The following is a 54,202-nucleotide window of genomic DNA, read 5'->3' as shown; positions in this document are numbered from 1 at the left end:
GGGCGGCACCGCCGCCCGCCTGCGCCTCCTTGATGACCTCGATCAGCTGGCTCTTGCGCATGCGCGCGGTGCCCCTGATGCCCAGGCCGGATGCGACCTGCTGCAGCTCGGCCAGCACCATGCCCTCGAGGCCGGTACCGCGGCGCCGCCGGGAGCCTGCACCGGTGGCAGGCGCGGAGGCGTCCGTGGCGGGCGCGGCAGCGGTCTCCTCGACACGTGCGCCCATCAGATCGGTGGTGTCGCTCACGAAGGGTCCTTCCCTGGAGCGGACGTCGGCCTGTCTGGCTCGGCGACCGGTTGTGCTTCCGGCTTCGGTCCTTGCTGTGTGGACCGTGCCGGGGCGGTGGTCCGCCAAAGGTGGCGGAGGCAATATCTGGGATGGCGCTTCCCAAAGCCGTGGCCGTGGCACCGAGTGTCGGTGTCACGTGGCTTGGTCGCACCGATTCCGGAGCGTGCCCGGCAAGTCGCTCAGTGCCCGCGTACGAGGTACTGCCCACGTACGTCGTACGGAACACAGTGCGGCTTGGGAGGCTCCCGGAAGAATGTCTGTCCCGGACGGGGACACGAAGCACCTCGCCATGGTGGGGTCGGGTGCAGACTTGAGATTAACACTACCGGATCCAACAAACATTCCCCCTCTCGAAATCCGGCAACCGTGTGTCAGGACGCAAGCGGCAGCACGCTCGCTCCCTGGGCGTCGAGTTCGAGCCGGTTCGCGGCCCACCCTTCGCCTGCCAGATGGGCGACCTTGTCGGCGCTGTCGGCGTCGGCCAGCGCCAGCACGGTGGGTCCGGCACCCGAGATGACCGCCGGGACCCCGTCGGCCCGCAGCCGCTCCACCAGCGCGGCGCTCTCCGGCATGGCGGGCGCGCGGTACTCCTGGTGGAGGCGGTCCTCGGTGGCCGGCAGCAGCAGCTCGGGGCGCCTGGTCAGGGCCTCGACGAGCAGGGCGGCACGGCCCGCGTTGGTGGCGGCGTCGACGTGCGGCACGGTGCGCGGGAGCAGGCCGCGCGCGGTCTCGGTGAGAACCGGCTTTCCGGGCACGAAAACCACCGGAACGATGGAATCGGCGGCGTCCATCCTGATCGCGCGGGCGGCGCCCGCCTCCATCCAGGAGAGAGTGAAGCCACCGAGCAGACAGGCCGCCACGTTGTCGGGGTGACCCTCGATCTCGGTCGCGAGCTCGAGCAGGGCCGTGTCGTCGAGCTTCGACTCCCCGCCTATGGTCACGGCGCGCGCGGCGACGATGCCGGCGCAGATGGCGGCCGAGGAGGATCCCAGGCCACGGCCGTGCGGGATGCGGTTGGCGCAGACGATCTCGAGGCCGCGCGGCTGCCCGCCGAGCAGGTCGAAGGCGGTGCGCAGGGAGCGTACGAGAAGGTGTTTCTCGTCACGCGGCAGCGTTTCGCTGCCCTCGCCCGCGATGTCGATGTGCAGCCCGGAGTCGGCCACCCTGACGACGACGTCGTCGTAGAGCCCCAGCGACAGACCGAGGGCGTCGAAGCCCGGGCCGAGGTTGGCGCTGGTGGCGGGGACGCGCACCCTTACGGCGGCGGCGCGGAAGGCGGGACCGGCCATCTCTCGATGACTCTCCTTGAGCTGCGTGATGGTCGAAAACATTCGATACGACATCGGCTACGTACGGGGAGACCCTCAGGCCGCGGAGACGGCGCGGCACCGTCCAGACGCTCCATGGGCGGAGGCATATGCGGCGGGCGGGTTCGGTACAGCCTATCGAAGGATGCTTCTGTGGCGACATAGGGCGCACAGGAGGCGCACGATGCGTGCCGTAAGCCCCCTGTGCACCCCTCGGAGGGAGTTCCCCGTCCGGCAGGACTTCAGGCCGTCCGTCAGGCCGTACGTCAGGCCAGACCGAGGCGCTCGGCCGCCGTCACCGCGTCGACCGGGACGGTGACCGGCTGCGGGGCGCCGGCGACGGCCCAGTCGGGGTCCTTCAGGCCGTTTCCGGTGACCGTGCACACGATCTTCTGGCCCGGGTCGACCTTGCCCTGCTCGGCGGCCTTCAGCAGTCCGGCGACGGACGCGGCGGACGCCGGCTCCACGAAGACGCCCTCCTGCGCGGCCAACAGCCGGTAGGCGCGTAGGATCTCACGGTCCGTCACCTCGTCGATGAACCCGCCGGACTCGTCCCGCGCGGCCAGGGCGTACTGCCAGGAGGCGGGGTTGCCGATGCGGATCGCGGTGGCGATGGTCGAGGGGTCCTTGACGATCTCGCCGCGCACGATCGGGGCGGAGCCGGAGGCCTGGAAGCCCCACATGCGGGGGGTGTGGGTGGCGACGCCGTCGGCGGCGTACTCCTTGTAGCCCTTCCAGTACGCGGTGATGTTGCCCGCGTTGCCGACCGGGAGGACGTGGATGTCCGGGGCGTCGCCCAGCATGTCGACGATCTCGAAGGAGGCCGTCTTCTGCCCCTCGATGCGCACCGGGTTGACCGAATTCACCAGCGCCACGGGGTAGTTGTCGCTCAGCGCTCGGGCCAGGGTGAGGCAGTCGTCGAAGTTGCCGTCGACCTGGAGGATCTTGGCGCCGTGCACCAGCGCCTGTCCCATCTTGCCGAGGGCGATCTTGCCCTGCGGGACGAGAACGGCCGAAACCATGCCGGCGCGCACGGCGTACGCGGCCGCGGACGCGGACGTGTTTCCGGTGGAGGCGCAGATCACGGCCTTCGCGCCCTCCTCCTTGGCCCGCGTGATGGCCATGGTCATGCCGCGGTCCTTGAAGGACCCGGTGGGGTTCGCGCCCTCCACCTTCAGGTGGACCTCGCAGCCCGTGCGCTCGGAGAGCACCTGCGCGGGCACGAGGGGCGTGCCGCCCTCACGGAGCGTCACGACCGGCGTGGTGTCGGAGACGGGCAGCCGGTCCCGGTACTCCTCGATGATTCCGCGCCACTGGTGGGTCATTGCTGGTTACTCTCCTTCAACCCGCATGATGCTGGCGACACCCCGCACGGTGTCGAGCTTGCGCAGCGCCTCGACGGTCCCGGAGAGGGAGGCGTCGGACGCGCGGTGGGTGACGACGACGAGCGATGCGTCGCCGTCCCCCTCTGGCCGGCCTTGCTGGCGAACCGTATCGATCGACACACCGTGCTCCGCGAAGACGGTCGCCACCTGGGCGAGAACACCCGGTTTGTCCGCCACGTCGAGGCTGATGTGATAGCGGGTGACGACGTCACCCATGCCCGACACGGGCAGCGCGGCATACGCCGACTCGCCGGGCCCCGTTGCCCCGCTGAGCCGGTTGCGGCAGACGGCGACGAGGTCGCCGAGCACGGCGGACGCGGTCGGCGAACCGCCGGCACCGGGCCCGTAGAACATGAGCTGCCCGCTCGCGTCGGACTCGACGAACACGGCGTTGTACGCGCCGCGCACGGAGGCGAGGGGGTGGCTCAGCGGAATCATGGCGGGGTGCACGCGCGCGGTGACCGACTCGCCGTCCTGCGCCCGCTCGCAGATGGCGAGGAGCTTGATGGTGCAGCCCATGTTCTTCGCCGAGGCGAAGTCGGCCGCGGTGACCTCCGTCATGCCCTCGCGGTAGACGTCGTCGAGCCGCACCCGCGAGTGGAAGGCGATGCCGGCGAGGATGGCGGCCTTCGCGGCGGCGTCGAAGCCCTCGACGTCGGCGGTGGGGTCGGCCTCGGCGTACCCGAGCGCCGTGGCCTCGTCGAGCGCCTCCTGGTACCCGGCCCCCGTGCTGTCCATCTTGTCGAGGATGAAGTTCGTCGTCCCGTTGACGATGCCGAGCACCCGGTTGACCTTGTCACCGGCGAGGGACTCGCGCAGCGGGCGGATCAGCGGGATGGCGCCGGCGACGGCGGCCTCGTAGTAGAGGTCCTTGCCGTGCTCCTCGGCGGCGGCGTGCAGAGCGGCACCGTCCTGGGCGAGCAGCGCCTTGTTGGCGGAGACGACGGACGCGCCGTGCTCGAAGGCGGTGGTGATGAGGGAGCGGGCCGGCTCGATGCCGCCGATGACCTCGACCACGACGTCGATGTCGCCGCGTTTGACGAGCGCGGTGGCGTCGGTGGTGACGAGGTTCGGGTCGATGCCCTCACGGACCCGGTCGGGCCGGCGCACGGCGACACCGGCCAGTTCGACGGGCGCCCCGATCCTGGCGGCGAGGTCGTCGGCGTGCGTCGTCATGATGCGCGCCACCTCTGAGCCGACAACCCCACAGCCCAGCAGCGCCACCTTCAGCGGACGCGTACGCATCATCCGACCTCGTTTCCTCATACCGTCTACGGTGGGACCAGTCTCACTCACCGGACGGGAGTTCCTGTCCTATGTCCGGATCGTGAGACATCTATTTCATTTGTAGGGGGGTGAAACACAGGAGATCTTTCACCCCGTCGGGAGTTTCCCTGACGTCCGACTCATCCGACGTCGAGCCGCAGGAGGTCCTCCTCCGTCTCACGGCGGACGATGACCCGCGCCTCGCCGTCGTTCACGGCGACGACGGGCGGCCGGAGCACGTGGTTGTAGTTGCTGGCCATGGAACGGCAGTACGCACCCGTGGCCGGCACGGCGACGAGGTCACCCGGTGCCAGGTCCGAGGGCAGGAACGCGTCCTTCACCACGATGTCCCCGCTCTCGCAGTGCTTGCCGACGACCCGGGCGAGCATGGGCTCGGCGTCGCTCGTCCGCGACACGAGAGCGACGCTGTACTCGGCGTCATAGAGCGCGGTGCGGATGTTGTCCGACATACCGCCGTCGACGGAGACGTAGGTACGGAGGTTGTCGAGGGGCTTGATGGTGCCGACCTCGTAGAGCGTGAAGGCCGTCGGACCGACGATGGCCCGTCCCGGCTCGACGGAGATGCGCGGGGTGCGCAGCCTGGCCGACTCGCACTCGCGCGTGACGATCTCGGTGAGGGCCTTGGCGATCTCGTGCGGCTCACGGGGATCGTCGTCGCTCGTGTACGCGATCCCGAGCCCGCCTCCGAGGTCGATCTCGGGCAGCTCGACTCCGTGCTCGTCGCGGATGTCCTTGAGCAGCCCGACCACCCGGTGTGCGGCGACCTCGAAGCCGGACATGTCGAAGATCTGCGACCCGATGTGGCTGTGGATCCCGATGAGCTCGAGCCCGTCGAGCTGCAGCGCCCGCCGCACGGCCTCGGCGGCCTGCCCGCCGGCCAGCGGGATCCCGAACTTCTGGTCCTCGTGGGCGGTGGCGATGAACTCGTGGGTGTGCGCCTCCACACCCACGGTGATACGGATCTGCACGCGCTGCCGCTTGCCGCGTTCCTGCGCGATGTGGGCGACGCGGACGATCTCCTGGAAGGAGTCGAGCACGATCCGCCCGACACCGGCCTCGACGGCCCGGGTGATTTCGTCGACGGACTTGTTGTTGCCGTGGAAGGCGATGCGCTCGGCGGGCATGCCCGCGGACAGGGCGGTGGCGAGCTCACCCCCGGAGCACACATCCAGATTGAGCCCTTCCTCGTGCAGCCACCGCACGACGGCACGCGACAGGAACGCCTTTCCGGCGTAGAAGACGTCGGCGTCGGCGCCGAAGGCGCTGCGCCAGGCCCGCGCCCGGGCCCGGAAGTCGGCCTCGTCGAGGACATAGGCCGGGGTGCCGTACTGCTCGGCGATGGTCTTCACGTCGATGCCGCCGACGGTGGTCACGCCGTCCTCGTCACGGGTGACCGTCTGGGACCAGACCTTGGGGTCGAGGACGTTGAGGTCGGTGGGCGGGGCGGAGTAGTGGCCCTCGGGGAGGACGTCGGCGTGACGGGGCCCGGCGGGGTGTGCGGAACGGCTCATCTTCTTTGCTGGCTCTCTAGAGGTGGTGGGGTGCGTCGATGCCGAGCAGGGACAGGCCGCCGGCCAGCACCGCCCCGGCGGCTTCGGCGAGCGCGAGCCGGGCACGGTGGGCGGCCGAGGGTTTCTCGTCACCGCGCGGCAGCACTACCGGAAGGACGGCGAGAACGGCATCGGCGACGGTGACGAGGTGCCGGGCCAGACTGTCGGGCGTGCGCTGTGCGGCCGCACGGGCGAGAACCCGGGGATGGTCGGCGAGGACGGCGAGCAGGGTGGCCATGTCCTCTCGTACGTCTCCGGGCTCGGGGGTGAAGCCCAGGTCGGCGGCGTTACGGCTGAGGGCCCGGGTGCGGGCGTGGGCGTAACGGACACGGAAGAGAGGGTTGCTCTCGCGCTGGACCAGATGATCGGCGGTGATACGGGGCCGGTCGTGGGCGGCGGGGTACAGCAGCGCCCAGCGGGCGGCGTCGGGACCGAGGAGTGCGGGGTCGTCGGGGGCCGGGACGGGCCGGAGGTTCACCGGCTCGCGATGGTCGACCTCGACGCGGCCGCCCTGGGAGCCGACGATGCGCACGAGGGCGTCGGCGACGACTTCGGCCCGTACGTCGTAGGGGATGCGCAGTTCGACGACTGCACCGGCGAGGGCGTCACTGTGACCGTAAGCCGTCCCGTCGCGGAGGATCTCGCGAGTGAGCGCGGCGGCGGATGCGGATGCCCCCTGCAGGCTGATGTTGATGAACCCCGGCCCCGTGACGACGACGTCCGCCACACCGTCCGTACGGGCGAGGTGCTGCTGCAGGATCTCGGCGACGCGCCGGGGCGGCTGCCCGGAGGGCCGTGCGAGCTGCAGGGCGATGTTGGTGGCGTAGTCGCCGCAGCCACCCGGCCCGGGCGGCACGACAGCGGCCCGTTGCGGTACGGCCACGCTCAGCTCCCCCTCGTCGACAGCACGACGCACCGCGCGCAGCACGGTACGGGAGAGCTCGACGGGGGTCACGGCACAAGCGTATGGGAGGAGGGGGGTGGGTAGGCGAGCCGGTTTCGGGAGAGGTCCGGGATGTGGACGGGGCGGGTGAACGGAGAACCTCCGCCCGGGTCAGCCGCCGGCCCGCCCGGCCCGCTCGGCCTCCCCGAACCCGAGAACGCTCCCGAGCCCGGACTCACCGCCGTCTCCCCTGCTCCGTGCACTCCTCTTCCTCTGGACCAACTGCTGTACGAGGCGCACGAGTTCGCCGGGCTCGAAGGGCTTGGCGAGAAAGGCGTCGACCCCCACGTCCAGCCCGGTCTCGACCTCGTACGAGGTGCAGGCGCTGACGATGACGAGGGGAAGGTCACGGGTCAGCGGATCGGAGCGAAGCCGGGAGGCGGTGCGCAGACCGTCCAGCCGGGGCATCACGACATCGAGGGTCACGACGTCGGGCCGCACCTGATGAACGACATCCAGACACTCGGCACCGTCAGCCGCGGTCACCACCTCGAAACCCTCCAGCTCGAGATTGACCCTGATCAGCTGCCGGATGACCTTGTTGTCGTCCACAACAAGCACCCGGCCCGACGCGCCTGGCACAACTCGAGAGTAGGTCCGGACCGGCCACCGCGTCCGGGTTTTCCCCACTTCCGGCCCTTGCGGGGGACGCCCCTCCGCCCTCCGCGGCGACAACGGGCAACGCCGGAAACCCGTTCATGAACACCCCGGATGAACTGGTAGTGTTCTACCCGTCGCCGCGCACAGCGCAGCGATCACGCCCCCGTAGCTCAGGGGATAGAGCAACGGCCTCCGGAGCCGTGTGCGCAGGTTCGAATCCTGCCGGGGGCACTCGCCAGTCAGCCAGCAAGAATCGCGCGCTGAGCTGGGCGAATGCCGACATGAGGGAGCGGGAGTCAGTCTCACTGGCTCCCGCTCTCTCTCGTTGTCTCCCAGTGTTCGCGACACACCTCCGACACGCTTGGTGAGCCTGCATAGCAACTGATGTCGCTTTCCGGGCCCGGGAAGCAGGGCGCAGACGCTCGGCAAGGAGCGCTGGTTCGCTACTCCGCACTCCCCGTGCTTCCTGCACTCCCTCGGGGCGCCTGATTGCCTGGTCGTCGCCTACTTGGCGTGTCCGAACGAAGCCTCTAGTGTCATTGTCAGAGGTGCCTGCTTCACTTGACCTCTGAACACCATGAGGGAGCACCCATGACGACCGTGATCCGCAAGACACCTGCGGAACTCACAGCTCAACGGGAACGCCTGCTCGCAGAGGTGCACATGACCTTCGAGGAGCTACGCGACCGAGCTGAGAACTACAGCCTGAGTAGCGACGAGCTGGATGTCTGGCACACCATTGAGGGCATCGACTACCTTCTCAACGGTGAGTGCTGAGGAAGCTACGCTCGACGAAAAGGCGGCTGAGTTCGCCGATACGCTGACAGACCTTACGCGGGGAGTCCTCGGTCAGGACTCCCCGCGTTTTTCTGCCCTGAACGTTGGAAACCGCATCAGGGTTGCACCACTAGCCGCTGACGGCCGAAGTATGCGTATCCCCATAAAGATCGACGGTGAGAGGTGTCTTAGTCTCCACGTTCAGCACTTCTGCTGCTGGGACGGCCCGAACATGTACCTCGCAGCCGATCGGGCTGACGTGCATGTCTTCTTCGAGGGTGTGCAGGACCCATTGCTTCGCTATGAATACCTGCGCCACTCAAAGAATCCTCCGGGAGCCCACTTGCAGGTGCACGCTCACCGGGACGAGATGGCCTATCTGCTCCGCCTCGCCGAAAAGAAAAAAGGCAGGCCGGCAGCGATGATGCGGAAGGGCAAGTTGCCTCGGCTGTCAGAGATGCACCTGCCAGTCGGCGGCCACAGACTGAGGCCAGCGCTTGAAGACGTGCTACTTCTGCTAGTCCGAGAGTTCGCCATCGATGTTGAGGACGGATGGGACTCAGTTCTAGACCAGCACCTCCGGAGGTGGCGCGTGTTGCAACTCAAGTCCGCGGTTCGCGACGCTCATGAGTCTGCTGCCGAGACTCTGCGAGAGATGGGTTACACCGTCGAGCCTCCCAAAGACATGGAACCCCAACGAGTGGACTCTCGCCTCTACTGGCCCTGAGCTGGTCCAGGATTTCATCGGTGCTGCGCGGGAGGATCTTGATGATGACGGAACAGAGGTGCGAGTCCGTAACCGATAGTAGGGGGCTGTCCACACAGCCCCCTACTCAGGTCATTGCATGTCGCCCTCTTCCTCCAAAGCCTTTGTGATCTTTGCGTTGGCGGCTTCCTCGTGACCGTCAATACAGCCGTGATACCGGCGGTGGATCACCTCCGGCGAGTTACCGACCCGCCGGGCCACCTCGGCGATGGGCACCCCCGCGTTCAGCCACCGCGTGATGCACGCGTGCCGCAGGTCGTACGGGCGCCCGGCCAGCGGCGAATCGACGCGTTCCGGTGGAAGCGCGTACTCCCGCGCTTCCTCCCACACCCGCCAGTAGGTCGATGAGCCGACCACTCCCCCCCGCTCGTTGCCGAACACGCGTCCTTCCTGGGCTGTCCCGAACTCGTTCAAGTGCGCCTGAAGGATGGCCACCAGGACGGGCGGGATCGGCACTGGCCGATCGGTGGATGCTTCCCGCGCCTTCAGGCCCCGGCGGTCGTGCCGCTCCCCCGAGTCGGTCCACTGCTTACCGGAGACGGGGCGCGTCTCCCTCAGCGTCAGCGTGCCCCAAGCCGACTCGGGCAGGTGGCAGTCCGACAGTCGTAGCCCGACTGCCTCGGCGGGCCGTAGCCCCGCGTAGTACAGCACCGCGTAGAAGGCCACCAGGCGCCGGCCACGGCAGCGATCCCACGATCCGATGTAGGAGACGGCCGTGAGCAACTGCCGCGCCTGTACGGCGTTCACCAGGACGCGGCGGTCCACCACGTCGTTCGTGCCGACGTACTTCCGGCGGGTGCGCTGAAGCGGGTTCTCCGGGAGCTCCCCGGCGACCACAGCGTGTTCGAGGGCGGTGTTCAGAGCGCGACGGCGCCGTTTGTACGTATCGCCCGCCGCCGGAGTGCCGTCCAGCTTGTAGCTGAGGCGGTAGAGCACGTCTTCGAATACCTCGGGGTGGGCCAGGTCGCCCAACGGCCGATCGGCCGTCGTAACCCAGTCCAACGCGGCCTTTAGTTCGGCCGGCGGTTCCTCTCCTGCGTTTGCGGGCACGACCCCCCACCTGAAGGCCAGTCGAAGCAACTCGTTGCTGGGAGTGCCGTCCCCGCGCTTGACCATGGCGAGCGTCACGGCCGCGAGGCCGTCCGCCATGCCCTCACGGGTCTTGGCCGCGCCCGTACGCCATCGCCCTGCCACGTATTTCCGGCAGAACTCGAACCACCGCAACGCCGGTTCAGCATCCGCTGCTTCGGCGGCCTCGGCCGCCGCGCGCACCTCGGACTCCGGCAGTCCCGATTCGATCTCGAATGCTTCGCCGCGCCGGTTCATGGCGTGCCACAGCTCGTTGCGTCGGCTCTCGGCGAGCGGGTACGTGGCGAACGTATCGCCGAACACCTGACCGGCCACCACCCAACGAAGGCGCCATGGGCGGGACTTACGGCCGGTCTTGGAGATCTTCCACAGCTTGACGTCGAAGGAGTAGCCCGGCTGGGCCGATCCACGAGGGCGCCCGGCCGGGGTGTCGTTCTCGGTGCTCACGCAGCGTCCTCCCGCTCCGCAAGCCAACGCTCATACTCCGACCGCCGGATGCGGATGTCGCCGTTCGGGAGCTTGATCGAACGGGGTGCCTTCCCGAGTTGGCGCCACCGGTAGAAGGTCGCTGGCGCGACCCTGAGGTCAGCGATGACCTCCTTGATGGTCAGCTTTTCGTCCCGCGTGCGGGCGCTCATGCCGCCGTCCTCTCTTCAGTTTTGGTCCGAGAGTTGGTACTGGGCCCTATTCAGGAATCCGCTACATCCGCTACATCCGCTACAGCGCAGGTCAGGGTCCTGTTGCGTGTAGCGGATGGGCGGGATGTAGCGGATAGATGGCGCTATGCCGTGCGGTCAGCGGTAGCGGCTTCGGGAGTGATGTAGCGGATGCCGGGAAGCTCTTCCGCTACGGATTTACCCCCGCTGACCTGCGGTGTAGCGGATGTAGCGGATGTAGCGGTTTTCTCGGGGGGCGGGGGGCAGTAGCGCAGCCACGCGTCCGCGAGATCTTCCGTGTAGTACCCCTTGGGCACGCCCTGCGCGGTGCGGATCGACCGGGGCCCGATCGGCTCGTTCTTCGCCGTGACGTACTCCCCGAGCATCTTCGCCAGCATCCGGGCGTTCAGCGGCTTGCCGTTACCGTCCATGTCCGCCCACGGGGCGTCGTCGATCCGGTGCAGGACTTCGAGGATCACGGCCGTGGGCATGCGCTCGGCGCCGCAGAACACCTTGTCGCGCAGGTCGGTCAACAGCCGGATACCGAGAGAGGAACCGTTCCCCTCCCCGGCGGCACGGACCAGCTCCAGGCAGGCCACGCGGGCTCGCTCCGGCCAATGCCCGCCCGCCGCGTCAGCGACCGCCAGGAGCGGTTCCCACACGTCGGCGGGCCGGTCGGAGACTCCCTCGGGCATCTCCGGCCAGGCCTGGGCGACGTCGTCCCGGATGGTGTCGGCCCACTTGGCGAGCCGGTCACGCAGGGCATGGCCCTGCTTCTCGTGGACGCGCCGGCGGTAGGGCTCGGCCTTCTCGTTGGGGGCCTTCTTCCGCATGCGGATGATGACCGAGCGGGTCAGGATAGTGTCCGGCAGGGAGCCGAGTCCGGCCATGGCGACGGCGCAGAACGAGGAGAACCACTCCGTGTTCTGGTTCGAGCCGTCACCGACGCAGCGCAGCGACTTGGCCCCGCGCCGGTAGCCGGAGTTCAGGAAGCCGCGGACCTCTTCGTTGCCGCCGGCCTTGGGGCCGAACACGGTGTCGATCTCGTCGAAGAGGAGCGTCGGCGTGCCTCCCTCAGCCTCCACCAGCCGGAACAGCGCGTTGGCGGAGGCGTTGACCGTGGTGGCCGCGCGCGGGGTGAGGGTTTCCACGATCTCCAACGCGCGGGACTTGCCCGATCCGGGTTCCGGAGAGAGGAACGCCAAGCGGGCGGTGCCGTCGAAGGCGTCGATCAGGTGGGCGTGCGCGTCCCACAGCGTGACGGCGACGTACGCGGCCTCGCGGGGGAAGACGTTGAAGCGGCGGTGGAACGCTTCGACCTCGTCAAGCAGGGCCGCGCCGTCGATGGACGGCTCGGGGGTCGTGGTGCTGGTCATGCGGCGTTCCTCCTTTCCTGGGTGGTGCGGAGCGGGCATTCGTCGCGGTGGGCTTCGTGGTCGGCGATCAGGGCGTGCACCTTGGCGTGTCCGACGGCGCTGCGGTCCCTGCCGCACAAGCACTTCGAGGTGGCGGTTGGGGTGATGCCTCGGGGTGCGCAGATGCAGAGCCAGGCCACGGGGAAGCGCCCGTCACCACGCGACGGGGCGCTGTGGCTCTGCACCGGGGGAAGGGATGAAAGGACGGCCTGTCGGCCGTCGCTCTTCGTGCCACGGCCCCCGTCCGGGGCGGGCGCAGACAGGCGCGAGAGGCCCGATACGGGCGCGAGAGGCTTTTCAGGCCCGCGGCGGGAGGTCACACGGCCTCCCGGGGGCGGGCGGTGCGCAGGGACCAGTCCAGGGCACTGCGGATGGTGGTGCGGCACTCGGTGGCGGACAGTCCGGCCGCCTCGCCGGCCCCCTGAAAAGCCTCCTCCACCACGTCCCGGGGGATCTCGCCCCAGGCGACGAACCGTCCCAGCGAGCGGGCGCCCGCCAGCAGCCGGTTGTTCCGGCCGCCCTCCGATGTGCCGCGGACGGCGGCAGTCTCGCGTTCCAGCGCCACCGTGGCGCGGCGGGTGGCCTGCCCCGGGATCAGCAGCGGGGCGGGCGCCGCCTCGCGCGTGGGCGGGGTCTGGAAGTGGCGCAGGAGCCACGCAGGCAGAACGGCCGCGGGCACGTCGTCGACCACCGTGTAGGCGCCCTGCGGGGTGATGCTGCCCGCGGCCACGACGTTGCCGCCCCACGCGCGGGTGTCGACGTACGGGGCCAGGGTGCGGGCGGTGTTGTGCAGGCGGACGCCCGGCGGGGCGGTGAAGTACAGGTGCATGCCGCCGGAGGGCGTCCGCACCGTGTAGGTAGTCGGCCAGGACACTCCGGCGCGCTCGCAGAGCGCCAACAAGGACGTCGCGCCGCAAGGCGCGTCCGAACTGCCCTTCCGCTCTTCGTCCTTGGGCACGTCCAGGTCGACGACGACCAGGCCGGAGGGGCCCGGGGCGATGCCGACGTTGAACGCGCCCTCCGACCAGGCCGCGCGGATGCGGTCGGGGTCGGTGGTGGCGCGCTGTTCCCACTTCACATGGCCGGCGGCGCACTCGCCGATGCCGGGGCAGGCGGCTTCGCCGTGCAGGGCGGAGCCTTTGCCGCCGGGGCGCAGCGGGTGGACGTGCCAGCCGCGCGCGGCGGCTTCCAGGGCGGCGGCAAGCAGATGTTCTCGCCGCATACGGGTGGGATGGGTCATGCTGGATGCCTCCAACAGGTCTGTTGCGGACTGGTTGGCCGGGGCGACCGCGTGTCTTTGGCGAGATCGGGCGGTCGCCCCGGGCGGGTCTAGAACGGCGGCTTGGGCGCGTTGCCGTCGGTGGCCCACGCGTCATCGGACGGGGCGCCACCGTTGCCGCGCTTGCCGTTGATCGTGACGGTCGTGAAGCGCAGGCTCGCGCCGATCTCGTCGACCTCCACGGCGAGCATGGAGCGGTTGTCGCCCTCCGGGGTCTTCCAGTCGTGCTGCCGGATCCGGCCGGACAGCACCACGCGTGAGCCCTTGCCGAGGGATTCGGCGACGTGTTCGGCGAGCGCGCGCCAGGCGGCGCAGCGGAAGAACGTGGACGTGCCGTCCTTCCACTGGTTGGACTCGCGGTCGAAGGTGCGTGGGGTGGAGGCGACGGTGAACTTGGCGAGCGCCTGGCCGGAGTCGGTGAACTTCAGTTCCGGGTCGGCGGTCAGGTTGCCGATGATGGTGATCGGGGTCTCTCCGAACGACATGCTGTCTCCTGAACTGGTTGGGTTAGAAGGGCGGTTCGTTGCTGTAGCCGTCGGGGGCCCACGGGTCGCGGCCGTCGTCGCGACGGCGCAGCGCGCGAGGGTGGCGCGGCAGGGGCAGCAGGACCCAGCGGCGGGTGTCGTCCCAGCAGTTGCAGGGCTCCCAATCGGTGCCGTCGTACTCGCCGGTCTCGGGGTCGCCGTAGTCGTACTCGACGGCGCCCTCCCCCTCGCAGTTGGTGCAGTCTGGGTCGGGGGTGTCGGTCAGGACCAGCGCCCGGCGGGGCCAGTCGGTGACGCGGATGCGCAGTCGAAGCAGACGGCCGGTCACGCGGCGCGCTCCTCGGTCTCGGCCGCCATGTCGTCGACCTGCATGAGCAGGTTCCCGAGCTGGCGGCGGGTGAGGTCACCGGTGTAGGTCGTGGGCAACCCGTCGTTGTCCCAGCTCAGTTCGACGGTGACGATCTCGTCCGGGTCGATGTCCATCAGCGCTCCCTGCTCGTGTCGCTCGTGGATTGGGCGGGCCTGGTGTGGCCGGGGTGCGGGACCTGGGTTGTCTGGTGGGTTCCGTCCTGGTGCGTGCCGAGGTACAGGCCGATGAGCAGTCCGGCGATGGCGAGGACTTTGTGCCGGTTGGCCTGCCACCAGGTGGGTGGGGTGGGTTCGGTGAGCACACCTATGACGGTCGGGGCTTTCGCCACAACGGGGTCTCCTTCGCTGGGTGGGGTGGTGGGGGGAGGCCGGGCGGCCTGTTCAGTGCTCGCATGCCGTGCCGGGGCGGGTGGGCGAGGACTGGACGGAGCGTCCGGAAGTGCGCACGCGAGAGGGCTCGCACCCTCGGGGGTGCGAGCCCTCAATGACAGGCGTGCGTCAGAGGCCGAAGGGGATCTCTTCTCCGGGAGACGGCTGGGGGTCCCTCCTTCCAGGTGCGACCGCCGGTCGCTACTTGGGGAACCTCTGTTTTCCTGGGGATTCAGCCGTGGATCTCGTTGTGGGTCTTGCCGAGCCATCGGGTTTCGGTGTTGAGGTGCATGTTTCGGTTCTCGATGTAGGAGGGGCCGTGGTGGTGGTTGTGCACCTGGCCCGGGGGCATCGCGGACGCTGCCGCGGCCACACCCTGCGCGCCCTCCCGCACGGCGCGGCCGATCATCTTTGCGGCGATGCCGCCCGCGAGGACCAGGCCGACGGGGGCGCCGGCGCCGATGGCGAGGTTGACCGGGCTGGTCTGCCCCACCACGTAGAGCACGAGGCCGGTCATGCCGCCGATCGGGAGGGAGGCCAGGCCCGCGGCGAGCATCACGCCGCTGATGTCCGTGGCCTTCTGGCTCATCGGGGTCCGTCCGTGCTGCGCCACGGGGTGCGCTCCTGTCGGACGCACGGGCGTGGTGTCGCGGTAGGTGGTGGCCACGGGGCCGTTGTCGCTGATCCAGTCGGCGATCAGCCGGGCTGCTTCCGCGTCGGCATGCGCCTTCTCCTCGGGGGTCAGCTCGTGGGACATGTGCGCTCCTTGCTCGGGAGACGGCTCGAACGGCAGAGACCGCCCCGTGCCTCCGGAACGGAGCGGGGCGGTCTCGTGCCGAACTGGCCTACTTGCTGCCGACGTTGTTCACGGTCTGGCTGGCGGTCTGGGCACCGGTGCCGAGCATGTGCTGAACGGTGCTGACGACGTTGCCGCCCCACGGGGTGGCGACCAGGCAGATCCAGAACAGCGAGACTGCGATGAACTCGCGCTTCTTGAAACCGCGGTCCTTCCACATCCAGATGCCGAGAGCGGCGGCGATGATCAGGAACAGGGCGGTGGCGGTGATGGTCATTCGGGTACTCCGCTTCGAGGGTTGTGTCAGGCGTCAAGGCGTTCGGCGGTGTGCCAGTCGAGGCCGACCTGCGTGAGCTTGTTGAGGCGTTCGAGCCGCGCGGTCACGTTGGCGACGTTGGACGGCTTCAGCTCGGTGACCTCGGCGATCTGCTTGTTGCGCCGGGCTCCGCCGTCCACGGCGTTCCAGACCCGGACCCGCGGGGGAAGGGGCACCAGGGTGTCCAGGTCTTCGTCCTCGACGTCCGCGTTCGCGTCGGCCTCGACGACCGGGGCCGCGGACTTGTGCATGTCGATGACGACGGCGCCTGAACTCTTCTTGCCGGACTTGGACTTGAGCAGGGCGGTCAGGAACGCCTCTTCCTCCGTGGCGTCCATGTGCCGGTACTCGTCGCGGTGCAGGTAGGCGATACCGGCCGCGTCCGCCTCACGGTCTGTGAGAGTCATTTGGGGCAGCGTGCGGAACACCTTGGCCGCGTTGTGGTGGTACATGACGCGGGACTGCGTGTACTGGGCGCCGCCGTCGGCGATGTAGCACAGGCCCCCGGTGCCGGACCCGTCCGGGAACGTCTCGGGGATCGCCTCAAGGCGGAATTCGGGGGTGCGCGAGCCCAGCGACATGGTGTCCACGTCCGTGCGCGCGGTGCGGAACAGGGCGATGTTGCCGGACTGGAGCATGTCCCTGACCGCGTTGGCGTCGGCGTTGGAGCCGATGGCGTCCAGGTTGGGCAGCTGCACATGGGCACGCGCCCCAATGCCGGCGGCGCGGGTCTGGCGTCCCAGGTGCGAGACGCCCCGCAGAACGGCGGCAGCGTTCTTGCTGCGGCTGCCGTCCTTGGCCATCTCGTTGAACTCGTCGAAGGTCACCGCCATGGGCGCGAACGGCTCGCCCGGCACGAAGAACGACCGGCCCGTCTCCAGGTCGCCGTCCGCATCCCGCCACTGCATGCGCATCTGCTCGGCAAACCGGTGCTTGCCCACGTTGGAGGCGGCCTGTGCCATCAGGGCGAAACCCAGGGGCGACTTGACCAGCCAGTCAAGGTCATCGGTCCACGAGGCGTAGCCCACGCCGCCCTTGCCGTCGGCCACCCACGAGACGAACCCGTTGATTGCCTGGGAGATCAGCAGGGCTTCCTCCAGGGAGGTCTTGCCCGCCCCGGTGGTGCCGGAGTCGAAGGAGTGCACGGCCGACATGCCCGGGGTGCCGGACAGGCCGAACTTGCCCGCGTTGGGGATCATCAGGCGCCACCGGGCGGGCTGGCCGTAGATGTCGCGGCCGACCGTCACGTAGCCGTTGGCGTCCATGCGCAGCGCGTCCAGGTCGAGGGGCACACCCTCCTGTAGCGGGTTCGAGATCATCTCGTTGACCTCGATCCGGCGGGCGTCCAGCGCCCGCAGGTGCAGGCACGAGACGGCTTCCTCGCCCGGCATGTCGAGCGCCTGGGCGATCGTGCGGGGCTGCACGGCCGTGGCCGGCGTGCCCTTGCGCGGCAGCAGGATCGTGAACTTGCGGCCGGTGTCGGTCTCTTCCACCCCGTACAGCTCACTGCCCTCGTACGGGTTGTACTCCTGCCACACCGACGGCAGGTCATCGCCCGCCTTGACCGTGAGCGGCTTGAGCCGCGCGGTCAGCTTGGCCCGGTTGGCGGCCATGTCGTCGGGCCGGTAGACGTTCACCGCGCGCGGCGGCACCTCGAAGGCAATCGAGACCTCGTCCTGGCCCACGGACAAGGCCGACTTGGCGGTCGTTGAGACGATGACCGCCGTCAACTTGTCCTCGTCCAGCTCGACCGAGGTGAGATTGGAGGCGGGCAGCGGGCCCCGGTCGGCGGCGATCCACTCCGCCCACCGGGTGAGGTACCAGTCAACGTCATGCCCGGCGGCGGGAGCTGTCGTGCGCGGGTCGGGCTTGTCCCACACCCACACCCCCCACGAGGAACCCGCGGCCATCGCTACGAGGCGTCCCCACCAGGGCAGTTCTATGTAGCCAGAGGCGGGCAGCGCCACCAGAGGACCGGCCCGCAGGGCCATTTCCGCCGGGCTGTACCGGCGCCACCAGCCGTGCTCCCAGTCGGGCAGCAGCCGGGACCAGGCGGTGCGCAGCGCCTCGCAGCGGCGCTTGCGGACTTCCGCGGTCGCGGCCCGTACCAGGGTGGGGCGGTGGGGGTGCGCGTACCAGCCGGGCAGCGGCTCGTACGGTGCGACCTTCAGGCGCCGGCGCATCCGGCGCAGGCTGCGGCGGTAGCCCCGGCGGCTGCTGCGGCACATCCACTCCCAGGGCTCGCCCTGGCCGGGCAGCCACCGCCACGGCCCCGGCAGCATGCCCAGGGCCGTCCAGCCGGCGGCCACGGCGCTCGTGCCCAGCGTGGTGACTATCAACGGTTCGCCGCTGAGCACGGCGCCCGCGGCGGCCAGGGCACCCCCCGCATACAGGCCCGGGGAGCGCTGGAGTTCGGCCACCTTCAACCGCAGGGCGCTGACCTCCTGCTTCTCGGTTTCCTTGTTCGCTACGGTCGTTGCTGTCATCGGGCTCCTACTCCGTTCGCGATGACAGAGGGCGGGGCCGCTCCAACGGCCCCGCCCTCAGCGGTGTTCGTGGTCTCCGGTCTGCGCCCGTGCGGCGCGGGTCAGTGGCGCTTGATGAACTCCCGGTCGGCCATCTGCACGGAGTGCGTGCGGTTGGCATCGGCCATCCGGCCGTGCTGTGACTGGGTCTCCTGGCTCAGCCCGTCGGCCGCGTTCGACAGCCCGTCGGCCTCGGAGACGATCCTGCCGACGTTGGCGGCCATCGCCTCGGAGAGCGTCGCGACCTCCATGTAGGCGGTGGTCGTCGGCTCATCGACGTTCAGGACGGTCATCGCCTCGGAGAGGTAGCGGGCGGAGTCCGCCCGGTCCTGGAAGCGCGCCTGAAGCCGTTCCACGGCCGACTTGGTGCGCGCGGCCCGAATCGCGTAGGCGCCCGCACGGGCGAGGACGGCCGCATAGGTGATGACGCTGCCGACGGTCTTTGCTGCACCCATGGTCAGGCCCCCCGGGTCTCGTAGAGGTCGGATTCGGCGATGACGTCCTCACCGTCGACGGCGTCCGAGGTGTAGAACTCGCGGTCGGCGACGTCCTCCATGTCCTTGGCGATGTCCGCGTAGACGCCCTGCCCGGTCTCCAGCAGCGTCTTGGCCTTCACCACGGCCTCGCCCTGGGCGACGGTGTTGTCCTTGAGTTCGTCCAGGCTGGCGTGGATGCCCTGGTACCTCTCCAGGGCCCGGGAGATCCAGCCGATGACGGACTCGCCAACACCCGCGTTCCGGGCGTCGGCGATCAGGGCGTCGGCACGGCCGATCTCCCGCTCGCAGCGCACGCCGATCCGGTCGTAGACCTTCACGTCCTCGTCGCACATCAGCGACAGTTCGTCGCTCTCATCCATGACGGACTCGTAGGTGACTTCCGCTGCCATACGGCCAACTCCGTTTCGTGTCCGTGCCGTTCCGGAACCCGGGGCGGATTCCGGCGGTGTAGCGGGGGTGGTTTCTTCTGCCGCAGGCTCCGGCGCCTTCTCGGTAGCCGGGTCAGGTGCCGCGTCCTCCGGCTTGCGGGGCTCCGGTACCGCCCCGGACTCCTCAGCGGCCGTCTCCGGCGCTGTCTCCGCCTCCGTGGTGCTCGGAGCCGCCGAGGCCTCCTCCGGCCCTGTGGCGGGCTCTTTGGCGGCTTCCTCGACCGGAGCGGGCTCCGGCTTGGCCTCCGGCGTCTCGTCGGCGGCGGGTTTCTCCCGCTCCGGCGGTCCGGGCCCCGCGGTGGGCTCCGGCTTCTCGTGGACGGTGGGCGCGTCCTTCGGCATCGGCGGCACCTCCGGCGGGTGCGCCGGCGGTAAGGGCACCAGGACCGGGGCGGGGTCGTCGTGCCCCTCAGCCGTGCGACGCTCGCGGTACTCGCGCACCGCGCTCTTGCCGGTGTCCTTGGCCCAGGCGACGCCGCGCGCGGCCCAGGCGCCAGCCCGTCCCGCGCGACGGCCCATCGGGGTGTAGGTGCGTTCCACCGGGACGTGGCTGCGGTAGCCGGAGCGGAAGGTGTCCGGGACGACCGGGGCCCCCGTGGCGGGGGCCGGTTCCTTCCACGGCGAGACGCCCGGCAGGGGCGCCGGGGGCCGCACGCCGTGCTTGTCCGCGATCTCCCGCACCGCTTTCTCGTGACGGCGCTGTTCCTTGGCCAGGGCCCGGTCCGCCGGACCGAGGCCCATCGACTCCGCTTCGCTCTGTTTGCCCGCCAGGAAGGCGAGGGCGCAGAGCAGCAGGATCTCCATGCTGTCCCCTCACGGGTGGTCACCGGAGGGACGTGAACGCCTGCCCGTGCGCGTACGCACGCGTATAGGGCAGGGAATCGTTCATGTCCACCCCGCGTGAACGTGAACGTGAACGATTACCGTGCGTACCTGTCCGTGATCGTCTGGACGGCTGCCTTCAGCTCGTTCCAGGCGCGAAGCTGCATGGCCGGGTCCAGCTTGGCGACGGCCCCGCGGAAACGGTCCAGCCGCTTCAGCGCACCCGCCTTGGGCGAGATGGCATCCGCTTTCGCGATCGCCTTGGACCAGTAACCGGCGCCGCTCATCGGCTCAACTCCCTTCGTGCTCGTGTCCGGTCGGTTGGTGGGTTCGGCTCACCGGGTCTGCGTTCCGGGTCTGCGAGGGTGCCGCTCGCCGGGGCTCACCGGGTCTGCTTCACTGGTGCGGTCGACTGCTTCCGGCAGTCGCGACGAAGGCCAGCCCACTAGCCCTGGGCTGGCCTTCATTGCGTCGTGCCGGACGACGGTCAGGCTTCGGATTCCTCGTGCGACATCAGCGAGCCCCACGCCTTACGCACCCGCTGTTCACCGCCCACGAAGCCGCCCTCGCGGAACGCGGCGACGGCCTGGCGGTAGGACAGCGGCGGATCGTCGCTGTAGCGCAGGTGCCGCAGCACGACGACGAGTTGAGCGTCGCTCAGCGGCTCACCGGGCTGCGGGGCGTCGACGCCGGCGACGGCCGCGATCTCGTCCAGCGTCACGGGCGGTGTGACGGGGTCCGTCACGGGCGTGACGCCCTGCGGCGGCACGGTCTCCAATTCGCCTGTGACCTGCGTGTCCTGGTCCGTCACGGGGGGTGTGACGCCCTCCTCGTCGGCGGCCTCGACAGCGGGACGCTCGGGGGTGGCCGTCACGCCCGGGGCGGGGGCCGTGACGGGCAGGGCGAACATGCCCGCCAGTGCGTCATCCGCGCCGGCCGTCATCCGCTCCCGCTGCACGTCGACCAGGCGCGCCCCGAGCAGGGCATCCCCGGTGCCGACCTTCTTTGCCAGCTTCCAGGACTCCCGCTCGGAGTCATTGCGCTCCTTCTCGTCGGGGTGGTTGGCCGCGCGGGCCCGGTGGTAGGCGAGTTTCTGCATGACGGCCGCGTTGCGGCGCTGGGCTTCGGCGTCCACGCCGGTGCGGTAGACCACGATCCGGCGGGCGAGTAGACCCAGGGCCTCCGCAGAGGCGGACATGGCCATCGGGGTGAAGGCGAAGACCACCGCGTCCGTGCCGGACGGGGCGATGACGGCGCCGGTCAGCGAGGCCGCCGCGGGCAGCGTCCACAGCCCGATACGGACCGGCGTCGGGGCGGACTGACCCAGCATGGTCAAACCCACCAGGGTCATCGCCAGGACGAGGGTGGCGCCCTCACCGGCCGCGACCACACCCAGCGCGGTGGCGGAGCGGTGGAACACCGACGTGATGTTGGTGTAGGTGCCCCACGCGCCCAGGCCGCCGGCGGCGACCATGGGCACCGCGGCAGCACCCAGCACAAGGCCTTGCCCCCAGCTCAGGGACCGTTCTCGGATCTCGTTCATCGGACCTTCCTGTCTCGATCGGGGTTTCAGATGAGGCGTTGTTCCGCGGCCAGGCAGGCACGGTCAGGTCATGCACCAGCCGGAGTCACAGCCGGAGTCCGGCTCGTCGAACGGCAGCGTGTCTACGCCGTCCGGGATGGCCTTGCGCAGCGGTCGTGCAAACCGGGTCAGGTACACGTGGTCCTTCCCGAGTTCGTCGCGGCGTCGGTTGAGCAACGCTTCGAGCTGGCATGCCTTCTCGAACAGCTCCGGCTCGTTGCGGCGCATGTCGTGCCAGGTCTCCGGCCGGTGGAACGGGCAGAACCAGCACGACGACTTCGGCGGCACGGGCAGGCCCGCGCGGCGGATGATCCGGGCGCAGTCGATGCGCCGGATGCCGCGCTCAAGGAGCGGGTATTCAATCTGCTCGTGCGGTTCGCAGCGCCGCTTGTTGGCCCGTGCGATCTCGTCCAGGCTGATGCCGATCCCGACCGTGGCCGGATGATGCGCGGTGGCGCCCCGGCGTTTGAGTTCGTCGGCGATGACCGCGATTTTGAAGCTGGCCGTGCACGAGCGCGTGCCCGGGGCCCCGTTGGACATCCGTACCGGGATCTTCAGCGACCGTGAACCCTCACGGGTCAGGTCCTGATACAGCGTGCGGACCGTGCGGGTGCGCTTCATGATGCGGTCCAGGACGACCAGCTCAAGCCCGTGCGCCTTGGCATACGGGATGGCGTACTGGTGCAGGTAGCGCAGCGTCCCGGGGTGCTCGGAGTCGTTGCCGACGTTGGCCATCAGGAACGTGCGGTAGTCGAGCTCGCCGGACGCTGCCAAGACCAGAGCAGCAGTCGACTGGACGCCACCGCCGAAGCTGAATGCCTTGACAGGTTCGGCGCTCACACCGCACCCCCGTCCGGGGCCGGTTCGAACACCGCGTAGGCAAGTGGCGTTTCCCTGACGGCGGCGCGGATCCACGCGGCGTCGCCGCAGATGCTCTGATCTGCGGATTCCAGCAGTGAAGAGAGCGCGATGCGTACAACGGTGGTACGACGCTCAAGCAGCCGGTGGTAGGCACGCTCGTCGCGGTCGTCGATGGACGGCAGCGGCAGGTCGAGCGCTTCCACGACGGCCGTGAGCAGGTCGACGACCGCTGGGGCGAGGCCTTCCGGGGCGGGCGGCTGAGAAGTCATGCCGCGTCCCCCTCGAACGGGGGGTTGACCAGGCCGGTCAGGGCGGCGATCTCGCAGCCGGTGAGCACGGTGTGCTCGTTCATGGCGTGCGCGACGGTGCGGATCTCGCGCCACAGGTGGGTCACCTTGCGGCGTGCCATGCCCTGCACCATCCCCCAGGACTTGCCGCCCTCCGGGACACTCCAGCGTCCGAGGCGGTAGCCGAACTGGGCGAGGGTGTCGACGGCCAACTCGCGGTCGTGCTCTGCCGTGCAGGCAAAGGCACGGTCCGGTGTCCACAGTCCGTAGGTCATCAGGTAGGTGACGTGGGCGAGTTCACCGGCCGCGCACTGCGCGGCGTAGTGCCACGGCAAGGTGTTCTGCGCCTGATGCACGGTGTTGCCGGTGACCGCCCACCGGCCGGGCCCCGGCTCCCAGGCGATGACCTCGGACGTGATGACGTGCATGCCGTAGGCCATCGACAGCACCGCGTGACCGGCCTCATGGAAGGCCATGCCCAACCGGGCCTGCTCGTAGGTCAAGGGCATGTCCAGGAAGGGGCGCGGCGTGCCGGTGTGGTCGGCCAGCATCTCGGGAGCGGGAGCGGGGGTGTTCATGCCGTACCTCCGGCGGTGAGCAGGAGCGCGAGGATGAGCAGGGCGCCACCCGCATACGTCAGGTCTATGGCGCGGCGCAGGCAGGTGAACTTGGCCACCGCCAGCCGGGACAGCCCCGCGACGTCCGCGGCGAGATCACCGCAGACCGCGGCGGGAATCTCCTCCGCCGTCAGCGTGGCCCACAGCGGGAAGCCGTGCCGCCCGCGCAGGTTCGGCCGCACCGACCGCAGCAGCAGACCGGCCGCCGCGACCATGAGCGCTACACCGAGTCCGCCCGCCACGTACGCGGGGGCGTTCAGCGGCAGGTCGCGCGCCACCGTCCACGCGCCGGCGAGCACCGCGCCGACGAATGCCAGCAGCAGACCCGTCTTGGTGTCGGTCCGCGCAATCTCCGCCTTCACCTCGGCGTGCGCGGCCGTCAGACCCTGTCCGGCGGCACTCATGCAGCCACCCCCCGACCTGCCGCACGGCGGCGGGCAGGGCGGACCAGCGGGACCACGTTGAACAGGTCCAGGTGGTCCTCAACCACCCGCGCGGCCAAGCGGATCAGATCGTCCGGGAGCTCCCGGTACTCGGGGTCGGCCAGGATGTCACGCGCTGCGTCCAGACGCGCCGCACGCTCCTCGTCGCTCTCTCCCTCCACTCCCAGCCACAGTTCAACCGGGGTACCGAGCGCCAGTTCCGCGAACTCCGCGTCAGTGACGGCCTGATGACCGGCAACGATGTACTTCATGGGCGTCTCTCCTCACAGTGGAGCGGCCACAACGCCTGGAGAAGCCTCAACAGGCGCGCGCCGCGGGAAAGGAACCGCACCTGGACGGGGCGCGGTTGGAACTCGGAAGTGCTCATCAAACGGGCAGGCCACCGACGTGATCGGCGCCCTACCCGCATGACGAGTGACGGGCCCATGACAGGCCCGCCCTCGTGCCTAAGTGCAGCCGCGTGGGCGTCTGTGACGCTGCGGCCGTGTCTTCCAATGACATCGCCCGTTTCGGCTCTCACGCGCAACGTGAGGGACTGCCTAGTCCGTTCGTGGCGACACTTGGAAGCTGTGCCGCCGCGGTCCTATCCACCGACCGGTCGTCGCGGGGAGTCGCCCTCGCTCGGGATTCGGTGTCTCAGTGCCAGTGCACTCACGAGCCTGCGAAGTTCGGTTCCGCGCTCGTGGACCGCTGTCCAGGTTGTTCGCACCGGGTCTGGCAGCCACAGGCTGCGTCTGCCGCTCCCCTCCGGCCTGACGGTCGGCGGGTGGTGCTGCTTCCGCTCGAACCGCGTGTGAGCGGGTCCGGCGGGCCTTGCTGTTGCAGTACCTGTTTTACAGGTACTGCATGGGGGCCCGTCAAGTACCGATAGCGGACCCTGCGGTGTTCGCGCCGGGACTTCTTGGCGCACAATCAGAATCGCCCCAGGTCAGGGGAGTTCGTCACCCCCTACATGGACAGCTCCAAATCAGGTGGCTACCGTCAAGAAGTCCCTAGAAGTCCATGCGGGGGTAAAGGTGTCCAACGAACGGTTGAGGTCTGCCCTGTTAGCTCGCGGCATGACGATCCAGGACCTGTCCGCTGAGATCGGGGTGATCCCCAAGACCATCGAGCGCTGGATCACGCAGGGCAAGGTGCCGTACAGGCGCCACCAGTACGCAACGGCGGCGGCCCTCCGGGTTGACGTGACGATGCTGTGGGACGACTCCCGGACTCAGGAATCCGCAACTGACCTGAGCAAGGCCGAGATCGTGACCGCCTACCCTCACCGGCACGTTGTGCCGGCAACCCTCTGGCGCGAGATGTGTGAGCGCGCCACGGAGCGCATCGACATCCTCGTGTACGCCGGCATCTATCTGGCGGAGGATCCACTGTTCTTCTCGACCCTGAAGGAGAAGGCGGAGAGCGGCGTGCGCATCCGAGTGCTGATGGGGGACCCAGAGTGCGAAGCAGTCATCCGTCGAGGCATCGACGAAGGGCACCGCATCATGGACGGCAAGATCCGCAACGCGCTGGTCAACTACCGACCGCTGTTCACCAGCCACCCGGAGATTGCCTTCCGCCTGCATGACACGGTGCTCTACAACTCGATCTATCGCGCCGATGACGAGATGCTGGCCAACACCCACGTGTACGGCATTGGCGCCTACATGGCGCCCGTGTTCCACCTGCGGCGGCTTCCAGGAGGTGGGCTCTTCGACACCTTCGCCAACAGCGTTCAGCAGACCTGGGAAGGCGCCAGGCCAGTAACCGAACACGACATCACGGGAGCTTGAGTATGGGGCGCATCGACTACCTGCACGATCCGGACGCTCCGCCGGCCAACTCGGTCGTTCCCTCGGTCGTGGCGTTCGTCCAGAACGATGCGGGACAAGTGCTCATGATCCAGCGATCCGACAACGGACGCTGGGCGCTACCCGGCGGTGGCCACGACGTGGGCGAGTCCATCAGTGACACGGTGGTTCGGGAGGTCTGGGAAGAGACCGGTATCAAGGCGGAGGTCGTCGATCTGTCCGGGATCTACACAGACCCTGGTCACGTTATGCGGTACGACGACGGCGAAGTCCGGCAGCAGTTCAGCATCTGCTTCCGCGCGCGGCCCGTCGGCGGCGAGTTGCGTACGAGCAACGAGACGACGCAGGTCCGTTGGGTCGACCCAACGGACCTGCGAGAGCTGGACGTTCATCCCACGATGCGGCTCCGTATCGAGCACGCCATGGATCGAACGCGTACCGCTCCCTACATCGGATGACGCTTGGCGGCGGCGACGCGTTCGAGGACGCGGGACGTGCAAGCGTGGATCTCGGGCTCAGCGCGGCGGATGAACTTTCCGATCAGGCTGTCGGGCCCGTAGCGTCCAGCGATCTCGTTGATCCGGTCGATCGGGTTCGTAGGCGTGCCGTCCGGCGTGGTGTTCATGTCGCAGTAGCAGAGCGCGTCGTTCAGGTGTGCGCTCTCGCGCGGGAACTCGCCCTCCAGTTCTTCGCGCAGGCCACGCGCATCCGCTTCCAGCCAGGAGCAAGAGTGATGGGCGACCAGGTTGATGACGCGCCGGTCGGCGTTGGCCACGTCCCGGAGGTAGCGGGCGCCGTCGAGCGGGTGAAAGCCCGTCTTGGCCAGGTCCGGCGCATAGCCGATGTCGTGCAGTACTGCCGCGGCCTCCAACAGATCCGCATCCTGCCCAAGAACGAGAGCGATCGTGCGTGCCCTCTCGGCAACCCCTAGGCAGTGCTTCCACCGCCGCGGCAGCGGCTCGGCGAGCAGGGACTCAGCCAGGGGATAGGCCCACTCCGTCAACGTCGGCAAGCTACGAACGCTCCTCTCGCGTCGGCACGGCGCGGACTGTCCGCACCCTGCCCTGTCCTCCCCCCGCCAGCACGCCGGCGGTTTCCAACTTTTCCAGAGCTTTGGTCACCGTGGGACGGGAGACCCCGAACCGTTCGGCGAGCACGGAAGCACTAGGGAACGCTTCCCCTACCTCGAGTTCGTCAGCCGTGATGATGTCTGCGATCCGCTGATCGAGCGGACGCCGGTCGACTCGATCACCCGAGCGCACGACGCGCCACCGCTCGCCTGGTGCAGGTTCGGCCACGCCTTCCTGCCGCAGTACTCCGTAGGCGCGGATGGCGACGCCGCGCGAGACACCGTGTTCACGCATGACCTCAGCCAGGGACGGCAGCTCTGTCATCTCCGGGTCGCTCTCGATCAGTACCTTCACTGAGTCGGCAATCTTCAGGAAGGTTCCCCGAGGGCTGGCCTGCTGCGACACTCGCTCTTCCTCTCCGTTCGCCCGTCGTCACCCCAGAATCCCACGGCTCGCGCCCTCATCGGAGGGAGACCGGACGGCTACGAGCAAGCGCGGGGCCGGTCTCGATCCACCTCAATCCGTGTGCGTCCGCCACCGTTTGCTGCGGTCGGGAAACCCTCCGAGCATTTAAGATCCCAGGTCGTGGCAGACATCTCCGACGAATTGATCAAGCTGGAACGTTCCGCCCTGGAGGCGCACGCGAAGCTCGCCAGCCTCGACGGCGAGGCGTACGACGTGCAGTGGAAGGCCTGGCGTACAGCGGCGGAGGCCTTTCAGGCGTCGGTCACGGCGTATGCGGCGCGCGAGGATGTGGCCATGTCTCGGTACGAGGTCGAGCAGGCGGTGAAGCGGGTCGTGCGGCACCCCCAGCCGGAGGGCTGACGGAGCTACTCCGGGTCGGGCCAGACGGCCAGCGTGCGGGCTTCGGCCTCGTCGACCAGCGTGATGCGGGTACTAGGGATGGAGCCGTACTGGCCAACCCACACGACGAATTTGCCGCGCGCGCAGGCGGCACACGGCTGTAGCGGCGCCTGCGTGATGCGCTTCCTCACCTCGCTGTCCGGCGGCGAAGCTGACGTGTGGGGCAGCGCGCCCGGGTCGACGCCGTGCCGTCGGAAGAGTTCCGCCAGGGTCATGCGCTCGCGGGCCACGCCGCCTCCTGGTGACCTCGGGGATTGCAGATTGCCACCGTGATCATAGAATCGAACACGTGAACGATCCAGTCCCGTCGCGACTCTCGCTGCTCCGCTTCCTGGAGCGCGTGCAGGAACGGGACCTTGCCCGTACGCGCCGCTGGATCGCCGACGAAGAGCGCCGCGAGGGCGAGCGACAGCGCGGCCTCCAGGCCCGCCCGCCCGCGCCGGAGTGGCTGATCGAACTCGGACTCAACCGGCACGCCGCACCCGTGTACGTGCACGCCGGGGACTGCTGGAACGCGGGCAAGCGCAGTCGGGCCATCAGCAGGGATCAGGCTCGCCGGGCGCTCGCCGACGGGGTCAAAGCGTGCCCGCAATGCCAGCCCGATACCGCCCTGGGGATGCTGGACTAAGCACTGTGCGGCCTGCGTGCTGTCTTCTTCGCGGCGGCCTTCTTCGTGGTCTTCGCCGTGGTCTTCTTGGCCGCGGCCTTCTTCTTCGGCAGCTCGTGCACGTCGGCGTCCTCGCCACGGGAAGCCTTGGCCTGCTGGACGGACTCGTTGAGGGCGGCCATGAGGTCGAGTACTTTGCCCGGTTCCTGGGGCTCCGGCGACTCGGGCAGCTCGCGGTGTTCCCGCTTCGCTTCGATGATCTTCGCTATAGCGTCGGTGTAGGCGTCCTCGAACTCCGGTCCCGTCAGATCGTCGCGGCTGAGGGATTCCATCAGCGCGAGCGCGCCCTCGATCTCTGCATCCGACACCTCGGTCGGCGGCGGCAGCAACTCGGCGGGGTCGCGGATCTCGTCCGGCCAGCGCATCGCATGCAGCACGATCACGTCATCCTTCACCCGCAGCAGGCCCAGCCGTTCTCGCCCTGACCAGGCGTACTTCGCCACCGCCACCTTCGACGACCGGCCCAACGCCTGCACCAGCAGCTTGTACGGCTTCGCCGCGACCAGCCCATCCGGCGCCAGGTAGTAGCCTTCGCCGATCCGGATCGGGTCGATGCTGTCGAGCGGCACGAAGGCTTCGATTTCGATGGCCTTCGCGGTCGGCAGCGGGAGCTCCCGCAGATCCGCATCGCTGATGGCGACGACCTGATCCTTGGCGTACTCGTAGCCCTTGCCGATCTCCGACTGCGTGACTTCGCGGTCCTCCAGTTCACACACCTTCTTCACCCGCACCCGACCCATGTCCTCAAGGTGGTACTGGTGGAAGCGGATCGAATGATCCTCGGTGGCACCCTGGACGTTGATCGGAACAGTCACGAGACCGAAGCTGATCGCACCACTCCAGATCGTTCGGGGCATGGCCAACCTCCGCAAGAACCCCGAGCAGCAACAGCCTAAGAGTGGCAAGCGCGCCCCGCATGCGGGGCAAAGGACCCAGGATTCTGGGCTCGCCTCATTCGTCAGCTGATGCAATCACTTCTACATGTCCCTGACCGGGATGCCGGATCGTTGCGATGGTGGGATTCGGGTAGTCGAATTTGATCCGCGTAAAACCACCTGGATAGCCATCCGGGAGTTCGTTATCGGAGACGATAAATTGCACTGTCCCCGGGGCCTCATCTGCGCCCTTGAGGAGACGCTTATAGAGGGCTGCGCAAGTTTCAGTTGCGGTGTTAAGTGCCAGCCTGGGGCCGTCGATGATGAGCATGGAAGGGTAAGGTGTGCCGGTTTTGCGCGCTACGGTCATGAGCGCGGTCCAGTATGCGATCTGTGTTGCAGTCATGGAGCCACCCCCACTCATCAGGGTCTTCGTGAAAACCTTCCCATTGATCAGCGGCAGATAGTTTTCCCTATCAAAACCGGCAGATTCTACTGTAGCCACCTTGAGTCCCGTTATGGTTGTACGGAACTCCTTCTCGATCTCGTCAAGAACAAAGTTTCGATGGCTGGCCAGCGCAGCCTTACGAGCTGCGATATTTGCCTTGAGGCGCTCTTGTTCGGCTCGAAGGTTTTTGACTTCACCTTCGATGTCCGCTACGCGGTCCCATTGCTGGAGAGCGGTCTCAAAGTACTCCTGCCGAGTGCGCGCGGTTGCCAATCGATCTGAGGCGTCGCTAAATGCCTGTAGTTTGGGAGTCACGCGCTGAGAGGTTCGTGCTTCGAGGATTGCTGTCAGTTTCCCGACTAGTGACTCACGATCTGCTACTGCACGCTGAGCCTTCGCCAACTGTTGTTCCGTCGCCTCATACTGGGCTTCCATCTCGTCCAGCTGCGTGTTGAGCTGATGAAGTTCATAACTATCGGATGCCTGTTCAGGTGAAATCGGATCCGCCTGGAGGCATAGTCGACAGCGACCGTCTTCGACAGACCGGTTCTCCAAAGATTGCATGCATCGCGGGCAAACTGAAAACTCGATGTTGGCCAGTCTGGCACCGGCATCACGCATACGTTCAAGGCGGGCATAGTCCGCTTTTACCCGGCGCTGATCAAGCCTGATTTCCTCGCGTTCCCGGGCCAGGTCCTGAACTGAAGCACGGGCTTCAGCCAGGGTTCTCTCTGCGTCCGTGAGTAGATCGCGGTAGGTTTGTGTTTGTCGGTCAATTACAGGATCGAGTTCTTCGCGCAATGCTGTCAACTCATCCCGGGCCTGATCCTGCTCCGCCGTTGCCTGGAGTAGCTTTTCCTCTACTTCCTCTCGACTGCTCGTGTTGCTATCACGAAGAAAGTCTAGAATGGTCTTCAGGTGTTCGGCGGCTCTATCGATCTCGCCATTCATCAGGTTTACCGAAGATTGCAGTGAGAGGATTTCGGGGTCGGTCAGTTTGAAAAGAAGCTCGAAGACTGCCTTCCTTTTAGGGTCGTAGTAGCCGTCACGACTATCCGCGATATCTCTATTGATCGCGTACTGCGGGATGTACATGAACTTGAAGATGTCGCCAAAGGTAACGCGAGTCCCAGGTTTACTGCTCCTGCTCTTCTGCGCCGCAGCGCGGATGTCGTCAGGAAGTCCTAGCTTCTCCAGCAGGAAGGCATTGAAGCTGGATTCCCCGTCGCCGACGGAGTGGTCAGGGAGTCGCACCCCCGTATGGACGTCCGTGATGCGCATGTTCTTGCTCTTTGCCGCATCCAGGCTTCGCTTGATCAGGAATTGTTCTTTGCCGATGCTGACATCAATCGCAACGTCGTGGATTGCTTCCGTTGCCACGCTTGCTAGACGTGCTTCACCTGCGGCAAAGCCGTATTTGATGAGTTCAAGAAGGGTGGTCTTTCCCACGCCAGTCGGGCCTTCTAGTACCGTCAGGTCAGACGGAAACTCATAGTGCACTCGACCTTCGGTCGTGTACAAGGACAACTCGTTGATGCGAAAATTGATGGTCACTTGATTACCTGCCGATGCGGACGATCCATCAAAGATTCAAGCCTTTGGTAGATGAGATCTTTGAGTGTGTTTCCGTTCATTCCTGATGAGGCTTGGGAAATGGCCTCGCTCCGCTCGCTTATGGCTTTCCAATCACGCGCCTTGCTCATTTCCTCCGCGAGGCGCCGTCCTTTCGTGGTTGCTGCTAGCGCTACGCTGCCTTTTCTTCCCTTCGCGTAGCGAAGAAGTCCCCGTCCCACCAAAGCGCCGATGATCGCGTAATAGCGATCATCCCAAGGGCCATACTTGTAGCGCACCATTGGCGCCTCTACGTCCGTCGGTGTCGCGATTTCTTCATGTGTGAGGTTGAGCCTCGGGTCAGATTCCGACAGTTGGTCGAGAACCTTTGGCGCCAGAGCCGGGTACCGTAGAAGGAAATCGAGCTTTGCCAGCTTGGTAAGACCGTCCAGCTTTCTGGCGTGATTTGGATCTTTAGATACGGCATTTACTAGCAGTAAGACGCGGGCCTGATGGTACGCCAGGTCATCTCGCAGCAACGCGAGCTCAAGATCATCGTATGCGATACTCATGCCGCGCTCCCGTGGTTATCTTCACGGAGCCTGTTGATTTCATCTGCGACATCGAAGTGATCGCTGAACCAGATCTGGCATTTATTGGCGAGTTCGCTGATCCCCCCAAGAAGGAGATCTGAATCCATCCCGACCGGAATTTGGTTCGATGGAATGTTGTCGAGTTCGTCTTGTATCGATCGCCAGAAGGTAGCCCCCCAATGGTCGGCTGCACGCATGGTTGGAGTGTCGGCCTGGTCGCTGACGCGAAGAAGTAGCCTGCGCACTTTCTCGCGTTCGGCCAGTGCAGTGGGATCGCCAGTCAGGCGAGTACGCCAGTAGCGTTGATAGTCTTTCCTTAGCTGTTCACTGCGCTCAATGCTGTTGTCTGAGCAGCGGCCCCTTCTCATCTTTATCGCTGCTCGGCTCAATCTGATGGGCGAGCTGAGAGATTCATAGGCCGAAGGATTAGTCACCGCTGTCATGATTGCCAGGTCGATATCCTGCATAGTCACGATCCGGCTCGAAAGTTCTCGCTCTTTATCTGCGGTGGTCGGTGATCCGGAACCATTTGCATACGCCAGCACGGGAGAAATTGTTGCATTTTTCCTTGGCCCGGCTGCCCGCATACGCGTGAAAAAGAGACCGTAGACGGCGTTCCAGACAGCTTCGCATGGCACGTCGTAGCCGAGGTGGTCGACTACGGGCTTGGCGAACTTCGTTGGAGCTGCGAATCCGATATCTGCCCGGCGTGTCAGTCCATGTTGGATGCTCAACATGGAGAGAAAACGAGCGATCTCCTGTTGCTGATCCTCTAGCGATATCTCTTTCTCGCTTCCCTCTTTCCATTCGGAGGGAAGGTGCGTTCCGCTGTAGGTGTGAACGCCTGCATGAAACTTCGTTACAAATGGGAGCTGATCGGCAGAGATGGTGATCGGCTGCTCTGCCAGTCGAAGCGCGCGAAAGGCTTTCATCATTGCTTCGAAGTCTTGAGGGTCGCCGCTGAGGAGACCTCCGGTAGTCGTCAACCTGCAAGTTGGCTTTTCTTTCAGTGCTCGCCAGCGCAGAAAGAGGTGGACGAGCCCTCCGTCAACGGCAAGTTGATTGACCGTTCTGTATGCGTCAACCGACGGATCCCTATGTTTCGCGGAGACAAGCTCTGCGGCGTCACCGTGCAGGGCTACCCAGTCCTCGTGGTACTCGCAAAGGACTCGTCTGTCCTCGTCTTCACTGAGGCTCTTGCCGGGGCCCAGAGCATCGAGGTACAGCTGTAGGCCGTCGGCCGCTGCCATGGACGCTTGCCAGTCGTAGCGATCAAGCGTGGGGGCCCCTGAGTCATCCGGTTGCGGCTCCGTCACGACTAGCCCAGCGGCCGTGAACTCCGGTTGTTCAGACAACGCGCCCCCACACTGTCTCGCACTTGACCGTTCGTAGATCTTGACATGAGCCACCCCACATACGCAGCAGGGCTGACAAAACGGCCGAAGTCAGTTGTGAGGGGGGTGTCGGAGCGTTGCCCGTAGGACTCAGACGGCACCCCGCTTGCGGTTGCCTGTGGGGCACTGTCCGGTTGGCAAATTCCAAGATCAGGACGATACGTGGACTAGGTTCGGTGAAATCCTGAGAGTGGCACACAAAGCCGCAGGTCAGAGGCTTGATGCTGAAGCGATCTTGGGGAGACTGTAAATCTGCGGGCTCAAGGCGCCGGAGCGCTTCGGAATGTGTGTGTGCGGTGCCAGTCGAAGTACTGCTCGCGTTCCGGCGTCCACCATGCGGTTGTGCGGTCGGCCAGGTAGTCGTTGATGTGTTGGGCTACTGCTGGTGATGAGGCGGCGAGTGGGCTGACCTGGAGCTGTCCGCCTTCTGAAACGGTGATGAAGCCGCGTTCGTAGAGTCCGTCGCAGCCCAGCAGGCAGGCGAGCATCGCGATGTTCTGCAGATCGCGTTTCTCGTCGTCGGTGCAGGCGGCCCGCTTCTTGATGTGGGCAGCGATGAGGAAGGCGGCCGGCAGGGTGCGCCCGCACAGGGCGCACTCGCCCGTGGGGCCGGGAAGAAGGGCGCGCTTGAGGTGGGCTTGTTCCCCTCGGTAAGCGCGCTCGGCGCTGCGCTCCAGGGGGCCGGTGTAGTCGGCGATGGCCTGCTGGGCTGCGGCTTCTTCGTCCTCGGGCTGGACGGTCTGTGCGGGTTCCAGTGTCAGGAGGCTCTGGAGGAGGTCGGCCTCGGTGTCTTTGACGGCCTGGAAGCGCATGATGTTGCGGGTCGGCTTCCAGCCGAGGAGATCGCGGACTTCCTCGATGGGGATGTCGAAGCCGCGGGTGCCGGAGAGGGCGTACATGTACTCCCAGGTCTCGCCGTCGTCGTCGGTGTCCCACAGGCGTGCCGCAAGTTGCGGGCTACGCCAGGTCAGGGCGACCGTGCCGCCGAGGTAGAGGCGCTTGTCGCCGCTGAAGAAGACCCAGGATCCGGGCTCCATTTTGCGGATCTCGGGGAGGTTGGCCCCGTTCTTGCCGGGCATGACGCCCCACATCGGGGCGGTGCCGTTCGGGAAGAGCTGCTTGAGCGCGTCTAGGGTAGCCGTATCCAGCAGGTCGGCGTGCTGGTCGAAGGCGACGGGGCTGGCGATGGTGTCCTGGTAGTGCTTTTCGACGGTCTTGTCCGAGCGTCTCGCCGGCTGGGCAAAAATCCGCATGCTTGTTAGGCCCCCAGGTTTGTGTACTTGTCGGCGCGGCCGTAGGCGAGACCGACCGGGTAGCGCTGTCCGTTCAGCTCGATCTTCTCGGCCAGGGCCTCTTCTAGGTCCACGCCTGTGACGTCCGCCAGCCGCAGCAGGTAGGCCAGAACATCGGCCATTTCCTGGCGCACCGCTTGGGCCTGGCCGGGCGTGGCCATGATGGCCTGCGACTGCTCCGGGGTGAGCCACTGGAAGATCTCGGCCAGTTCACCGGCCTCGCCGACGAGCGCCATTACGAGGTTCTTCGGTGTGTGGAACTGTTCCCAGTCGCGTTCGCGGGCGAACTGCGCCAGATCTTCCTGGAGTTCTCGGATCGTCATGCCTCTATCCCTACCAGGCCCTTCTGGCGGCTGTGCGTGCTGGCGACGAACTTGCCTGAGTGCACTGTCAGTTGCGACTGCTATAGATCATGCATGCATGTCTTCGAGGGAACCGTAAAGGAAGCCTCGGTCCGGCTCGCCGATCCGGGCTTCGTCGCGCAGTGCGCCAAGCGGTATACCGCCGTGCACGGACGATCGCCGGGGGAAGCTGAGTTGCGCAGCTGGTCGGAGAGCTGGCCAGCGCTGGTGCGTGTGCTGGTTGTCGCCGGGCTACTTGATCTGCATCTGCTGCTGGAGTACGAACTGCCTGGCTCCAGCCAGAGGATCGATGCACTTCTCATTGGCCGGCGTGCGGGCCGCCTCGTGGCTGTCGTGATCGAACTCAAACAGTGGACGTTCGCCGCTCCGCATCCGGTGGGAGCCGGGATGCTCATGGTGGGGGACCGAGAGGTTCTGCATCCCGGGCGCCAAGTCGGCGGGTACGTCGCCTACCTCAACGACTGGGTTCCGGCCGAACTGGACCTCGAGGTGCGCGGCCTGGCCTTCCTGCACAACGCATCCGCAGAGCTGACCGGGCACCTGAGCGCACTTGCCGCTGGCGGCCCCAGCGCCGCTTTCCCACTGCTGGGAGCCGACGACCTTCCCAGGGACGCCGAAGCCTCGCTGCTGGCCGGACGGTTGCAGTGCGCAGACGTAGAGCCCGCGGATCGGCAAACCGTCAGCGACTTCCTGCTGGTCCAGCACCGTCCCTCCGCGTCCCTGCTGGCCAGGGTCAGCGGCACCATCGAAGGCCTCGACGGCTTTCGGCTCATCGGCGACCAAGACAAGGCCCGCCAGACCATCCATCGCGCGATTGAGGCCACCGAGCGGGGGACGCCCGGCCACATCGTGGCCGTCACAGGCGGACCGGGCACAGGCAAGACCGCGATCGCCGCCCGCGTCCTGGGTGACCTCTGCCTCAAAGAGAACGCCAACCCCAGGCTCCTGTCCCCGTCCGGGACACTCACCCAGCAGCTCACCCGCGCCGTCGGGGAGAGGGCCAAGGGCCTCATCACCACCCTGACCACCACGCTGCCCCGCGGCCTGAGCAAAGACAGCAGCATCATCCTGCTGGACGAGGCCCACCGGGCACGCACCGACCCGCTGCGGCGGAACAGTGAGTTCCCCGACCTCTTCACCCGGCTCATCCGCGACTGCGCGGCACTCGTCCTCTTCCTCGATGAACGCCAGATCGTCCGCCCCAGCGAAGGCACCACCCTCGACGAACTTCGCCGCTTGGCCCGCGCCCGCGGCTACACCTTCGCCCACATCGACCTGACCACCCAGTTCCGGTGCGGGGGCTCGCGAACCTATCTCGACTGGATCGATGCCCTGCTCACCGAAGACGGCCAGGCACCCGCATGGCAGGGCACCGACTACGACCTCGCCATCGCCGCCACCCCTGCCGAACTCGAAGACTGGGTCACCACTCACCACCATGCGGGCCGCAGTGCACGCATCACCGCCGGCTTCTGCTGGTCCTGGGACTCACCCCCCACCCCGCCCCTCACGCCAGAAGTCTCCATCCCCTGGACCGACGAGACTGGCGACCATCTGTGGCAACGGCCCTGGAACTCCGGCGCGGGAGGCATCCTCGCAGGCACCGACACCCCGGGTCGGGCCTTCTGGGCCACCGACCAGGGCGGCCACCAGCAGATCGGCTGCGTCTACACCGCCCAGGGCATGGAATACGACTACAGCGCCGTCATCCTCGGCGACGACATCACCTGGACCCCCACCGGATGGCAGGCCAGACCCAAGGAGAGCCGTGATCCCGCCCTTCAGGGGCTGTCGCCACGGCAGTACCTGCGCTACGCGCTGAACACCTACCGCGTCCTCGCCACGCGCGGAACCCGAGGCACGCGCCTCTATTCGACGGACGCCCCCACTCAACAGCGCCTGCGCCAGCTTCTCACTGGGGCCCTTCGTGATCCCTCTGCAGCACGATGAACCCGGTAGGTGTGAGCCCGTTGCAGACAAGGGCTACAGCACGCATCGATAGAAGGTGAAGAGAATTCTGCGCGACGACCACCCGAGCACCCTCGCCCCCCGGGGCCACCTCGCCCACTGGCGGAAAGAGGCACGGAAGAAGGACTAGCCGTCACCCAAGACCCAGCGACTGCAACGCCGTTGTCCAGTCTGTAGCGATCGCCTTCTGCGCTGCGGCCAGCGTGACCTTGCCCGAGCAGACCGCGGTGTGCAGCTTCGTCTCCACCGGGTCCTTCTTGTTGTTGATCCCGCCGCCTGACTTGTGGCCCGGATCCGCGGGCTCGATCCACAAGTTACGGGCGTCATTCGGGGAACCGCCCAGCTGAAGCGAAATATCGTGATCATATTCAGCATCACTCAGGCTGCCCGTGTAGCCGTAGGACGCCGCATTCAGCTTCTTCTCCAGGCCCGTGATCGAAACCGGCGGCCGGATCCCCTTGGTGTAGCCGCCCTTACGGCAGATCGTCTGCGCCAGGTTCGCCTGTGTCACGGCCGGCGAGGTCGCACCCGGCGTGCACTTCCGATCCGGCAGCGGCTCCCCATCCTTGGTGTGACGGTAGTGGCAGCTGCCCGCGGGGGGCTGCTGTTGCACCGTGTACTTGGTCTGCGGGCCAGCACCCACCGGAATCGTCCCCCCCGAACCCACAGGTACCGCCGAACCCGCCGCAGCCGAGGCGCCGTTCTTCCCGGCGCCCCCACCGGAATGGGCCCCGGAGGACGAACACCCTGCCAGCACCAGACAGGACAGCACCACCAGCGGCACGGTACGACGCAACGAACGCATGACGACCCCCCAACGACCGGAATCAACCGAGCAGATACTGCCCCACCGAAGCCGCCGAACCACACCAGGGGTCCGGCGCACAGGAGCACATAGGCCCCTAACCGTCAGATAGATGCCCGATGTCAACCTCAAGCTTCGATTGGCACCGCCAGCGATGGATGCCACTGCCGTCTAGGCCGCAGCGAGCGCGCGACACACCTCCGACACACCGAGCGGCCTCACGCACTCCCCAACGGACTACCCGCAGGTCAAGACGCTCGTGAAGAGTGATCGACGCAACCACTCCGGAGCCGTGTGCGCAGGTTCGAATCCTGCCGGGGGCACTCGCCGAGGAACAGCAGAAATCAGGCGCTGACCAGGGCGGATGCCGACACGAGAGAGCGGGACCCAGTCTCACTGGGTCCCGCTCTCTCGCATTGCTGATCACGGTTCACGCGGGAGTAGCGCGTGAGTGATCAAGCGTCGCCCGCACTGGTGGACGACAGCCCAGGGGCGCCACCCGCTTCCCACCGTCGCCTCGCCTGACAACACGCGCCGGCCGGCAAGGTGCTACGAACAATCTCTTCCGCCGCTCCTCATAAGCGCCAAGCTCCGTGAGCAGTTGCTGTCACGTCAGGCGACGGGTCGTCAGCAAGACCGTCGAGCAACTTTTGAACCACCGCATACGGACCCTCCGAGACCGTATGTTCACCAGCCATGACGCCTGAGGGGGCGCAGACCCCAGCCTGGCGTTGCTCGGACTGGCGGTCGCCCTGTTCGGTGCGCTCATGGGTGGCGCCTTCTCGTAGTGGTGTTCCTGGCAGCAAGCACGCACTCAGCTCGAAGCGCAAGCAGCCGAGAATCGCGTAGAGCAAAAGAAGGAAGCCCGGGAAAAGAAGGCGGAAACATATGGGAAGTATCTCAGCGCCGTCAACACGTACGCTGTAGAAACAAAATGCAGTAATTACGGATCACAAGGACGGAAAACGCCTGCAACGAGCAACTCATGTGCCGCGAACTACCTGTTCATCTCCGCAGCCACTGTTGACTTACGACAACGGCATCGCCATCCCGCCGCAGCAAGGTGCCCAACGGTCCGGCGCTCCTCTGCGCGCACTCGGAGACAGCCGCCATGATCGAGAGAGTCAAGGTCGGTGAATTTGACCATCTCGCAGAGGGCCAGCGCTCTCGGCCATGCGAGTGAGTAGTTCGCTGAGCGGTTTTTCGGAATGATTAGCGAGGTAGCTTGGTGGCGACGTTGTCCTAGACGAGGCGGGAAACCATGCGTGCACGTAGAGTCTTCGCCATCTTGATCGCCACTCCTGTCCTGCTTGCCGCGATCGGAGTGGCTGGTGAATCCGCGGTCGCTCTGCAGAAACCCGCCTCCGAAGGGTCAAGCGCTCGGCCCAAGCCGACCGCTGAAGTCGAAAGCAGGCATGGCGAGGTCAAAAGATCTGCCGATGAAGAAACCGAACCGGAAGAAGGCCTACTCGGCACTGTCGGAGGGGAACTCCTCGATCGCGTTTCTTCCAGATGGGCGTAAGGGCTCGTAACGCGATCATGATCGTGTTACGAGCCCTGAGGACTTGCCGGGAATCAACACGTGAACTCGAAGATCGTGTTGGCCAGTTCGACCCGGGTTTTCGGCTGCTTGCGGTTGAACAGTTCGATCTGCATCGAGGCCAGAACGACTCCAGCATCGCGTTGTCCAGGCAGTCCCCGACGGTGCCGAACGACGACAGAAGGCCGGCGGAGCGGATCCGCTCCCCGAAGATCCAGGAGGTGAATACCGAGCGCACTACCCCCCTTCCCTGGTGCGGCGCTGCGTGATGTCGGTGACCCACCGCCTAGAGTGAGCTGGTCGGGCCCGCTCGCGCCCTGTGCGAGTCGTCGTCGGCTCGCACGCCGGACCTGGTCCGGGTCGCCCGGAGCCGCTGCCCACGGAATCACGCCCCCAGCCCGGCCGTCAGCCGCTCGAACGGTGCAGCGGGGCCACCACCGCACCCCTGCGCCGCAGTGTGCGGGGGATCCTGAGGGCGCACAGGCGCAGCCGGACCGCCGCTTCATGCCCTTCCGTCACACTGATCGTCGCCGTGCACACCTCGTCGGTGTCGGTGCTCATCACCTCGGCGCTGCTGGCCGGTGCCGGGCAGGGCATGGGGCAGCTCGGCGGCCTCTCCCTGCTCAACTCCACCGTTCCGCCGCAGCGGCTCGCCGAGGCCAACGCGGCGCTCAACGTGGGCGGTTACATCCCGGCGGGCCTGCTGCCGGTCTCCGCCGCCCACCTCGGCGACGCCGTGGGGCTGACCAACGGCGCGACCATCTTCGGCACCGTCCTGATGAGCCTCGCCGTCGTCGGCGGCCTGGTGGTCGTCGCCACCCGCCGCCGGGTCCCGGAGCCCGCCTGACGGTCCGGCACAAAATGCTCAGCGACAAGCGACATACACGACATACACGACATACACAGCGTCCCCGGCAACCGCGCACGATGCCGCCCACGTTGTTGGCGGAGTATGAACCGCGAGGACCGTTCGCCGGACCCGTCGGGCGGTGTCAGGCGCTGCGTTTGCGGGACGTCGTCTTCTTGGCGGGGGTCTTCTTTGCGGTGGTTGTCTTCGCCGCCGTCTTCTTCGTCGGCTGTGCGGACTTCGCCGTCGACTTCTTGGCAGAGGCCGATGCCGTCGTCTTCTTCGCCGTCGTCTTCTTGGCCGTGGACGTCGACTTCTTTCCGCCCGCCTGCTTCGGGGCCGTTCGGGCCGACTTGCGGGGCGGGAGGCTTCTGACCTCTGCCGGTTCCTCCTCGCCGCGCGACTCCTTGGCGGCCTTCACGCTCTTCTCCAGTGCTGCCATGAGGTCCAGGACCTTGCCGCCCGCCGCCGGTTCCGGGGCCTCCGGTGGGGCCTCGCCCGCCGCCTTCGCGGCGACGACCTCCTCCAGTGCCTCGCGGTACTCGTCGTGGAGTTCGTCGAGCTCGATCCCGCCCAGGGTGTCCATCAGGGCGTCCGCCAGGTCGAGTTCCTTGTCGTTGATGCTGACCTTGGCGTCGGGGGCCACCCCCTCGGGGGCGCGGACCTCGTCCGGCCACAGGAGGCCGTGCATGGCGATGGCGTCCTCCACCACCCGCAGCATGCCCAGCCGTTCCCTGCCGCGCAGGGCGAACTTGGCGATCGCCACCTTGTTGCTGCGTTTCAGGGCCTCACGGAGCAGCGTGTACGGCTTTGCCGCCGGGGCGCCGCCCGCCGCCAGGTAGTACGCCGCGTCCATCTGGAGGGGGTCGATGCTGTCCGCCGGGACGAAGGCCACGATCTCGATCGTCTTCGCCGTGGGGAGCGGCAGATGGGCCAGGTCCTCGTCCGTGATCGGGATGATCGTGCCGTCCGCGTCCTCGTAGCCCTTGCCGATCTCCGCCCCGCTGACCTCCTTGTCCTCCAGTTCGCAGACCTTGCGGTAGCGGATCCGGCCGCCGTCCTCCACATGGATCTGGCGGAAGGAGATCGAGTGGCTCTCGGTGGCGTTCACCAGCTTGATCGGGATGCTGACCAGGCCGAACGAGATGGCGCCGTTCCAGATGGATCGCACGTGCAGCACCCTTTCGGTCGGTTTTGATCGATTTGCAGCGTTCACTCAGTTTCATTGCGATTTGCGTGAGATTCTCATCGTATGACGCCGATCACAGAGGTGGAGGGGCGACGGCTCGCGCTCAGCAACCTCGAGAAGGTGCTGTATCCCGCGACCGGGTTCACCAAGGGTGAGGTGCTGCACTACTACGCCACCACCGCCGAACACCTTCTTCCTCATCTTCACGACCGGCCCGTCTCCTTTCTGCGGTATCCCGACGGGCCGGACGGACAGGTGTTCTTCGCCAAGAACGTGCCCCCCGGTACGCCCGACTGGGTCACCACCGCCGAGGTGCCGCGGATGGAGGGGCCGGCGCGGATGGTGCTCGTACAGGACCTGGCGAGCCTGATGTGGGCCGCGAATCTCGTCACCGAGTTCCATACGCCGCAGTGGGTCGTCCAGGACGCCGGTGTCGCCGACCGGATCGTCTTCGATCTCGATCCGGGGGCGCCCGCGACCGTCGTCGACTGCTGTGAGGTCGCGCTGTGGCTGCGGGAGCGGCTCGCCGCCGACGGCATCGACGCCTTCGCCAAGACCTCGGGGTCCAAGGGCCTGCACCTGCTCGCCGCCGTACGGCCCACCCCGTCCGAGCAGGTGAGCGAGTACGCCAAGCAGCTCGCCGTCGAGGCCGAGCGGGCCATGCCCCGGCTCGCCCTGCACCGGATGACCCGGAGCCTCAGGCCCGGGAAGGTCTTCGTCGACTGGAGCCAGAACGCCGCCCGGAAGACCACTGCCACGCCCTACACCCTGCGCGCCCGACCCGAGCCCACCGTCTCCGCGCCCGTCACCTGGACCGAGGTCGAGGAGTGCGGGTCGGCTGCGCAGCTGACGTTCCACGCGCCTGACCTTGCGCCCCGCCTCCAGGACTACGGCGATCTGCTCGCCCCGCTGCTCGACCCTGCCGGTGCGGCGCCCCTGCCCTGACTCGCTGCCTGGTCGCACATGTGCCGTCCTGGGGGCTGCGCCCCCAGACACCCCTTCGGCCTGAACGGCCTCGCCCTCAAACGCCGGACGGGCTGGGATGGTCCGGACGGGCTGAAAGAGACCGCCCAGCAGTCCTCACACCCGCGTCCACGTCCCCCGGTCCCGCGCCATCGCGTGCAGTGCCTCCACGTCCGCCGGCTTGAGGACGCCGCCGAGGCGGGCCAGGCCCTCGAGGTCCGTGTCCTTCAGGACGCGGACCTCGCGCAGCGGGGCCGGGATCGCGACGTCCGCGGGCCCCGCGAGGGCCAGGACCGGGTGGACCTCGGCCGTCAGCGCGTACGAGGCCCGGTCGGCGTCCGCGCGGACGCGGCGCAGCAGCGGACGGGGCTCGCGGCGGCCCAGAGCGACCATGGGGTCGGCGACCGTCACCTTCTGCTTACGGGCGTACACCGCATGGACGGCGAACAGGCCGCCCGGGCCGATCGCCAGGTGGTGGATGCGGTCGCCGCCGGGCAGCGGGACCGAGTGCAGGGCGTGCCAGCCGGCGCCGTCGAGGCGGTCCAGGGCCTCGCCGACCGCCTGTTCCGCCGCCAGCGCCCGGCGGCGGGGGTCCGGACGCAGCCGGTGCGGCGGCCCCGGTTCCCGGTCCAGGGCGACCAGCAGCGCCTCGCCGGGACGGTTGGGGGCCAGGTCGTCGTCCGGGTGGAGGGAGAGCCGGGCCAGCTCGGCCGGGGTCGGGACCGGCGGCGGGCCGACGGTCACCGGGCCGGTGAGGAAGGGGCCCAGGGCCTGCAGCACGCCCTCCCTCGCCTCCTCGCTGAGCAGGTTGACCCTGGCGGCCTCCCTGTCGTACCAGGCGACGTTCCGCCCGTCCGTGAGGCATACGTAGAGCCGCTCCTGGCCGTGCCGCCAGGACGGTACGACACGCAGTCCGGTCATGCACCATCACCCCTTGACCATGGGAACAGGCGGGGTGCTCCGCGGGCAAGAACCCGGTTACCTTTGACGAGGAGTTGGGCTCCACGGAAGCGGCGCTTGGGGAGGCCTGATTGCGTACCCGCAGGAAGCAGCCCGACGTACCGGCTCCGGACAGTCCGTGGAGCGAGATCGTGCCCGGACTGTGGATGGGCGGGCACGAGTTCAGGGGTCGCACCGGGCAACTGGAGTTCGCTGTCGTGCGGGGTGAGTTCGATCTCGTGCAGACCCTGTTGAGACTGCCGGGGCACGGGCCCGACCCCGGTGTGGAGCACCATGTGTGGGCGATACCGGACGGGCCGCTGGACGGCACCCAGCTCGCGGGCGTGATGCGCCTGGCGCAGGCCGCGGGCGAGGCACTGGACGAGGGCCGCAAGGTCCTCGTCCGCTGTTATCACGGGTACAACCGCTCGGGGCTGGTCGTCGCGCACGCCCTGGTCCGCCAGGGGCACTCTCCCGAGGAGGCGATACGGCTGATACGGTCCCGCCGCTCACCCTGGGCGCTGCACAACGAACTGTTCGTGGACTATCTGCGGGCAGGGCTGTCCACGGCACGGCTCCTTGAGGAACTCGCCGAGTAGCCGGGCGATTCCCGAGAGCCGGGCGATCAGGTCTCTGAGCAGCCGTATCGCCGGGCAGCCGGGTGGCGAGGTAATCGTTTCGCCGGACGAATAGGGTGTACCGGGTCACCGATGGTTCTCAGCCACAGGAGTACAGTGCTCCGCACTCGCGTCGCATGCACAGCCCTCGCCGCAGCCGTCCTCGCGCTGCTGGCGTCGGGCTGCGGTGACGCGGGCGGACTGCAGGGCGCCGGGTCGACGCCGACCGCCACCAGCCCGGACAAGCTGTGGCCCGGCCTGAGCCCGGCGGCCAGTCCCGCCTGGGACTACGACAACGGTGAGGCCGAGGTCATGAAGGGCATCACGGCCCCGGACGACGACATCCGCAAGGTGGACCCGGTGGCCGTGGTCAGGGCCGAGATGTCCCAGCACCCGGCTGACTACTCCGGCTCCAAGGCGCCGTACCGCGAGACGGCCCGCCGTATGGCCTACTGCGGCAAGCAGCCGGCGAACCCGAAGTGTCCGCTGCTCAAGGCGTACTACCGGGACGTCACCGGTGACGGGCGCCCCGACCTGACGCTGGGCTTCCGGCTGCTGCCCGGCAACCAGACGGCCGTGCGCGTCTACACCGTCGAGGCGGGCCGGGTGGTCCAGGTCATGTCGAACAACGACGCGGTGAGCGGCGTCGAGCTGGCCGGGCGTTCCGTGATCATCCACGCGCCGTCCGATCTCGCCGACTACGAGTACCGCTTCCAGTGGACCTGGGACCCGAACCAGCGCGTGATGCTGCTCACCCACGACGAGATGCTGCACATCGGCAAGCGCGAGCGCCTGTCGCACCCCTCCCCGCCGCCCTCCGCCTCCCCCTCGGCGACCCCATGACGGGGCTCGCACTCCCCCAGTGGGCCGGCACGCTCGCCCTGAAGGCCGCCGTCTTCATCACCGTGATGTGCTGTGCGCTCGCCGCGCTGCTCGGCGTGCTCGTGCATGTGTCGGTGACGAACCAGACCGTCGGCCAGGCCCGCAACCTCGCGCTGTCGCGTCTGACGGACGCGACGAGGGCGTACGAGGCCGGGGACTCGCTGCTGCCGGGTGCGGGCGTCGACCCTCCGGGGCTGCCGAGCGCGCTGCGCGAGCTGGCGGCGCACGGGGACCGCGGCACGATGGTCTCCGAGCACCATGGGCATCCCACGATGTGGGCGGCGGGTCCCGCGGACCGGAACAGGGCGCTTGCCGTCGAGGTCGACTACTCGCAGCAGTCCCATACGATCGCCGCGCTCGACCAGTCGATCCTGTGGTCCTCAGGTCTGGCGATCACGGTGACGCTGCTGGTGGGCGCGTTCGCGGTGACCCGGGTGACACGGCGGCTGCACGCCACGGCGCAGGTGGCCCGGCGGATCAGCGCCGGCGATCTGGACGCCCGCGTCGACGACCCCCGTACGAAAGACCCGACGCACCCCCAGGACGAGGTGGCCGCCGTGGCCGCCGCGCTGGACTCGATGGCGGCCTCGCTGCAGGGCAAGCTGCTGAGCGAGCAGCGGTTCACCGCGGACGTGGCGCATGAGCTGCGCACCCCGCTGACCGGGCTGCACGCGGCGGCCGAGCTGCTGCCGCCGGGCCGGCCGACGGAGCTGGTGCGGGACCGGGTGGCCGCGTTGCGCACGCTCACCGAGGATCTGCTGGAGATCTCCCGGCTGGACACCGGGCGGGAGCAGCTGGAGCTGGACGCGGAGGAACTGGGCGCGCTGGCGACGCGGGTGGTGCGGGCCTCGGGGACCGACACGGAGGTCGTGGTCCTGCGGGACGCCCGCGTGGAGACGGACCGGCGGCGGCTGGAGCGGGTGCTGGGGAACCTGGTCGCCAATGCGCACAAGCACGGGCGGGCGCCGGTGTCTCTGACGGTGGAGGGGGCGGTGGTGACCGTGCGGGATCACGGGGACGGGTACCCGGACTATCTCCTTGAGCACGGGCCGCAGCGGTTCCGGACCGAGGGGGGTGCCAGGGGGCACGGGCTCGGGTTGACCATTGCGGTCGGGCAGGCCGAGGTGTTGGGGGCGCGGCTGGAGTTCGCCAACGCGGTGGATGGTGGGGCGGTTGCCATTCTGACGCTGGGCCAAACTGACTGATCGAGAGCTCGGGGCTGCAGGTCGTTCGTCGCGTGCGGGCGCGTGGGGGTTTGTCGCGCCCACGCGGCGGAGCCGCACATCGATACAGCCCCGCGCCCCGAGAGAGGCGCGCGCTCCTATGGACCAGCAGGACAGGCGAGCCCCGCCCCCTCCTCCTAATGTGGCGGATATGTGGCGAATAGTCAGCTTCGCCCCCGTTCATGGAGGTATCCCCCATGTCCCTGCGCTCCACCCTCATACGCCTGGCCACCGCCACCGCCGCCTGTGCCCTCGTCAGTTCCGTGGCCGTCTCGCCCGCCCTCGCGGACGACGAGTGGGGCGGCGGTGACGGGGACCCCGGCTTCGGTCAGGGGGGCGAGCACGACCACGACCACGACCGGCTCGCGCGGGGCGTCGTCACCGCGGAGACGCTGTTCCTGCGCAGTGCACCGAACCGCGGCAGTCAGGTGATCCGGGTGGCGCACCGGGGCGACCGGGTCTCGATCTTCTGCAAGACCCCGGGCCAGAGCGTCGACGGCGACAACATCTGGTACCTCCTCCCGGACGGCACCTGGGCGTGGGGCGCGGCCCGCTTCATCGACGTCATCGGCCACGAACAACCGCGCTGGTGCTGAGACGCTGAGATCACAAGACCGACTATTTGGGTAGGTTCCGGACATGACCAACGCCGGACCCACCGTGGCACGGGCGGACACTCCGGCCACCCCGGCCCCCGTGACCCGCCTGCCCCGGCGGCGTGGCGTCGAACTCGCCCTCATCGTCGTCGCCGTACTGCTCTGTGTGTACGGCTACTGCGCCGTGGGCCTCGCCAGGAACGGCACCGTCCCGCCCGGCGCCGCCGGTTACGGCGCCGGGCTCGGCGTGCTCGCACTGCTCGCCCACTGGGCGGTGCGGATACGGGCGCCGTACGCCGACCCGCTGCTGCTGCCCATCGGGGTGCTGCTCAACGGCATCGGTCTGGTGCTGATCCACCGGCTCGACCTGGAGACTCCGCACGACCAGGCCGCCCCGACCCAACTCGTGTGGTCCACGCTGGGCGTGACCCTGTTCATCCTGCTCGTGCTGATGGTCCGGGACTACCGGGTGCTCCAGCGGTACGCGTACGTCTTCGTCGTCGCCGCGCTCTTCCTGCTGGCGCTGCCGATCCTCTTCCCGGCCGTGAACGGCGCCCGGATCTGGGTGCGGATCGCCGGGTTCTCCATCCAGCCGGGCGAGTTCGCGAAGGTGCTGCTCGCGGTGTTCTTCGCCGCGTATCTGGCGGCCAACCGCAGTGCGCTCGCGTACACCGGGCGTCAGGTCTGGCGGTTCCGGAGGGTCCAGCTGCCCACGGGCCGGGTGCTCGGTCCGATTCTCGCCATCTGGCTGGCGAGTGTGGGTGTGCTGGTGCTGGAGCGCGACCTCGGCACCTCGCTGCTGTTCTTCGGGCTGTTCGTGGTCCTGCTGTACGTCGCCACCGGGCGCATCGGCTGGATCGCCGTGGGTCTGCTGCTGGCCGCCGCGGGCGCGGTAGCCGTCGGCTGGCTGGAACCGCATGTGAACAGCCGGGTCCAGGACTGGCTGCACCCCTTCGCGACGATCGAGGCGGGGCAGGGCCCCAACCAGATCGCGCAGTCCCTGTTCGCCTTCGCGGCGGGCGGCGTCCTCGGCACCGGCCTGGGCCTCGGCCATGCGGTCCTCATCGGCTTCGCCACGAAGTCCGACTTCATTCTCGCGACGGCCGGGGAGGAACTGGGCCTCGCGGGCCTGTCCGCGCTCTTCCTCCTCTACGGCCTCCTTGTCGAGCGCGGTTACCGGGCCGGCCTGGCCCTGCGCGACCCCTTCGGCCGGCTGCTGGCGGTGGGGCTCGCCTCGATCGTGGCGCTGCAGGTGTTCGTGATCGCGGGCGGGGTGACCGGGCTGATCCCGTTGACCGGCATGGCGATGCCGTTCCTGGCGCAGGGCGGCTCCTCGCTGGTCACCAACTGGGCGATCGTGGCGCTGCTGATCCGGGTGAGCCATTCGGCGCGGCGGCAGTACAACGGGGAGGTGGCGCCCTGATGGCGAGGCACATCCGGCACGCCGCCTTCTTCTGCGCCCTCCTGCTCGTCGCGCTCCTCGTCAACGCCGTGCGCATCCAGGTCCTCAGCGCCGAGTCCTTCGACGCCAATCCCGCCAACCGCCGTGCCACCATCGCCCGTTACGAGCGGCCGCGCGGCAACATCCTGGTCGGCGGGCGGAGCGTCACCGGTTCGCGGGACTCCGGTGAGCAGCTCCGCTACGAACGGACGTACACGGACGGCCCGTTGTACGCCCCCGTCACCGGCTTCGCCTCGCAGGTGTACGGCACCACGCTGCTGGAGCACACCGGGGACTCCGTGCTGTCCGGCACCGACCCGATGCTCTCGCCGTTCCCCCTGGTGGGCGACCTCACGCGGGCGCTGGGCCGGGGCGGCAACGTCGTGACGACGCTCAATGCGGCGGCGCAGCGGGCGGCGTACCAGGGGCTCGGCGGGCGCCGGGGTGCGGTGGCGGCGATCGAGCCGGCGACGGGGCGGGTGCTGGCGCTGGTGTCGAGTCCGTCGTACGACCCGGCCGTGCTGTCGGGGAACGCCGCGGCGACGGAGCGGTCCTGGGTCCGGCTGAACGAGGATCCGGACAAGCCGATGCTCAACCGGGCGGTGCGGCAGACCTATCCGCCGGGTTCGACGTTCAAGGTGGTCACCGCGGCGGCCGCGCTGGACGCAGGTGTCGTCCTGGACATCGACCGGCCGACCGAGTCGCCGGACCCGTACCGGCTGCCGGGTACCACGACCCTGCTGATGAACGAGGGCGACGGCTGTGAGGACGCGCCGCTGCGGGAGGCCTTCGCGTGGTCCTGCAACACGGTGTTCGCGAAGCTGGGGGTGGATGTGGGCGTGAAGCGCATGGGGGCCGCGGCGAAGGCCTTCGGCTTCAACGACCCCCGGCTGCGGATCCCCTTCTCGGTGGCGCCGAGCACCTTCGACACCCACGTCGACCGGGCGCAGCTCGCGCTGTCGTCGATCGGGCAGTACAACACGCGGGCCACGCCGCTGCAGATGGCGATGGTCGCGGCGGCCGTGGCGAACGGCGGGCAGGTGCGCTCGCCGTATCTGGTGGAGCGGACGACCACGGGCAACGGCGCCACGGTGACCACGGCGGGCTCGCGCCCGGTGCGCCAGGCGATGCGTCCGGAGACCGCCGACGTCATGAAGCAGCTGATGGAGGATGTCGTGACGGAGGGCACCGGCACCAACGCCGCGATCCCCGGCGCGATCGTCGGCGGCAAGACCGGCACCGCCCAGCACGGCATCGGCAACTCCGGGATGCCGTACGCCTGGTTCGTGTCCTGGGCGCAGAGCGAGCGCGAGGTGCTGCCCAGGGTCGCGGTGGCCGTGGTGGTGGAGGACGCGTCGGCGGACCGCGACGACATCACGGGCGGCGGGGTGGCCGCGCCGATCGCCCGGGACGTGATGCGGGCGGTACTGAACTCCTCACCCGACGGCAGCAGTTGACGGCTGCTCCTGAACGAGCCCGGCCGACAGGGCTCACATGCTGAGACGGGGTCTGGGACCGCCCGGTACTCCCGACCTATCGTTCGGTCCATGACGACACCCGGTGCCGCGTACCAACTCGCCCAGGTCAACATCGGACGCCTCAAAGCCCCTCTGGACTCACCGCAGTTGAAGGACTTCGTCGACAACCTCGACCCCGTGAACGCCGACGCCGACGCGGCGGACGGTTTCGTCTGGCGGCTCGAGAGCGACTCGGGCAACGCGACGGACGTGCCCGTCTTCGGCGACGAGTGGCTGATCATCAACATGTCGGTGTGGCGCGACAGCAACGCCCTGACCGCCTACATGTACCAGGGCCGCCACCGCGAGATGCTGGCCCGCCGCCGGGAGTTCTTCGAGCGGGTGCAGGAGGCGATGGTGGTCCTGTGGTGGGTCCCGGCAGGGCACCGGCCGACCGTCGCGGAGGCCGAGCAGCGGCTGCTGCACCTGCGCGCGCACGGACCCACGCCGTACGCCTTCACGCTGCGGACGTCCTTCCCGGCACAGGGGGCCGAGCCGGTGCCGCTGGAGGTGCCGGACGACCTGGGGTGCTCGGTCTAACCCTCGCCCACGGCCGCCCCCGCCTCGATCGCGTCGGTCACCTCGGCCACCCGTTCCTGCTCCTCCGCCGCGAACCGTTCCGCGTCCAGCCGCTCCGCGATCTCCTCGTCCTGGGCCATCAACAGGTCCAGGTTCGAGTCGCCCATCTCGAACACGCCCATGTCGACGTACGCCTGCTGCAGCCGTTTGCCCCACAGGCCGATGTCCTTGACGCAGGGGACGATGCGGGAGAACAGCAACCGCCGGAACAGCGCGAGGAATTCGGACTGTTCGCTGTACTCCTCCGCCTCGGCCCTCGGGATGCCGAAGTTCTCCAGGACCTCGACCCCGCGCAGCCGGTCCCGCATCAGATAGCAGCCCTCGATGACGAACTCCTCGCGTTCACGCAGTTCGGCGTCGGTGAGCTGCTTGTAGTAGTCGCGCAGCGCCATCCGCCCGAAGGCCACGTGCCGGGCCTCGTCCTGCATGACGTAGGCGAGGATCTGCTTCGGGAGGGGCTTGTCGGTGGTGTCGCGGATCATGCCGAAGGCGGCCAGGGCCAGGCCCTCGATGAGGACCTGCATGCCGAGGTAGGGCATGTCCCAGCGGCTGTCGCGGAGGGTGTCGCCGAGCAGCGACTGCAGGTTGTCGTTGATCGGGTAGAGCATCCCGATCTTCTCGTGCAGGAAACGCCCGTAGATCTCCGCGTGCCGTGCCTCGTCCATGGTCTGGGTCGCCGAGTAGAACTTCGCGTCCAGGTCGGGGACCGACTCCACGATCCGCGCCGCGCAGATCATCGCGCCCTGCTCGCCGTGCAGGAACTGGCTGAACTGCCAGGAGGCGTAGTGCTTGCGCAGTTCGCCCTTGTCCTTGTCGCTCATCCTGGCCCAGTGCTTGGTGCCGTAGAGCGACATCGACTCGTCGGGGGTGCCGAGGGGGTCGTAAGGATCGACTTCGAGGTCCCAGTCGATGCGCTTCTGGCCGTCCCACTGCTTGTCCTTGCCCTTCTGGTACAGGGCGAGCAGGCGGTCGCGGCCGTCGTCGTACTCCCAGCTGAAACGGGCCGCGCCGGTCGCCGGCACCTGCCAGAGCGGGTCTCCCGAGTCCATGGCGTACAGGTCGTAAGTCGGCATGCTTCGCAGGCTCACACGTGGTAGACGCCGGGTCAACAAGTCGTGCGCAGGGGATTGACGAGCTTGCTGACAAGCAGTCTCATAAGTGGTGGAGGATGCGACCCCGGGTGACAGAGGTGGGAGAACGATGACGACCCTGACGGAAGCCGACGCGCTGGACGGTCTGCGCGACGCGCTCGGGCTGCTCAAGGACCGCGAACAGGTGGCCGAACGGCTCCTCGCCTCCTCCGCCAAGCACTCCTTCGACCCCGACAAGGAACTGGACTGGGACGCGCCCTTCGAGGAGGGCAAGTGGTTCTGGCCGCCGGAGCTGGTGTCGCTGTACGACACGCCCCTGTGGAAGCGGATGGGCGAGGAGCAGCGGATCCTGCTCTCCCAGCACGAGGCGGCCGCGCTGGCCTCGCTCGGGATCTGGTTCGAGCTGATCCTCATGCAGCTCCTGGTACGGCACATCTACGACAAGGCGGCCACGAGCGCGCATGTGCGGTACGCGCTCACCGAGATCGAGGACGAGTGCCGGCACTCGAAGATGTTCGCGCGGCTGATCTCGCGCGGGGACGCCCCGTGGTATCCGGTGGCCCGGGTGCACCAGAACCTGGGGCGGCTGTTCAAGACGATCTCGACCACGCCCGGCTCCTTCACGGCCACCCTCCTCGGGGAGGAGGTGCTCGACTGGATGCAGCGGCTGACGTTCCCGGACGAGCGGGTGCAGCCGCTGATACGGGGTGTGACGCGGATCCATGTCGTGGAGGAGGCCCGGCATGTGCGGTACGCGCGGGAGGAGCTGCGGCGGCAGATGGTCACCGCTCCGCGGTGGTCGCAGGAATTCACTCGGGTCACCTCGGGTGAGTTTGCTCGGGTGTTCTCCGTGGCCTTCGTGAATCCTGAGGTGTACACGAATGTGGGCTTGGACAAGCGGGAGGCGATGGCGCAGGTTCGCGGCAGCGGGCACCGGAGGGAAGTCATGCAGACCGGTGCGAAGAGGTTGACGGACTTCCTGGACGACATTGGTGTGCTGCGGGGTGTCGGCCGACGGCTTTGGAAGAGCTCGGGGCTGCTTGCTTGAGTGCGGTGCGCGCCCTGAAGGGGCGCGGGGAACTGCGCGACCAGCCACAACGAACCCGCACCCGGCCGACTACCCTGCGAGGCATGACCCCCTCCGCCCCTGCTTACCGTCGACTCAGTGTCGAAGAGCGCCGCAGCCAGCTGCTGGAAGCTGCGCTGAACCTCTTCGCTCACCGCGCCCCCGAGGACGTCTCCCTCGACGACGTGGCCGAGGCGGCCGGGGTCTCACGACCGCTCGTCTACCGGTACTTCCCCGGCGGGAAGCAGCAGCTCTACGAGGCTGCCCTGCGGTCCGCCGCAGACGAGCTGCAGCAGTGCTTCGACGAGGCGCGGGTCGGGCCGCTGCTGCCCCGGCTGGCCCGGGCTCTCGACCGGTATCTGGCGTTCGTCGACCAGCACGACGCCGGGTTCAGTGCGCTGCTGCAGGGCGGCAGCGTGGTGGAGACGTCACGGACGACCGCCATCGTGGACGGGGTGCGGCGGGCCGCCGCCGAGCACATCCTGAGCCATCTGGAGGTTCCGGACCCCGGGCTGCTGCTGCGGATGACCGTGCGGATGTGGATCACGGCGGTCGAGGCGGCCTCCCTGATCTGGCTCGACGAGGACAAGCGGCCGCCGCTCGACGAGCTGCGGGACTGGCTGGTCGAGCAGTTCGTGGCCGTCCTCTCGGTGACCGCGGCCCGCGACCCGCAGACCGCCGCGCTGGTGCAGGCGCTGGACGGGGATGTCTGAGACTGGTGCCGTGAAGAGCGAAGAGACACCGTTCGTGGGCGGGCCGATGGACGGCCGGGTGCTGCCGGTCCTGGTGGGCCCGACCGGGCACCCGCCCAAGACGTACCGCATCCCCGTGCCGGACGCGGCCGGCGGCCCGCCCACCGTGCTCGTCTACCGGCGCGTCCCGCGCGGCCACAGCAAGCGGCTCGGGCTGCCGCAGGGCTGGAAGTACGAGTACGACCCCGAGGGAAAGCCGAGCGACCGGCTGAAATGGCCGTGGTCCAAACCGGACGCCGATCCAGACGCCACGCCGGGCCGCAAGCCGGACGACACGGACGGGTGACGAGCTTGCGCCGGCCGGCGCACAGGCGGCGCGTTTTCGGCCGTGGAGACGTCAACACCTGACAGTGCGGAGCAGAAGGGCTGCCCCGCACCGGAGGTGATGATGTGTCAGGAAAGCTGCTGCGCCTGGTCTGCTCGGTGGCGATGGCCGCCGGCGCGCTCCTCGTACCGCCGCCCGCCGCGGCCGTGCCCGGGGCGGAGCCCGGCGGGCCTACCGTCGCCCAGCAGCTGACGGATCTGCAGCGGCTGTACCGGGAGGCCGAGAAGGCCACCGAGACCTACGACGCCACCGCGGAGAAGCTGACGAAGCAGCGCGCGGAAGTGGCCCGCCTCGACCGCGAACTGGCCCAGGCCCGCCACTCGCTGCACGACAGCCGGATCGCCGCGGGACGTCTGGCCAGGCAGCAGTACCAGGGCAGCACCGAGATCTCCGCGTACGTACGGCTGCTGCTCGCGCGCAACCCCCAGCAGGCGCTGGACGAGGGGCATGTGATCGGCCAGTTGGCGCGGGAGCGGGTCGAGGCGGTCGGGCGGCTGACCGCGAGTGAGAAGCAGGCCGGCGAGCTGGACCGCGCGGCGCGCAAGGCCCTCGACGATCAACTCGCCCTCGCCGAGCGGCAGAGGAAGGACCGCGACGACGTACAGGCGCGTCTGAAGGACGTGGAGAAGCTCCTCGCCTCCCTCACCCCGCAACAGCTGGCCGCGCTCGGCGAGTTGGAGAAGAAGGGCACCGCCGCGGCGCAGCGGCGGCTGATGGCGTCCGGTGTGCTGAGCGGGGAACGCCGTCCGTCGAAGAAGGGCGCCCGGGCCCTCGGCTATGCCGTGCGGCAGCTCGGGAAGCCGTACCGGTGGGGGGCCCAGGGCCCGAAGTCGTACGACTGCTCGGGCCTGACCTCCCAGGCCTGGGCCAAGGCCGGCAGGCCGATCCCCCGCACGAGTCAGGAGCAGTGGGCGCGGCTGCCGCGGATCCCGCTGAAGAAGCTGCGCCCGGGCGACCTCGTGATCTACTTCCCGGAGGCCACGCATGTGGCGATGTACCTGGGCGAGGGCATGATGATCCAGGCGCCGCGCACCGGCGAGACGATCAGGGTCTCGCCTCTCGCGTCCTTCCCGATCCTGGGAGCCGTACGCCCGGACCAGCGCCCCAAGGGCGCCTAGTAGTGCTTCGTTAGGTCTATGCGTTTTCGCTGATCAAGAGCATGTTGGGTGTGTGGACACGCATGAAGTGAACCGATTACGGGCTGCGTTGGGAC

At 68.0% G+C, this 54,202-nt stretch carries 61 protein-coding genes, 1 tRNA gene and 1 pseudogene (1 of these 63 cut by a window edge); 21 read left to right on the top strand and 42 right to left on the bottom strand.

The features are described 5' to 3' along the window. From rho to ACIBW9_RS40095, 7 genes are all read right to left on the bottom strand, one after another. Positions 1 to 247 carry the beginning of a transcription termination factor Rho gene (gene rho / locus ACIBW9_RS40125; protein WP_398963087.1) on the bottom strand. 1,769 nt of this gene lie to the left of the window's left edge, so only the first 247 of its 2,016 coding nucleotides appear in the window; it begins with the start codon at positions 245 to 247; its stop codon lies beyond the left edge, outside the window. 413 nt (positions 248 to 660) lie between these two features. Next, positions 661 to 1,578, bottom strand: a complete 918-nt coding sequence (gene thrB / locus ACIBW9_RS40120) for a homoserine kinase (protein ID WP_115905887.1) — start codon at positions 1,576 to 1,578, stop codon at positions 661 to 663. Positions 1,579 to 1,862: 284 nt separating this feature from the next. Continuing rightward, positions 1,863 to 2,921 carry a threonine synthase gene (gene thrC / locus ACIBW9_RS40115; protein WP_030928687.1) on the bottom strand — a complete coding sequence of 353 codons (1,059 nt, stop codon included), beginning with the start codon at positions 2,919 to 2,921 and terminating at the stop codon, positions 1,863 to 1,865. A 6-nt stretch (positions 2,922 to 2,927) separates the two neighbouring features. Beyond that, entirely contained in the window at positions 2,928 to 4,226 is a 1,299-nt protein-coding gene (locus tag ACIBW9_RS40110; protein WP_398963258.1) for a homoserine dehydrogenase, read from the bottom strand. A gap of 161 nt (positions 4,227 to 4,387) precedes the next feature. Next, positions 4,388 to 5,779, bottom strand: a complete 1,392-nt coding sequence (gene lysA / locus ACIBW9_RS40105) for a diaminopimelate decarboxylase (RefSeq protein ID WP_398963084.1) — start codon at positions 5,777 to 5,779, stop codon at positions 4,388 to 4,390. Between the two features lie 16 nt (positions 5,780 to 5,795). After that, positions 5,796 to 6,773, bottom strand: a complete 978-nt coding sequence (gene nrtL, locus ACIBW9_RS40100) for an ArgS-related anticodon-binding protein NrtL (RefSeq protein ID WP_398963081.1) — start codon at positions 6,771 to 6,773, stop codon at positions 5,796 to 5,798. Positions 6,774 to 6,872: 99 nt separating this feature from the next. After that, a complete protein-coding gene (locus ACIBW9_RS40095; RefSeq protein ID WP_398963079.1) occupies positions 6,873 to 7,391 on the bottom strand; it encodes a response regulator in 519 nt (172 codons plus the stop codon). 129 nt (positions 7,392 to 7,520) lie between these two features. On the opposite strand from ACIBW9_RS40095, the gene ACIBW9_RS40090 reads away from it, so the two are divergent. The 3 genes from ACIBW9_RS40090 (at position 7,521) to ACIBW9_RS40080 (ending at position 8,865) form a co-directional block, all read left to right on the top strand. Next, a tRNA-Arg gene (locus tag ACIBW9_RS40090) sits at positions 7,521 to 7,592 on the top strand. Positions 7,593 to 7,952: 360 nt separating this feature from the next. After that, on the top strand, positions 7,953 to 8,138 hold the full coding sequence (locus tag ACIBW9_RS40085) for a hypothetical protein (protein ID WP_398963076.1): 186 nt from the start codon (positions 7,953 to 7,955) through the stop codon (positions 8,136 to 8,138). Beyond that, positions 8,128 to 8,865 (top strand): hypothetical protein, encoded by a 738-nt coding sequence (locus tag ACIBW9_RS40080; RefSeq protein ID WP_398963073.1) that lies wholly within the window; start codon positions 8,128 to 8,130, stop codon positions 8,863 to 8,865. Before ACIBW9_RS40085 ends, ACIBW9_RS40080 begins: the two co-directional genes overlap by 11 nt. 111 nt (positions 8,866 to 8,976) lie before the next feature. On the opposite strand, the gene ACIBW9_RS40075 is transcribed toward ACIBW9_RS40080, so the two are convergent. The 20 genes from ACIBW9_RS40075 to ACIBW9_RS39980 all read right to left on the bottom strand — a co-directional run bounded on the left by ACIBW9_RS40075 (position 8,977) and on the right by ACIBW9_RS39980 (position 23,991). After that, positions 8,977 to 10,440, bottom strand: a complete 1,464-nt coding sequence (locus ACIBW9_RS40075) for a tyrosine-type recombinase/integrase (protein ID WP_398963071.1) — start codon at positions 10,438 to 10,440, stop codon at positions 8,977 to 8,979. Beyond that, positions 10,437 to 10,631, bottom strand: coding sequence for a helix-turn-helix transcriptional regulator (locus tag ACIBW9_RS40070; RefSeq protein WP_398963067.1), 195 nt, complete (start codon positions 10,629 to 10,631; stop codon positions 10,437 to 10,439). The genes ACIBW9_RS40075 and ACIBW9_RS40070 overlap by 4 nt, the downstream gene beginning before the upstream one ends. Before the next feature lie 143 nt (positions 10,632 to 10,774). Then, positions 10,775 to 12,025 carry a DUF3631 domain-containing protein gene (locus tag ACIBW9_RS40065; protein WP_398963064.1) on the bottom strand — a complete coding sequence of 417 codons (1,251 nt, stop codon included), beginning with the start codon at positions 12,023 to 12,025 and terminating at the stop codon, positions 10,775 to 10,777. Positions 12,026 to 12,380: 355 nt separating this feature from the next. Then, the gene (locus ACIBW9_RS40060) at positions 12,381 to 13,304 is read right to left on the bottom strand and encodes a bifunctional DNA primase/polymerase (protein ID WP_398963061.1); all 924 of its coding nucleotides are present in this window, start codon (positions 13,302 to 13,304) and stop codon (positions 12,381 to 12,383) included. A gap of 89 nt (positions 13,305 to 13,393) precedes the next feature. Further along, positions 13,394 to 13,828: a single-stranded DNA-binding protein gene (ssb, locus tag ACIBW9_RS40055; protein ID WP_398963058.1), complete on the bottom strand. Its 435-nt coding sequence runs from the start codon at positions 13,826 to 13,828 to the stop codon at positions 13,394 to 13,396. Between the two features lie 22 nt (positions 13,829 to 13,850). Next, entirely contained in the window at positions 13,851 to 14,156 is a 306-nt protein-coding gene (locus ACIBW9_RS40050) for a hypothetical protein (RefSeq protein WP_398963055.1), read from the bottom strand. Further along, positions 14,153 to 14,311: a hypothetical protein gene (locus ACIBW9_RS40045; protein ID WP_398963053.1), complete on the bottom strand. Its 159-nt coding sequence runs from the start codon at positions 14,309 to 14,311 to the stop codon at positions 14,153 to 14,155. The genes ACIBW9_RS40050 and ACIBW9_RS40045 overlap by 4 nt, the downstream gene beginning before the upstream one ends. Beyond that, positions 14,311 to 14,526 carry a hypothetical protein gene (locus ACIBW9_RS40040; protein ID WP_398963050.1) on the bottom strand — a complete coding sequence of 72 codons (216 nt, stop codon included), beginning with the start codon at positions 14,524 to 14,526 and terminating at the stop codon, positions 14,311 to 14,313. The genes ACIBW9_RS40045 and ACIBW9_RS40040 overlap by 1 nt, the downstream gene beginning before the upstream one ends. Positions 14,527 to 14,798: 272 nt before the next feature. Continuing rightward, the gene (locus ACIBW9_RS40035) at positions 14,799 to 15,323 is read right to left on the bottom strand and encodes a hypothetical protein (protein ID WP_398963048.1); all 525 of its coding nucleotides are present in this window, start codon (positions 15,321 to 15,323) and stop codon (positions 14,799 to 14,801) included. A gap of 88 nt (positions 15,324 to 15,411) precedes the next feature. Next, entirely contained in the window at positions 15,412 to 15,639 is a 228-nt protein-coding gene (locus ACIBW9_RS40030) for a hypothetical protein (protein ID WP_398963045.1), read from the bottom strand. Between the two features lie 26 nt (positions 15,640 to 15,665). Further along, positions 15,666 to 18,164: a hypothetical protein gene (locus tag ACIBW9_RS40025; protein WP_398963043.1), complete on the bottom strand. Its 2,499-nt coding sequence runs from the start codon at positions 18,162 to 18,164 to the stop codon at positions 15,666 to 15,668. A 101-nt stretch (positions 18,165 to 18,265) separates the two neighbouring features. Next, entirely contained in the window at positions 18,266 to 18,658 is a 393-nt protein-coding gene (locus ACIBW9_RS40020) for a hypothetical protein (RefSeq protein WP_398963040.1), read from the bottom strand. A gap of 2 nt (positions 18,659 to 18,660) precedes the next feature. Next, positions 18,661 to 19,932: a hypothetical protein gene (locus tag ACIBW9_RS40015; protein ID WP_398963037.1), complete on the bottom strand. Its 1,272-nt coding sequence runs from the start codon at positions 19,930 to 19,932 to the stop codon at positions 18,661 to 18,663. Between the two features lie 116 nt (positions 19,933 to 20,048). Next, the gene (locus ACIBW9_RS40010) at positions 20,049 to 20,237 is read right to left on the bottom strand and encodes a hypothetical protein (protein WP_398963035.1); all 189 of its coding nucleotides are present in this window, start codon (positions 20,235 to 20,237) and stop codon (positions 20,049 to 20,051) included. A 200-nt stretch (positions 20,238 to 20,437) separates the two neighbouring features. Next, positions 20,438 to 21,493, bottom strand: a complete 1,056-nt coding sequence (locus tag ACIBW9_RS40005; protein WP_398963033.1) for a hypothetical protein — start codon at positions 21,491 to 21,493, stop codon at positions 20,438 to 20,440. A gap of 63 nt (positions 21,494 to 21,556) precedes the next feature. After that, entirely contained in the window at positions 21,557 to 22,372 is an 816-nt protein-coding gene (locus tag ACIBW9_RS40000; RefSeq protein ID WP_398963030.1) for a phosphoadenosine phosphosulfate reductase, read from the bottom strand. After that, positions 22,369 to 22,662, bottom strand: a complete 294-nt coding sequence (locus ACIBW9_RS39995) for a hypothetical protein (RefSeq protein WP_398963027.1) — start codon at positions 22,660 to 22,662, stop codon at positions 22,369 to 22,371. Before ACIBW9_RS39995 ends, ACIBW9_RS40000 begins: the two co-directional genes overlap by 4 nt. Beyond that, on the bottom strand, positions 22,659 to 23,258 hold the full coding sequence (locus ACIBW9_RS39990) for a hypothetical protein (protein ID WP_398963024.1): 600 nt from the start codon (positions 23,256 to 23,258) through the stop codon (positions 22,659 to 22,661). Before ACIBW9_RS39990 ends, ACIBW9_RS39995 begins: the two co-directional genes overlap by 4 nt. Continuing rightward, positions 23,255 to 23,701 carry a Pycsar system effector family protein gene (locus tag ACIBW9_RS39985; RefSeq protein WP_398963021.1) on the bottom strand — a complete coding sequence of 149 codons (447 nt, stop codon included), beginning with the start codon at positions 23,699 to 23,701 and terminating at the stop codon, positions 23,255 to 23,257. The genes ACIBW9_RS39990 and ACIBW9_RS39985 overlap by 4 nt, the downstream gene beginning before the upstream one ends. Further along, positions 23,698 to 23,991: a hypothetical protein gene (locus ACIBW9_RS39980; protein ID WP_398963018.1), complete on the bottom strand. Its 294-nt coding sequence runs from the start codon at positions 23,989 to 23,991 to the stop codon at positions 23,698 to 23,700. Before ACIBW9_RS39980 ends, ACIBW9_RS39985 begins: the two co-directional genes overlap by 4 nt. Before the next feature lie 807 nt (positions 23,992 to 24,798). On the opposite strand from ACIBW9_RS39980, the gene ACIBW9_RS39975 reads away from it, so the two are divergent. Both ACIBW9_RS39975 and ACIBW9_RS39970 read left to right on the top strand, forming a co-directional pair. Continuing rightward, entirely contained in the window at positions 24,799 to 25,515 is a 717-nt protein-coding gene (locus ACIBW9_RS39975; RefSeq protein WP_389937348.1) for an XRE family transcriptional regulator, read from the top strand. A 2-nt stretch (positions 25,516 to 25,517) separates the two neighbouring features. Beyond that, positions 25,518 to 25,991, top strand: coding sequence for an NUDIX domain-containing protein (locus tag ACIBW9_RS39970; protein ID WP_398963015.1), 474 nt, complete (start codon positions 25,518 to 25,520; stop codon positions 25,989 to 25,991). On the opposite strand, the gene ACIBW9_RS39965 is transcribed toward ACIBW9_RS39970, so the two are convergent. Continuing rightward, positions 25,979 to 26,545 carry an HD domain-containing protein gene (locus tag ACIBW9_RS39965; RefSeq protein WP_398963013.1) on the bottom strand — a complete coding sequence of 189 codons (567 nt, stop codon included), beginning with the start codon at positions 26,543 to 26,545 and terminating at the stop codon, positions 25,979 to 25,981. The genes ACIBW9_RS39970 and ACIBW9_RS39965 overlap by 13 nt on opposite strands. A gap of 1 nt (position 26,546) precedes the next feature. After that, the gene (locus ACIBW9_RS39960; RefSeq protein ID WP_398963010.1) at positions 26,547 to 27,008 is read right to left on the bottom strand and encodes a GntR family transcriptional regulator; all 462 of its coding nucleotides are present in this window, start codon (positions 27,006 to 27,008) and stop codon (positions 26,547 to 26,549) included. A gap of 180 nt (positions 27,009 to 27,188) precedes the next feature. Here ACIBW9_RS39960 and ACIBW9_RS39955 point away from each other — a divergent pair, with 180 nt between their 5' ends. Then, the gene (locus tag ACIBW9_RS39955; RefSeq protein ID WP_398963007.1) at positions 27,189 to 27,428 is read left to right on the top strand and encodes a hypothetical protein; all 240 of its coding nucleotides are present in this window, start codon (positions 27,189 to 27,191) and stop codon (positions 27,426 to 27,428) included. Between the two features lie 5 nt (positions 27,429 to 27,433). Here the strand turns inward: ACIBW9_RS39955 and ACIBW9_RS39950 are convergent, their stop codons facing one another. After that, the gene (locus ACIBW9_RS39950; RefSeq protein ID WP_398963004.1) at positions 27,434 to 27,697 is read right to left on the bottom strand and encodes a hypothetical protein; all 264 of its coding nucleotides are present in this window, start codon (positions 27,695 to 27,697) and stop codon (positions 27,434 to 27,436) included. A 59-nt stretch (positions 27,698 to 27,756) separates the two neighbouring features. On the opposite strand from ACIBW9_RS39950, the gene ACIBW9_RS39945 reads away from it, so the two are divergent. Continuing rightward, complete coding sequence (locus ACIBW9_RS39945; RefSeq protein WP_398963001.1) at positions 27,757 to 28,095, top strand: DUF6233 domain-containing protein; 339 nt, start codon at positions 27,757 to 27,759, stop codon at positions 28,093 to 28,095. Here the strand turns inward: ACIBW9_RS39945 and ACIBW9_RS39940 are convergent. From ACIBW9_RS39940 to ACIBW9_RS39915, 6 genes are all read right to left on the bottom strand, one after another. Continuing rightward, a complete protein-coding gene (locus ACIBW9_RS39940; protein ID WP_398962998.1) occupies positions 28,092 to 28,991 on the bottom strand; it encodes a Ku protein in 900 nt (299 codons plus the stop codon). The two genes, ACIBW9_RS39945 and ACIBW9_RS39940, sit on opposite strands and share 4 nt — an antisense overlap. A 94-nt stretch (positions 28,992 to 29,085) precedes the next feature. Then, positions 29,086 to 31,011: an AAA family ATPase gene (locus ACIBW9_RS39935; RefSeq protein WP_398962995.1), complete on the bottom strand. Its 1,926-nt coding sequence runs from the start codon at positions 31,009 to 31,011 to the stop codon at positions 29,086 to 29,088. After that, on the bottom strand, positions 31,008 to 31,580 hold the full coding sequence (locus ACIBW9_RS39930) for a hypothetical protein (RefSeq protein ID WP_398962992.1): 573 nt from the start codon (positions 31,578 to 31,580) through the stop codon (positions 31,008 to 31,010). Before ACIBW9_RS39930 ends, ACIBW9_RS39935 begins: the two co-directional genes overlap by 4 nt. Further along, positions 31,577 to 32,851: a hypothetical protein gene (locus tag ACIBW9_RS39925; protein WP_398962989.1), complete on the bottom strand. Its 1,275-nt coding sequence runs from the start codon at positions 32,849 to 32,851 to the stop codon at positions 31,577 to 31,579. Before ACIBW9_RS39925 ends, ACIBW9_RS39930 begins: the two co-directional genes overlap by 4 nt. Positions 32,852 to 33,255: 404 nt before the next feature. Further along, positions 33,256 to 34,248: a hypothetical protein gene (locus ACIBW9_RS39920; RefSeq protein WP_398962987.1), complete on the bottom strand. Its 993-nt coding sequence runs from the start codon at positions 34,246 to 34,248 to the stop codon at positions 33,256 to 33,258. 5 nt (positions 34,249 to 34,253) lie between these two features. After that, positions 34,254 to 34,610, bottom strand: a complete 357-nt coding sequence (locus ACIBW9_RS39915; RefSeq protein ID WP_398962984.1) for a nucleotide pyrophosphohydrolase — start codon at positions 34,608 to 34,610, stop codon at positions 34,254 to 34,256. A gap of 93 nt (positions 34,611 to 34,703) precedes the next feature. Between ACIBW9_RS39915 and ACIBW9_RS39910 the strand changes: the two genes are divergently transcribed. Beyond that, entirely contained in the window at positions 34,704 to 36,599 is a 1,896-nt protein-coding gene (locus tag ACIBW9_RS39910; RefSeq protein ID WP_398962981.1) for a DNA/RNA helicase domain-containing protein, read from the top strand. Between the two features lie 151 nt (positions 36,600 to 36,750). Here ACIBW9_RS39910 and ACIBW9_RS39905 read toward each other — a convergent pair whose 3' ends face one another. The 3 genes and pseudogenes from ACIBW9_RS39905 to ACIBW9_RS39895 all read right to left on the bottom strand — a co-directional run bounded on the left by ACIBW9_RS39905 (position 36,751) and on the right by ACIBW9_RS39895 (position 39,523). After that, positions 36,751 to 37,422 carry a hypothetical protein gene (locus ACIBW9_RS39905; RefSeq protein WP_398962978.1) on the bottom strand — a complete coding sequence of 224 codons (672 nt, stop codon included), beginning with the start codon at positions 37,420 to 37,422 and terminating at the stop codon, positions 36,751 to 36,753. Between the two features lie 1,584 nt (positions 37,423 to 39,006). After that, positions 39,007 to 39,188, bottom strand: a pseudogene (locus ACIBW9_RS39900) (IS3 family transposase); the annotation flags it as partial. Between the two features lie 179 nt (positions 39,189 to 39,367). Then, positions 39,368 to 39,523 carry a hypothetical protein gene (locus tag ACIBW9_RS39895; protein ID WP_398962975.1) on the bottom strand — a complete coding sequence of 52 codons (156 nt, stop codon included), beginning with the start codon at positions 39,521 to 39,523 and terminating at the stop codon, positions 39,368 to 39,370. Here ACIBW9_RS39895 and ACIBW9_RS39890 point away from each other — a divergent pair. Beyond that, on the top strand, positions 39,510 to 39,809 hold the full coding sequence (locus ACIBW9_RS39890) for a hypothetical protein (protein WP_398962972.1): 300 nt from the start codon (positions 39,510 to 39,512) through the stop codon (positions 39,807 to 39,809). The two genes, ACIBW9_RS39895 and ACIBW9_RS39890, sit on opposite strands and share 14 nt — an antisense overlap. A 145-nt stretch (positions 39,810 to 39,954) precedes the next feature. Here the strand turns inward: ACIBW9_RS39890 and ACIBW9_RS39885 are convergent, their stop codons facing one another. Continuing rightward, positions 39,955 to 40,989: a Ku protein gene (locus ACIBW9_RS39885; RefSeq protein ID WP_398962970.1), complete on the bottom strand. Its 1,035-nt coding sequence runs from the start codon at positions 40,987 to 40,989 to the stop codon at positions 39,955 to 39,957. Positions 40,990 to 41,061: 72 nt separating this feature from the next. Here ACIBW9_RS39885 and ligD point away from each other — a divergent pair, with 72 nt between their 5' ends. Further along, entirely contained in the window at positions 41,062 to 41,943 is an 882-nt protein-coding gene (gene ligD, locus ACIBW9_RS39880; RefSeq protein ID WP_398962968.1) for a non-homologous end-joining DNA ligase, read from the top strand. Positions 41,944 to 42,078: 135 nt separating this feature from the next. Here the strand turns inward: ligD and ACIBW9_RS39875 are convergent, their stop codons facing one another. Continuing rightward, complete coding sequence (locus ACIBW9_RS39875; RefSeq protein ID WP_398962965.1) at positions 42,079 to 42,882, bottom strand: nuclease-related domain-containing protein; 804 nt, start codon at positions 42,880 to 42,882, stop codon at positions 42,079 to 42,081. Positions 42,883 to 42,992: 110 nt separating this feature from the next. Here ACIBW9_RS39875 and ACIBW9_RS39870 point away from each other — a divergent pair, with 110 nt between their 5' ends. The 7 genes from ACIBW9_RS39870 to ACIBW9_RS39840 all read left to right on the top strand — a co-directional run bounded on the left by ACIBW9_RS39870 (position 42,993) and on the right by ACIBW9_RS39840 (position 49,716). Beyond that, on the top strand, positions 42,993 to 43,499 hold the full coding sequence (locus tag ACIBW9_RS39870) for a dual specificity protein phosphatase family protein (RefSeq protein ID WP_398962962.1): 507 nt from the start codon (positions 42,993 to 42,995) through the stop codon (positions 43,497 to 43,499). A 135-nt stretch (positions 43,500 to 43,634) separates the two neighbouring features. Beyond that, positions 43,635 to 44,360: a hypothetical protein gene (locus tag ACIBW9_RS39865; RefSeq protein ID WP_398962959.1), complete on the top strand. Its 726-nt coding sequence runs from the start codon at positions 43,635 to 43,637 to the stop codon at positions 44,358 to 44,360. Beyond that, positions 44,357 to 45,604, top strand: a complete 1,248-nt coding sequence (locus ACIBW9_RS39860) for an ATP-binding protein (protein ID WP_398962957.1) — start codon at positions 44,357 to 44,359, stop codon at positions 45,602 to 45,604. The genes ACIBW9_RS39865 and ACIBW9_RS39860 overlap by 4 nt, the downstream gene beginning before the upstream one ends. A 215-nt stretch (positions 45,605 to 45,819) precedes the next feature. Beyond that, positions 45,820 to 46,218 carry an SH3 domain-containing protein gene (locus ACIBW9_RS39855; RefSeq protein ID WP_398962954.1) on the top strand — a complete coding sequence of 133 codons (399 nt, stop codon included), beginning with the start codon at positions 45,820 to 45,822 and terminating at the stop codon, positions 46,216 to 46,218. Positions 46,219 to 46,261: 43 nt separating this feature from the next. Beyond that, positions 46,262 to 47,641 (top strand): FtsW/RodA/SpoVE family cell cycle protein, encoded by a 1,380-nt coding sequence (locus tag ACIBW9_RS39850; RefSeq protein ID WP_398962952.1) that lies wholly within the window; start codon positions 46,262 to 46,264, stop codon positions 47,639 to 47,641. Beyond that, positions 47,641 to 49,116, top strand: coding sequence for a penicillin-binding transpeptidase domain-containing protein (locus ACIBW9_RS39845; RefSeq protein ID WP_398962949.1), 1,476 nt, complete (start codon positions 47,641 to 47,643; stop codon positions 49,114 to 49,116). Before ACIBW9_RS39850 ends, ACIBW9_RS39845 begins: the two co-directional genes overlap by 1 nt. A gap of 90 nt (positions 49,117 to 49,206) precedes the next feature. Continuing rightward, positions 49,207 to 49,716 (top strand): DUF3291 domain-containing protein, encoded by a 510-nt coding sequence (locus ACIBW9_RS39840; protein ID WP_398962946.1) that lies wholly within the window; start codon positions 49,207 to 49,209, stop codon positions 49,714 to 49,716. Here the strand turns inward: ACIBW9_RS39840 and ACIBW9_RS39835 are convergent. Then, positions 49,713 to 50,828 (bottom strand): ferritin-like domain-containing protein, encoded by a 1,116-nt coding sequence (locus ACIBW9_RS39835; protein WP_398962943.1) that lies wholly within the window; start codon positions 50,826 to 50,828, stop codon positions 49,713 to 49,715. The genes ACIBW9_RS39840 and ACIBW9_RS39835 overlap by 4 nt on opposite strands. 127 nt (positions 50,829 to 50,955) lie before the next feature. Between ACIBW9_RS39835 and ACIBW9_RS39830 the strand changes: the two genes are divergently transcribed. The 4 genes from ACIBW9_RS39830 (at position 50,956) to ACIBW9_RS39815 (ending at position 54,107) form a co-directional block, all read left to right on the top strand. Next, the gene (locus ACIBW9_RS39830; protein ID WP_365843515.1) at positions 50,956 to 51,894 is read left to right on the top strand and encodes a diiron oxygenase; all 939 of its coding nucleotides are present in this window, start codon (positions 50,956 to 50,958) and stop codon (positions 51,892 to 51,894) included. Positions 51,895 to 51,977: 83 nt separating this feature from the next. Further along, complete coding sequence (locus tag ACIBW9_RS39825) at positions 51,978 to 52,625, top strand: TetR/AcrR family transcriptional regulator (RefSeq protein ID WP_398962941.1); 648 nt, start codon at positions 51,978 to 51,980, stop codon at positions 52,623 to 52,625. A 10-nt stretch (positions 52,626 to 52,635) separates the two neighbouring features. Further along, complete coding sequence (locus ACIBW9_RS39820; protein ID WP_398962938.1) at positions 52,636 to 52,950, top strand: hypothetical protein; 315 nt, start codon at positions 52,636 to 52,638, stop codon at positions 52,948 to 52,950. A 104-nt stretch (positions 52,951 to 53,054) separates the two neighbouring features. Next, complete coding sequence (locus ACIBW9_RS39815; protein ID WP_398962935.1) at positions 53,055 to 54,107, top strand: NlpC/P60 family protein; 1,053 nt, start codon at positions 53,055 to 53,057, stop codon at positions 54,105 to 54,107. The last annotated feature ends 95 nt before the right edge of the window (positions 54,108 to 54,202 follow it).

The sequence above is a fragment of the Streptomyces sp. NPDC049541 genome (assembly GCF_044465725.1).
GTDB lineage: Bacteria > Actinomycetota > Actinomycetes > Streptomycetales > Streptomycetaceae > Streptomyces.
The sequence above is the reverse complement of the archived record's forward strand: the minus strand, read 5'-3'. Positions and strand labels throughout refer to the sequence as shown.

Bases quoted from the DNA above. Each gene is read 5' to 3' on its own strand.
- thrB (WP_115905887.1), bottom strand. From the start codon at position 1,578: ATGGCCGGTCCCGCCTTCCGCGCCGCCGCCGTAAGGGTGCGCGTCCCC.
- thrC (WP_030928687.1), bottom strand. From the start codon at position 2,921: ATGACCCACCAGTGGCGCGGAATCATCGAGGAGTACCGGGACCGGCTG.
- ACIBW9_RS40110 (WP_398963258.1), bottom strand. From the start codon at position 4,226: ATGCGTACGCGTCCGCTGAAGGTGGCGCTGCTGGGCTGTGGGGTTGTC.
- lysA (WP_398963084.1), bottom strand. From the start codon at position 5,779: ATGAGCCGTTCCGCACACCCCGCCGGGCCCCGTCACGCCGACGTCCTC.
- ACIBW9_RS40085 (WP_398963076.1), top strand. From the start codon at position 7,953: ATGACGACCGTGATCCGCAAGACACCTGCGGAACTCACAGCTCAACGG.
- ACIBW9_RS40070 (WP_398963067.1), bottom strand. From the start codon at position 10,631: ATGAGCGCCCGCACGCGGGACGAAAAGCTGACCATCAAGGAGGTCATC.
- ACIBW9_RS40065 (WP_398963064.1), bottom strand. From the start codon at position 12,025: ATGACCAGCACCACGACCCCCGAGCCGTCCATCGACGGCGCGGCCCTG.
- ACIBW9_RS40060 (WP_398963061.1), bottom strand. From the start codon at position 13,304: ATGACCCATCCCACCCGTATGCGGCGAGAACATCTGCTTGCCGCCGCC.
- ssb (WP_398963058.1), bottom strand. From the start codon at position 13,828: ATGTCGTTCGGAGAGACCCCGATCACCATCATCGGCAACCTGACCGCC.
- ACIBW9_RS40045 (WP_398963053.1), bottom strand. From the start codon at position 14,311: ATGGACATCGACCCGGACGAGATCGTCACCGTCGAACTGAGCTGGGAC.
- ACIBW9_RS40035 (WP_398963048.1), bottom strand. From the start codon at position 15,323: ATGTCCCACGAGCTGACCCCCGAGGAGAAGGCGCATGCCGACGCGGAA.
- ACIBW9_RS40030 (WP_398963045.1), bottom strand. From the start codon at position 15,639: ATGACCATCACCGCCACCGCCCTGTTCCTGATCATCGCCGCCGCTCTC.
- ACIBW9_RS40025 (WP_398963043.1), bottom strand. From the start codon at position 18,164: ATGACAGCAACGACCGTAGCGAACAAGGAAACCGAGAAGCAGGAGGTC.
- ACIBW9_RS40020 (WP_398963040.1), bottom strand. From the start codon at position 18,658: ATGGGTGCAGCAAAGACCGTCGGCAGCGTCATCACCTATGCGGCCGTC.
- ACIBW9_RS40015 (WP_398963037.1), bottom strand. From the start codon at position 19,932: ATGGAGATCCTGCTGCTCTGCGCCCTCGCCTTCCTGGCGGGCAAACAG.
- ACIBW9_RS40010 (WP_398963035.1), bottom strand. From the start codon at position 20,237: ATGAGCGGCGCCGGTTACTGGTCCAAGGCGATCGCGAAAGCGGATGCC.
- ACIBW9_RS40005 (WP_398963033.1), bottom strand. From the start codon at position 21,493: ATGAACGAGATCCGAGAACGGTCCCTGAGCTGGGGGCAAGGCCTTGTG.
- ACIBW9_RS39995 (WP_398963027.1), bottom strand. From the start codon at position 22,662: ATGACTTCTCAGCCGCCCGCCCCGGAAGGCCTCGCCCCAGCGGTCGTC.
- ACIBW9_RS39990 (WP_398963024.1), bottom strand. From the start codon at position 23,258: ATGAACACCCCCGCTCCCGCTCCCGAGATGCTGGCCGACCACACCGGC.
- ACIBW9_RS39985 (WP_398963021.1), bottom strand. From the start codon at position 23,701: ATGAGTGCCGCCGGACAGGGTCTGACGGCCGCGCACGCCGAGGTGAAG.
- ACIBW9_RS39980 (WP_398963018.1), bottom strand. From the start codon at position 23,991: ATGAAGTACATCGTTGCCGGTCATCAGGCCGTCACTGACGCGGAGTTC.
- ACIBW9_RS39975 (WP_389937348.1), top strand. From the start codon at position 24,799: ATGACGATCCAGGACCTGTCCGCTGAGATCGGGGTGATCCCCAAGACC.
- ACIBW9_RS39970 (WP_398963015.1), top strand. From the start codon at position 25,518: ATGGGGCGCATCGACTACCTGCACGATCCGGACGCTCCGCCGGCCAAC.
- ACIBW9_RS39940 (WP_398962998.1), bottom strand. From the start codon at position 28,991: ATGCCCCGAACGATCTGGAGTGGTGCGATCAGCTTCGGTCTCGTGACT.
- ACIBW9_RS39930 (WP_398962992.1), bottom strand. From the start codon at position 31,580: ATGAGTATCGCATACGATGATCTTGAGCTCGCGTTGCTGCGAGATGAC.
- ACIBW9_RS39925 (WP_398962989.1), bottom strand. From the start codon at position 32,851: ATGGCAGCGGCCGACGGCCTACAGCTGTACCTCGATGCTCTGGGCCCC.
- ACIBW9_RS39920 (WP_398962987.1), bottom strand. From the start codon at position 34,248: ATGCGGATTTTTGCCCAGCCGGCGAGACGCTCGGACAAGACCGTCGAA.
- ACIBW9_RS39915 (WP_398962984.1), bottom strand. From the start codon at position 34,610: ATGACGATCCGAGAACTCCAGGAAGATCTGGCGCAGTTCGCCCGCGAA.
- ACIBW9_RS39910 (WP_398962981.1), top strand. From the start codon at position 34,704: ATGCATGTCTTCGAGGGAACCGTAAAGGAAGCCTCGGTCCGGCTCGCC.
- ACIBW9_RS39905 (WP_398962978.1), bottom strand. From the start codon at position 37,422: ATGCGTTCGTTGCGTCGTACCGTGCCGCTGGTGGTGCTGTCCTGTCTG.
- ACIBW9_RS39895 (WP_398962975.1), bottom strand. From the start codon at position 39,523: ATGAGCACCGACACCGACGAGGTGTGCACGGCGACGATCAGTGTGACG.
- ligD (WP_398962968.1), top strand. From the start codon at position 41,062: ATGACGCCGATCACAGAGGTGGAGGGGCGACGGCTCGCGCTCAGCAAC.
- ACIBW9_RS39875 (WP_398962965.1), bottom strand. From the start codon at position 42,882: ATGACCGGACTGCGTGTCGTACCGTCCTGGCGGCACGGCCAGGAGCGG.
- ACIBW9_RS39860 (WP_398962957.1), top strand. From the start codon at position 44,357: ATGACGGGGCTCGCACTCCCCCAGTGGGCCGGCACGCTCGCCCTGAAG.
- ACIBW9_RS39855 (WP_398962954.1), top strand. From the start codon at position 45,820: ATGTCCCTGCGCTCCACCCTCATACGCCTGGCCACCGCCACCGCCGCC.
- ACIBW9_RS39850 (WP_398962952.1), top strand. From the start codon at position 46,262: ATGACCAACGCCGGACCCACCGTGGCACGGGCGGACACTCCGGCCACC.
- ACIBW9_RS39845 (WP_398962949.1), top strand. From the start codon at position 47,641: ATGGCGAGGCACATCCGGCACGCCGCCTTCTTCTGCGCCCTCCTGCTC.
- ACIBW9_RS39840 (WP_398962946.1), top strand. From the start codon at position 49,207: ATGACGACACCCGGTGCCGCGTACCAACTCGCCCAGGTCAACATCGGA.
- ACIBW9_RS39835 (WP_398962943.1), bottom strand. From the start codon at position 50,828: ATGCCGACTTACGACCTGTACGCCATGGACTCGGGAGACCCGCTCTGG.
- ACIBW9_RS39830 (WP_365843515.1), top strand. From the start codon at position 50,956: ATGACGACCCTGACGGAAGCCGACGCGCTGGACGGTCTGCGCGACGCG.
- ACIBW9_RS39825 (WP_398962941.1), top strand. From the start codon at position 51,978: ATGACCCCCTCCGCCCCTGCTTACCGTCGACTCAGTGTCGAAGAGCGC.